Here is a 51656-nt window from a genome sequence, read left to right as displayed (position 1 = left end):
ACACCTCGTTGCCCTTGCCGGGGACCTCGCGGTAGTAGGCGGTCAGCACGTCGCCGTACAGCGTGGTCTCGCCGCGCTTGGCCGAGGCGTTGCCGCGCGCCACGTAGGCCTTGACGTCCTGGTGCCACTCGATCGCCTGGTCGGCGTTGATGTCGGTCGGCTGGCCGCCGGGGCCGCCCGGCAGGGTCTGCGCCGCCGCCGGTAGCGCCGCCAGAATCAGGCCGGCGAGGCCCGCGGCGAGAAGGTGGGAGCGGATCACTTCTTCCTCCCCGCCGTCTCGGCGGACTGGACGCTGGCGTTGGACGAGTTGAGGAACACCATCGTCTTGCCGCGTTCGGTCATGCGGAAGCCCTCGGCCAGCACGACGCCCTGCGGGCCCTGGCCCTCGACATGGACGTCGCCCCAGGCGGTGCCCTTGCGGACGTCGGAGTAGGCTTCCTCGGTGGTGAACTCGCTGCCGTCGTCGCGCATCACGTGGACCGCGCCGCGCATCTTCAGGATGCCGGTGTTCTGGTCGTACCAGCCGCGCTCGGAGCGCATGGTCACCCAGGTGCCGGCGGTCTCGGTCATCTCTGCCTCGGGCTTGTCGAGGACGACGATGCCCGGCTGGTCGGTGGACTGCTCGGCCCGCGACGCGGTCAGCGAGTAGGGCTGGTTCTTCTCGTCCGCGCTGAAGTAGCGCGGGTTGATCATCTCCAACTGGCCCTTGTCGGCGGTCAGGCGCGGCTTGGGGATCTCGTTCAGGGTCGGCCACGCGGCGATCAGCGCCACCGCGGCCAGCGCCACCGCCGGCAGCGTCAGCTTCATCGCCGTCACGATGCGGCTGTAGGAGCGGCTGACCGGGCGGGTGACACGGCGGCGATGCACGTCGGACACCACGGCCACGCGCTCGCGCGGCGCGGCGGCGGTGGTCTTGCGGTCCTCGCGGACGAGGTCGTCAGCCTGCATGCCCGGATCCTTCCGTTCCTCAGGCCGCGCCGACGCGCAGGCAATCGTGGATGTGCACGATGCCCAGCGGCCGGCCGGAGTTGGTGTCGGCATCGACCACGAACAGCGTCGTGATCGATTTCTCGTTCATGATGCGCAGCGCCTCGGCGACCAGCGCCTTGGGGCGAATCGTCTTCGGTCCCGCAGACATGATGACGCGGGCCTGCTGCGCCAAGAGGTCGGGGTCGAGATGGCGGCGCAGATCGCCGTCGGTGATGATTCCGCTCAGCCGCCCGTCCTCGCCCACCACGCCGACGCAGCCCAGGCGCTTGGCCGTCATCTCCAGGATGACCTCGCTGAACGGCGTGTCCTCGCGGCACAGCGGCATGGCCTCGCCGGCGTGCATGACGTCGGTGACCTTGAGCAGCGCGCGGCCGAGCTGGCCGCCCGGGTGCATCTCGCGGAAATCGGCGGCCGAGAAGCCACGCCGCTCCATCAGCGCGATGGCGATGGCGTCGCCCAGCGCCAGCATCATGGTGGTGGACGTGGTCGGCGCCAGGCCCAGCGGGCAGGCCTCGGGCGCGGCCGGCAGCACCAGCGCCACGTCCGACTGCTCCGCCAGCGGCGAGGTGGCGCGGCGCGTGATGCCGATCAGCGTGATGCCGAAGCGGCGGGTGTAGGCGATGATATCGCTCAGCTCCGCCGTCTCGCCGGAATTGGACAGCGCGATGACCGCGTCCTGCCGGGTGATCATGCCGAGGTCGCCGTGGCTGGCCTCGCCGGGGTGGACGAACAGCGCCGGCGTGCCGGTGGAGGCCATGGTGGCGGCGATCTTGCGCGCGATGTGGCCGCTCTTGCCCATGCCGCTGACGACGACTCGGCCGGTGACGCCGGCCAGCAGCCCGATGGCCCGGGTGAAGGTGCCGTTCAGGCTGTCGGCCAGCGTCTCCAACGCCTCCGCCTCCATGCGCAGCACGCGCGCCGCGCTGGAGCAGTCGCGGTCCAGCCCCTGGGTCTGGTCTTCGATGGCCGTACGATCGATCGCTTTGTTCAAGGCTGCAGCCGCCCTTGCTGTCCGGTCTCGTCGCCCGGCCTTTTCACGTCCGGCGGGCCGACGGCTCGCGCCGGCAGTATGCCCATGGAGCGGGCGCCGGTCAAACTTATGACGGGCGGGTTACCCCGCCCGCGCTTCCGTGCGTCAGTGCGTCAGAATGTCCGGCTCGTCCCAGCCGCCCAGGTCCAAGGCGCCGCGCGCCGGCAGGAAGCGGAAGCACGCCTCGGCGAGCTGCGTGCGCTGCTCGCGCGCCAGCATCGCGTCCAGCTTTTCCTTCAGATCGTGCAGGTGCAGCACGTCGGAGGCCGCGTACTTCATCTGCTCGGGCGACAGTTCGTCCGCCCCCCAGTCCGACGACTGCTGCTGCTTCGACAGCTCGACGCCCAGCAGGTCCTTGCACAGGTCCTTCAGGCCGTGCTTGTCGGTGAAGGTGCGCACCAGCTTGGACGCCACCTTGGTGCAGTAGATCGGCTGCACGACGACGCCCAGGTAGGCCTGCATCACCGCCACGTCGAAGCGGGCGAAGTGGAACAGCTTGGTGACGTCCGTATCGGTCAGCAGGCGCTTCAGGTTCGGCGCGTCGTACCGGCCGCGGCGGAACTGCACGAGGTGCACCGCCCCGTCGCCGGCCGACAGCTGGACGAGGCACAGCCGGTCGCGGGCCGGGTTCAGGCCCATGGTCTCGGTGTCGATGGCGACGCAGCCGCCGCGCGCCGACGCCTTGAGGTCGAGTCCGTCCGGCAGGTCGCCGTCATGCAGGTCGATGGGCACGTCCGTCTCCGCAGCTCAAGACCCCGAAGCGGGGCCCAAAAACGACAAACGCCGCGGTGCAAGAAGCACGCGGCGTAGCCGTCAGAATTGGTGCCCAGGAGAAGACTCGAACTTCCACGACATTTCTGCCACAGGTACCTGAAACCTGCGCGTCTACCAATTCCGCCACCTGGGCTCGGTGTGGGCCGCTTATGTAGCGCCGCTGCGGACCCCCGTCAACACGATTTTTCGACCTTACTCGCAAATTTTTGCCACATGGCCGCACCGGCGTGCAAACGCGCCTCGGGCCTAGCCCTGCGCGTGCGGTTTCTATATAAGCATCGCCGTTCGGCGCAATGCCCCACACGCGGCCAAGGTTTTTGGCGCCTATCGGAACGGCACGGGAGAAGGTCGATGTCCTATCGCTATCGGATTGCCACGGTGTTCGGCGGGTCCGGCTTCATCGGCCGCCACCTGATCCGCCGCCTCGCCAAGGCCGGCTACATCGTGCGGATCGCCGCGCGCCGGCCGCACCAGGCCAACTTCCTGAAGACCGCCGGCGCGGTCGGCCAGATCGTGCCGTGGGCGGTGGACGTGCGCGACGACGCCTCGGTGGCGCGCGCGGTCAAGGACGCGGACGTCGTCGTCAACCTGATCGGTGCGCTGTACGAGACCGCGCCCTGGTCGTTCGACACGGTGCACGTCGATGCGCCGGCCCGCATCGCGCGTCTCGCCAGGGAGGCGGGGGCGGAGCGTCTGGTGCACGTGTCGGCGCTAGGAGCCGACGCCAATTCGGAGTCGGCCTACGCGCGCTCCAAGGCGGCGGGCGACAAGGCGGTGCTGGCGGCCTTCCCCGGCGCCACCATCCTGCGCCCCAGCATCGTCTTCGGCCCCGAGGACCGCTTCTTCAACAAGTTCGCCGCGATGGCGCAGGTGTCGCCCGTGCTGCCGCTGGTCGGCGGCGGCAAGACCCGCTTCCAGCCGGTGAGCGTCAACGACCTCGCCGACGCCATCGTCGCGGTGATCGAGCGCGACGACGCCAAGGGCCGCGTCTTCGAGCTGGGCGGCCCGAACACCTACACCTTCAAGGAGCTGATGCAGCTCATGCTGAAGGTGATCGAGCGTCCCGGTCGCTTCCTCCTGCCGATCCCCTGGCGCCTGTCGGAGACGCTGGGTGGCATCCTGGAGAAGGTGCCCTTCATCGCCCCGCTGCTGACCCGCGACCAAGTCGAGCTGCTGAAGACGGACAACGTCGTCTCCGGCCGCGAGCCCGGTTTCGAGCAGCTCGGCATCGCTCCGGCGGCGCCGGAGGTGATCCTGCCGACCTATCTGTTCCGCTTCATCGTCGGCGGCCGCACCAACACGCTGACCCGCGACGTGGGCGCGCACGAGAAGTATCCGGGCTGAGCGGGCGCTCACCCCCTGTGGAAAGCTGATGGAAAGCCCCGGCCGCCCGGCCGGGGCTTTTTCTTGTCACGCCGTTGACAGACCCCGGCCGCGCGGCCGCGCGCTACTCCTCCCGACCGTCAGCATGGCCGGGAGCGTCTTTCATGGGTCTCATCACGATCGCCTTCGGCCAGTCGGCCGCTGCCAAGCTTCAGCCGCTCGGCCTCAAGATCTTCTCGGCGCGCGGCAACCTGTCGCTGGACGCCGATAGCTGGTTCGAGGCGCCGGGCTCGACGCAGCCCTCGCTGGCCCCGGACTCGCTGGTGCAGGTCGGCGCCTTCGCGTCGCTGGCCGGCGGCGGCACCATGGGGAACGTGTGGGTCGGCCGCTACGTCTCCATCGCTGCCGGGGTGACGATCGGGATGCACAACCACCCGACCGACTGGCTGAGCACGTCGCGGCTCACCTACTACCCGCAGATCCATGAATGGCACAGGTTCTGCGGCGACGGCGGCCCCGCGGTGACCAGCGGGCTGCGGCGCCCCTTCGACGGCGCCTGCGCGATTACCGAGATCGGCAACGACGTGTGGATCGGGCAGGGGGTGTTCATCCGCTCCGGCGTGCGCATCGGCGACGGTGCGGTGATCGGCGCCCGCTCGGTGGTGGTCAAGGACGTGGAGCCCTACACCGTCGTGGCCGGGACGCCGGCAAAGCCGCTGCGCCGGCGCTTCCCCGACGCCGTGGTCGAGCGGCTGCTGGCGGCGCGGTGGTGGCGCTATTCGCTGTACGACATGGCCGGCGTGCCGTTCGAGGACGTGCCGGCGGCGCTGGACGCCATCGAGGAACGGGTCGCGCGCGGCGATCTCAAGGAGTACCGGGCGCCGGTCCACAGCGCCGCCGACCTGGCGGCGCTGTTCGCACCGGAAGGTGATCAGAGATAGATCATCCCCAGGATCAGGATGCCGATCGCGATGCGGTACCAGCCGAACGGAGCGAAGCCGTAGCGGCCGATGAAGTTGACGAACGACCGCACCACCACGATGGCCGACAGGAACGCCACCACGAAGCCCACCGCGATCAGCGTGGCGCCGTCGCTGCTCATGTGGCTCCAGTTCTTGTAGAGGTCGTAGACGGTGGCCCCGAACATCGTCGGGATCGCCAGGAAGAAGGAGAACTCCGCGGCGGTGCGGCGGTCGACGCCCAGCATCAGCGCGCCCAGGATGGTGGCGCCTGAGCGCGACACGCCGGGCACCAGCGCCAGACACTGGAACAGGCCGATCTTCAGGGCCAGGGGGGCGGTGAAGCGCTCCACCTCGTGGTAGCGGGGTGTTGGTACGAACCGCTCGACCACCAGGATGATGATTCCGCCGATGATCAGCGACACGCAGACCACCGTGGTGTTGAACAGCACCGCCTTGATGAAGCCGTGCAGCACCAGCCCGAGCACCGCCGAGGGCAGGAAGGCCAGAAGCACGGCAATGACGAAGCGCCATGCCCGCGGATCGCTGCGCAGGCCTATCAGCACGTTCCACAGCCGGCTGAAATAGACGACGCAGATCGCCAGGATGGCGCCGAGTTGGATCACCACCTCGAAGACGTGCCCCGGCGGCCCGTCGAACCCCAGCAGGTCGTCGAACAGAATGATGTGGCCGGTCGAGGAGACGGGCAGGAACTCCGTCAAGCCCTCGACGAGGCCGAGAACGGCGGCATCAACGTACGGGTTGGACATGGGTGTTGGCGCTCGGCACGGTCGCGGATGGGGCGCCCCGCGGTGGTCGCCGCCGGGACCGTGGCTGTATAGCAGCCGGTCCCTTGGATGGCGATGGGGGATGGTTCGGTACCCCAAAGAGAGCGATGGGTCCGAAACGGTACTAATTTCTGCCCCGATTTCAGGCGCCGCAATGGCCGCGATTCAGCTGTGCGGCAAATAGGTCAGCATATGTTCCCTATCGTCGATTTTTTGCTCGCGAGTCCTGCGCCCGTAAGGTATATGACGATGCGACCGCGCTGTTTGCGGTCGATGATTTCCACCGCGGCAGCGTCTCCCCACAGAGGGTAGGGCTGCTGCGCCGAGCGCGAGGAGCAGGCGTCATGGCGAAGCAGAAGATGTTGGGCTTTGTGCACACGGCACAGCGCATGCCCGACAAGCGCACCGCCGAGGAGCGCCGCAAGGACTTCCGCGAGATCTACGCCCGCTTCACCGACCAGCGCGCCACCGAGCAGGCCAACCGCTGCTCGCAGTGCGGCGTGCCGTTCTGCCAGGTGCACTGCCCGGTGCAGAACAACATCCCCGACTGGCTGAAGCTGACCGCCGAGGGCCGGCTGGAGGAGGCGTACGAGGCGTCCCAGGCGACCAACAACCTGCCGGAGATCTGCGGCCGCATCTGCCCGCAGGACCGCCTGTGCGAGGGCAACTGCGTCATCGAGCAGTCCACCCACGGCGCCGTCACCATCGGCTCGGTCGAGCGCTACATCAACGACACCGCCTGGGAGCAAGGCTGGGTCAAGCCGCGCGTCCCGAGCCGCGAGCTGGGTGCGTCGGTCGGCATCATCGGCGCCGGCCCGGCCGGCCTCGCCGCCGCGGAGGAACTGCGCGCCAAGGGCTACGAGGTGCACGTCTACGACCGCTACGACCGCATGGGCGGGCTGATGGTCTACGGCATCCCCGGCTTCAAGCTGGAGAAGGACGTGGTGCAGCGCCGCGTGCAGCTGCTGGTCGACGCCGGCGTGACCTTCCACGCCAACTTCGAGGTCGGCCGCGACGCCACGCTCGCCGACCTGCGCCGCAAACACGCCGCCGTGCTGATCGCCACCGGCGTCTACAAGGCGCGCGACCTCGACGCGCCGGGCGCCTCGCTGGGCAACATCGTGCCGGCGTTGGAGTACCTCACCGCGTCCAACCGCAAGGACCTGGGCGATGCCGTGCCGGCCTTCGAGGACGGCTCGCTGAACGCCGTCGGCAAGAACGTCGTGGTGGTCGGCGGCGGCGATACCGCCATGGACTGCGTGCGCACCGCCATCCGCCAGGGCGCCACCTCGGTGAAGTGCCTGTACCGCCGCGACCGCAAGAACATGCCCGGTTCGCAGCGCGAGGTCGCGCACGCCGAGGAGGAGGGCGTCGAGTTCATCTGGCAGGCCGCCCCCGAGGCGTTCGTCGGTGACGGCAATGTGAGCGGCGTGCGCGCCGTGCGCATCCACCTGGGCGTGGCCGACGCCACCGGCCGCCAGACGCCGCAGGTGATCGAGGGCTCGGAGTTCACCATCGAGGCCGACATCGTCATCAAGGCGCTGGGCTTCGACCCGGAGAACCTGCCGGACCTGTTCGACGAGCCGGGCCTGAAGGTGACGCGCTGGGGCACGGTCACCGCCGACGCGCGCACCAAGATGACGAGCGTCGACGGCGTGTTCGGCGCCGGCGACATCGTGCGCGGCGCCTCGCTGGTGGTCTGGGCGATCCGCGACGGCCGCGACGCCGCCGAATCGATCCACGCCTACGTCAAGGCGAAGGCCGTGGCCTACGCCGAAGCGGCCGAGTAAGCGCGGGACCGGTCCCGCACACCAAATCCAAGGGTTCCGGGGGCGCTCGCGCTCCCGGTCTGGCCGAGGGGTACGCCCCCTCGCGATCTTAAGACTGAAAGGGTCCACCGATGACCGAGATGCTGAACCAGGGTGAGCAGTTCGTCGCCGAGTACCGCGCCAACGTGGAGCGGCTGACCGCGGCCAACCTGGCCGACATCGTCGAGGAGCACGACGCCTGCGGCGTCGGCTTCATCGCCGCGATCGACGGCAAGCCCCGCCGTTCGGTGGTCGAGAAAGGCATCGAGGCCCTGAAGGCGGTCTGGCACCGCGGCGCCGTGGACGCCGACGGCAAGACCGGCGATGGCGCCGGCATCCACGTGCAGGTGCCGCAGAAGTTCTTCAAGGACCACGTCCGCGTCATCGGCCACACGCCGCCGGAGAACAACCTCGCCGTCGGCCAGGTCTTCCTGCCGCGCGTCTCGCTTGACGCGCAGGAGGCCTGCCGCTGCATCGTCGAGACCGAGATCCTGAACTTCGGCTACTACATCTATGGCTGGCGCCAGGTGCCGATCAATGTCGACATCATCGGCGAGAAGGCCAACGCCACCCGGCCGGAGATCGAGCAGATCATCGTCGGCAACAGCAAGGGCGTGTCGGACGAGCAGTTCGAGCTGGACCTCTACGTCATCCGCCGCCGCATCGAGAAGGCGGTGCGGGCCGAGCAGATCAATGACTTCTACATCTGCACGCTGTCGGCGCGCTCGATCATCTACAAGGGCATGTTCCTGGCCGAGCAGCTCTCGACCTTCTACCCCGACCTGACGGACGAGCGGTTCGAGTCGAACTTCGCCATCTACCACCAGCGCTACTCGACCAACACGTTTCCGACCTGGCCGCTGGCGCAGCCGTTCCGCATGCTCGCCCACAACGGCGAGATCAACACGCTGAAGGGCAACGTCAACTGGATGAAGGCGCACGAGACCCGGATGGAGCATCCGGTGTTCGGCGCCCACATGGCCGACATCAAGCCGGTGATCGGCGTCGGCCTGTCCGACTCCGGCGCGCTCGACACCGTGTTCGAGGTGCTGGTGCGCGCCGGCCGCTCGGCCCCGATGGTGAAGATGATGCTGGTGCCGCAGGCGCTGACCAGCTCCTCCACCACGCCGGAGACGCACAAGGCGCTGATCGGCTACTGCAACTCGGTCATGGAGCCATGGGACGGCCCGGCCGCGCTTGCCATGACCGACGGCCGCTGGGTGGTCGGCGGCATGGACCGCAACGGCCTGCGCCCGATGCGCTACACCATCACCAGCGACGGTCTGATCATCGCCGGCTCGGAGACGGGCATGGTGAAGATCGACGAGACGCAGGTGAAGGAGAAGGGCCGCCTCGGCCCGGGGCAGATGATCGCCGTCGATCTGGTGGCCGGCAAGCTGTACAGCGACACCGGCATCAAGGACCTGCTGGCCGCCCAGAAGCCCTGGGGCAACTGGGTCAAGAACACCACGCACCTGGACGAGCTGGTCAAGAAGGCCTCGCAGCAGGGCGAGCCGGCCGACCTGGAGAAGGCGCAGCTGCGCCAGCGCCAGTTGGCGTTCGGCATCACCATGGAAGACCTCGAGCTGATCCTCCACCCGATGGTCGAGGACGCCAAGGAGGCCGTGGGCTCGATGGGCGACGACAGCCCCATCGCCGTGCTGTCGGAGAAGTACCGCGGCCTGCACCACTTCTTCCGCCAGAACTTCTCCCAGGTCACCAACCCGCCCATCGACTCGCTGCGCGAGCGCCGGGTGATGAGCCTGAAGACGCGCCTGGGCAACCTCGGCAACATCCTGGACGAGGACGAGAGCCAGACGCGCCTGCTGCAGCTGGAATCGCCGGTGCTGACCACCGCCGAGTTCCGCGCCATGCGCGCCTACATGGCCGACACGGCGGCGGAGATCGACTGCACCTTCGCGGTGGACGGCGGCCCCGACGCGCTAAAGGACGCCCTGAAGCGCATCCGCCAGGAGGCGGAGGACGCCGTGCGCGGCGGCGCCAACCACGTCATCCTCACCGACGAGGTGATGGACGCCAAGCGCGCCGCCATCCCGATGATCCTGGCGACCGGCGCGGTGCACACGCACCTCGTGCGCAACAACCTGCGCACCTTCACCTCGCTGAACGTCCGCTCGGCCGAGTGCATCGACACGCACTACTTCGCCGTGCTGATCGGCGTCGGCGCCACCACGGTGAACGCCTACCTCGCCCAGGAGAGCATCGCCGACCGCCAGCGCCGCGGCCTGTTCGGCGACTTGGCCCTGGAGACCTGCCTGGTCCGCTTCAAGAAGGCCATCGACGAGGGCCTGCTGAAGATCATGTCGAAGATGGGCATCTCGATCATCAGCAGCTATCGCGGCGGCTGCAACTTCGAGTCCATCGGCCTGTCGCGCGCGCTGATCGCCGAGCACTTCCCGGCCATGGTCAGCCGCATCTCCGGCATCGGCCTGACCGGCATCCAGAAGAAGGTGCTGGAGCAGCACGCCATCGCCTACGACCAGGAGGCCATCGCGCTCCCCGTCGGCGGCTTCTACCGCTTCCGCAAGTCGGGCGACCGGCACGGCTGGGAGGGCGGCGTCATCCACACCCTGCAGCAGGCGGTGCAGGACGACAGCTACTCGACCTTCAAGAAGTATTCGGAGATGGTCCACAAGCGGCCGCCGATGCAGCTGCGCGACCTGCTGGAGTTCCGCAAGCTGAAGGCGCCGGTCCCGGTGGACGAGGTCGAGTCGATCACCGCCATCCGCAAGCGTTTCATCACCCCGGGCATGTCGCTGGGCGCGCTGAGCCCCGAGGCGCACGGCACCCTGAACGTCGCCATGAACCGCATCGGCGCCAAGTCGGACAGCGGCGAGGGCGGCGAGGATCCGGCGCGCTTCCGCCCGGACAAGAACGGCGACAACTGGAACAGCGCCATCAAGCAGGTGGCCTCCGGCCGCTTCGGCGTCACCGCGGAGTACCTGAACCAGTGCCGTGAGCTGGAGATCAAGGTCGCCCAGGGCGCCAAGCCCGGCGAGGGCGGCCAACTCCCCGGCTTCAAGGTGACGGAGATGATCGCCCGCCTGCGTCACTCGACGCCCGGCGTGATGCTCATCAGCCCGCCGCCGCACCACGACATCTACTCGATCGAGGATCTGGCGCAGCTCATCTACGACCTGAAGCAGATCAACCCCGAGGCCAAGGTCACGGTGAAGCTGGTCAGCCGTTCCGGTATCGGAACGATCGCGGCGGGCGTGGCCAAGGCCAACGCCGACGTGATCCTGATCTCCGGCCACTCCGGCGGCACCGGCGCCAGCCCGCAGACCTCGATCAAGTTCGCGGGCGCCCCCTGGGAGATGGGCCTGTCGGAGGTGCATCAGGTCCTGACGCTGAACAAGCTGCGCCACCGCGTGCGGCTGCGCACCGACGGCGGCCTGAAGACCGGCCGCGACATCGTCGTCGCCGCCATGCTGGGTGCGGAAGAGTTCGGCATCGGCACGGCGTCGCTGATCGCCATGGGCTGCATCATGGTCCGCCAGTGCCACTCGAACACCTGCCCGGTGGGCGTGTGCGTGCAGGACCCGAAGCTGCGCGAGAAGTTCACCGGCACGCCGGAGAAGGTGGTCAACCTCTTCACCTTCCTGGCGGAAGAGGTGCGCGAGATCCTGGCGTCGCTCGGCTTCCGCTCGCTCAACGAGGTGATCGGCCGCACCGACCTGCTGCATCAGGTCAGCCGTGGTGCTGCGCACCTCGACGACCTCGACCTGAACCCGCTGCTGGCGCAGGTCGATCCGGGCGAGAACGCGCGCTACTGCACCATGCAGGGCCGCAACGAGGTGCCGGACACCCTCGACGCCCGCATCGTCGCCGACGCCCGCCCGCTGTTCGAGGAGGGCGAGAAGATGCAGCTCGCCTACAACGCGCGGAACACGCAGCGCGCCATCGGCACGCGGCTGTCGTCGATGATCACCCGCAAGTTCGGCATGTTCGGCCTGCAGCCGGGCCACATCACGGTGCGCCTGCGCGGCACCGCCGGCCAGTCGCTCGGCGCCTTCGCGGTGCAGGGCATCAAGCTGGAGGTGATGGGCGACGCCAACGACTACGTCGGCAAGGGCCTGTCCGGCGGCACCATCGTGGTGCGGCCGACCACCTCCTCGCCGCTGGAGAGCAACAAGAACACGATCATCGGCAACACGGTTCTCTACGGTGCGACGGCCGGCAAGCTGTTCGCCGCGGGCCAGGCCGGCGAGCGGTTCGCGGTGCGCAACTCGGGCGCGGCCGTGGTGGTCGAGGGCTGCGGCTCCAACGGCTGCGAGTACATGACCGGCGGCACGGCGGTCATCCTCGGCGCGGTCGGCGACAACTTCGGCGCCGGCATGACCGGCGGCATGGCCTACGTCTACGACGAGAACGGCAGCTTCCCGCTGTCGGTCAACGACGAGAGCATCATCTTCCAGCGCATCGAGGTGGCGCACTACGAGGACCAGCTCAAGCGCCTGATTGAGGAGCACGTCGAGGAGACGGACAGCCGTTTCGCCGCCCAGATCCTCAACGACTGGGAGCGCGCGCTGCCGAAGTTCTGGCAGATCGTGCCGAAGGAGATGCTGAGCCGTCTGGAGGTGCCCGTCACCGCCGCGGCGCCGGCGGCGGCCGAGTAAGGGCGGATCACGCATATGTGAAAGTACGGCGGCCCGAATTCCCTTCGGGTCGCCGTTTTCGTGTCCGGCTGTGTCGTTCCCGCCCTATCCACGGCATTCGAGACGGAATAACATCGACTCGGAACGGTTGATGGTTCGGTTGGATCGCGACCTGGACGGAGACGGGAGAATGCCGTTCGCCAACGGCTTGCGGATCGAGATGCGGCGGGCCGCCCCGACCGACGGCGCGCGCTGCGCGCGCATCTTTCTGGACGCCCGGCGCAAGGCCTTCCCCTGGCAGCCCGCGGACCGCTTCGGCCTCGACGACTACTACGACTGCGTCGAGGACGAGATGGTCATCGTCGCCGAGGTGGACGGGGAGGTCGTCGGTTTCGTCTCCATCGACCTGCCCGAGCGCTTCATCCACACCCTGTTCATCGACCCGCTCTGGCAGCAGCGCGGCATCGGCACGCTGCTGCTGCGCGAGGCGCTGGCGGAACTGCGCGGCACCGCCCAGCTGACCTGCTCCGCCCGCAACGCCGCGGCACGGGCCTTCTACGAGCACAACGGCTGGGTCCCGGTGCCGGGTGCCAACGACGACCGCGAGGCGCACGTCCTCTATCGCAAGGCTGATTGAGCACCTGCGAAAGCAGGGTGTTTTCCGGCGGTTGCTTGCGCTACAGTCCGGCCCGGCATGAGGACCCTTTACCATCACCCCCTCTCCCCGATCGCGCGCCTGGCGCGCCTGTCGCTGGCCGAAAAGGGCCTGGAGTTCGACGCCGTCGTCGAAAAGCCGTGGGAGCGGCGCACCGACTTCCTGGCGCTCAACCCCGCCGGGGAGGTGCCGGTGCTCGTCGAGGACGACGGCACGGTCATCGCCGACGGCTGGACGGTGATCGAGTACCTGGAGGAGGCGTACCCCACCGTCCCGCTGCTGCCGCCCGAGGTGGTCGGCCGCGCCGAGGTGCGGCGCATCGCGGCGTGGTACCTGCGCAAGTTCGACCGCGAGGTGGTCGAGAATCTGGTGGGCGAGAAGCTGATCAAGCGTATCTCCAGCCAGGGTCACCCCTACGCCCCGGCGATCCGTGCTGGCCTCGCCAACATCCACTACCACCTCGACTACATCGCCTTCCTGGCCGAGCGCCGGGCGTGGCTGGCGGGGCCGAGCTTCACGCTGGCCGACCTCGCGGCGGCGGCGGCGCTGAGCTGCGTGGACTACATCGGCGACGTGCCGTGGGACGAGGTGCCGGAGGCCAAGGACTGGTACGCCCGCATCAAGTCGCGGCCGAGCTTCCGGCCTCTGCTGGCCGATACCATCCCGGGATGCCCCCCACCGCGGCATTACGCGGACCTGGATTTCTGACGCACTGCGCCGGCGCTTCGACCTCGCGGACCCCGCTGGCCATCAAGCAGTTTTCCAAACCGTCATTCCCGCGAAAGCGGGATCTCCAGTGCTCGCGTCCGCGAGCCACATGAGTCATGTCGCCGCTGTCGCGGCTCACGCTGGATCCCCCCTCCGCGGGGATGACGGCCAAGAGGGTGTTCGTTCTGGAGAGCGTCAATTGACGTTCATCAATCAAATCGCAATGAAACTCCTTCTGCCTGCAAGCATTCCCCCGCTTGCCACGTCCCGGGTCCACTCCCATTTCCTCGTTTGAAGCGCTGATCCTCCACCCACGGGGCGCGGCGTTTTGCCTTGACTTCGGTCAAAGGCACTTCTTGATTCCGACCGACTGTCTTGCGAAAACGTACAAAACGAACAAATGCATCCCCGGGAGTTTCCATGACCGTGCAGACCTTTGATATGAGCGGCAGCGACGCGCCGGCCGGCCCCTCGAAGGGCACCCTCGGCTTCATCATTTTCGCCCTGCTGTGCCTGCTGCCGCTGTCCAGCGACACCTTCGTCTCGCTGATCGGCAAGGCGAGCGGCGTCTCCGGCCTCCTCGCCTACGTCTTCGCCTGGAGCGCGTCCTTCGCCATGGGGCTGCTGGCGCTGGTCGCCATCGGCGTTCCGGCGCTGGTGCTCTGGCATCTTCTCGCCGATCGGCGCTGAGCCTACTTGGCCGCCCCGGACCGTTCCAGCCCGGCGAGGTTGCCGCGTGCAACGCGGGCTGGGCTTGAGTCCGGGGCGACGCGCTCGACCAGCTTCCAGTCGTCGCGCGCGCCCTTGGCGTCACCGGCCAGCGCCTTGACGTTGCCGCGCAGCAGCAGCGCCTCCGGATCGCCGGGCTTCAGCTCCAGCGCTTGGGCCACGTCGGCCAGCGCCTGCCGGGTGTTGCTCAGCGCCTTGTGCGCGGCGGCGCGGTAGAGCCACGCGTCGGCCCGCGCCGGATCCTTGGCGAGCACCGTGTTCAGGTCATCGACGGCGTCCCAGTAGCGCTCGCCCTCCGCGCGCGCGATGGCGCGATCGACCAGCAGGTCGGCGTCGCCGGGCTGGCGCTCCAGCGCCGCGGTGTAGAGCCGCTCCGCCCGCGCGCTGTCGCCGGCACGCAGCCACGCCCAGCCGGCCCGACCGAGCACCGCGGCACCGGCCCGCGGGTCCTTCTGCCCCAGTTCCGTGGCGATGTCCTCCAGGTGCCGGCCGGCCTCGGCGAAGTCGCCGCGGTGGAACAGCGCCAGCGCGTGGCACAGCCGGGCCGGCGTGCCGCCGCCCTTGGCCTGCCAGCCGGCGGCGCGCTCCAGCGCCTCATCGGGCTGCATCTCGGCGAGCTTCAGGCATTCCTGCAACTCGGCGTCGGCGGCGAGCGCCGGGCCGGCCAGCAGGAAGGGCAGGGCGACGAGCGTATGGAACAGCCCGGAGAAAAGATTGCGCTGGATCATGACGGCCCTACACTCGGCCATCGCGCACCGGTGCGCAAGACCAAGAAGGCTTCTCGATGACCGCTCCCCGCCTGTTCGTCTTCGGCCTCGGCTACACCGCCGGGGTGCTCGCCCGCCAGTTGGCGGCCGAGGGATGGCGGATCGCCGGCACCTGCCAGACTGCGGAGAAGCGCGCCGAGCTGGAGTCCCTGGGTTACGAGGCCCACGTCTTCGACCGCGAGCACCCGCTGCCGGACGCCAAGGCGGTGTTGAGGGACGCCACCCACCTGCTGCTCAGCATCCCGCCCGACCGCAAGGGCGATCCGGTGCTGGCGCTGCACGGCCAGGACATCGCCGACCTGATCAGCCTGGAGTGGGCCGGCTATCTCTCCACCACCGGCGTCTACGGCGACACCGGGGGCGAGTGGGTGAGCGAGGCCTCCTGGCTGCGGCCGACCAGCGACCGCTCCAGGCGCCGGATCGAGGCGGAGAAGGGATGGCTCAACCTCTACCGCCAGTACGGGGTGCCGCTGCACGTCTTCCGCCTGCCCGGCATCTACGGGCCGGGGCGCAGCGCCATCGACCAGCTGCGCGCCGGCGAGGCCCGGCGCATCGACAAGCCCGGCCACCTGTTCGGCCGCATCCACGTGGAGGACATTGCCGGGGCGCTGCGCGCCTCCATGGCGACGATGAATCCGGGCGCCGTCTACAACGTTTGCGACGACGAGCCGGCCGAGCCGCAGGAGGTCATCCGCTTCGCCGCCGAGCTGCTGGGTATGGAACCGCCGCCGCTGGTCCCCTACGAGAAGGCCGAGCTGTCTGAGATGGCCCGGAGCTTCTGGGCCGACAACCGCCGTGTGAAGAACGAGCGCCTCAAGACGAAGCTCGGCTACGCGCTGAAGTACCCGAGCTACCGGGAGGGGCTGAAGGCGCAGGCGGAGGCGGGCTGACCGTCAGCCTGCCCCATCCTTTCTGACGTGCAGCCGCACCCACTCGCCGAACTTCCGTCGACGACCAGCGTGTGCATCTTGATCCACTTGCCGATGAAGCCCAGCACCAGGAAGCGGGCCAGGTAGTCGTCCGGCTCGGCGCCGGTGCGCACGAAGGTCGAGATGTCCTCGATCTGCTGCAGGAAGGTGGCGTGCAGCTTGCGGTGCGCCTCCAGGCCGGGATAGCCGTGCGCCGCCATCAGCGCCTCCTCCCGCGCGAAGTGGTCGCGGGTGAAGGACAGCAGCTCTGCGCACACACCCTTCAGGTCGATCGCGCCGTCCTCGCGCTCCAGCGAATGGCGGATGATGTTGTAGACGCGGTAGAGCGTGCGGTGCTCGTCGTCGATCTCGGGAATGGCGAGGCTGGCCGAGTCGTCCCAGACCAGGTCCGTCGTGGTCATGGACCTCCCCCACGTGCTGCGCTTAATGGTTCGAAGACTAAGGTGTTTCCCGGCCAAATGCCACGATGACTATGCGCCGCCGCGGAATCCGACACAGTCGAATATGTATATTACTTGATATCGCCATATGGTTGCGACGAAACGTCTCGCACCTCTTGCGCGCCGCGCTGGTGAATAATAATCAGGCTGGATAATTGTTGGGGCACGGCGGACACCATGCCGCGTGACGATCTTCGGGAACGGATGACCAAACGGCCGGAGGATGGGCAGGAAGGCCACCGCGACCATCTGCGCAGGCAGGTGGACGAGCTGGTCAGCCGTGTGCCGAAGCATGCCCTGCGCGCCGTCATCGACGAGATCGAGAACACCAACGCACAGAACAGCACGCGGGCCCAAACCCTGCGCGACGCGCTGGTGGAGCAGTTCAACAAGCTCCGCCCCTTCAAGGCGCGCCGCCTGTTCACCGGCCTGTTCGAGCCGCTCCTGGTCGACGACCCGATTCTCTACCGCACCCGCGACCCGATCCCCGGCCTGATCCAGCGCGTCGATATGGGTGGCCTGTGGCACGCGCTGAGCCGCTTCGCCTTTCCCGACACCGCCATGCGGGTGCAGGAACGCCTCGACGCGATGTCGCAGGAGGATCTGCTCGACCGGGTGCTGGTGTCGCCGGACGCGCTGGCGATGCGCGCCATCATGCGCGACGAAGCGGTGCATTTCCTCGCGCACGCGCTGAAGACCCGCCGCACCGCTGAGGAGTTCCTGATCCTCGCCAACCGCGAGGCGCTGCGCGACGCCCGCCAGCGCAGCCCGCACCTGACCTGGAAGGCCCCGATCGACGTGACGCAGCTCGCCTTCGTCCGTGCGGTGCTGGAGGAGAACGAGGCGATCCTGCCGATGATGGAGCGCATGCGGCAGGACTTGTCCGACACCCCCGCCGGCGGCGACGGCACGGCGGCGGAGGTGGACGGGCAGGCGGCCATCGTCGTCGGCTTCATGCGCGGCATGCGCATGGCCTGCCCGAACCGCGATATCGACGACCCCGTCGTCTGGCTGCCGCCCTTGCTGGCGCTCAATGTCAAGCGCCGCTACGACGTGGTGCTGCGCTACGTGCGCGAGTACGGGGGCCCGGCGGTCAGCGACAGTCACCCCCTGCACCAAGCGCTGTTCGGCCACTTTTCCGCCAGCTGCTCGGCGATGACCGACCTGATCCGCGCGGTGTTCGGCGAAATGGGCGCTCAAGGGGGAGGAATGGACGGACACGCGCTGTCCCTCTCCCGCCCGGTGCGCGAGACGCTGGACGAGGCACGGAGGCGCTTCGACCAGTCGCTGAACGCGCTCAACGCCGGCGGCCTGATGGCGACGCGGCTGATCGGCCCGCGGGTGCGCGGCCTGCTGGGTGAGGTGACGCGGCTGCTGACCTCCACCGTTCTGCCGTTGGTGGTCGAGCGCACGCGCACGGCGGCGGCGGCCCGCAACGCCCCGGCGCCCGACCACGACGACGTGGTGTGGCTGCTGGAGTTCGTCTGGGCCTGGGGCGCCACGCTGGGCAGCGTCGGCTACGCCAGTCCGGAGATCACCGCCGCCCGTGGCCGCATCGTCGAGGACGCCGGTGTCGCCTTCATCCAGGCCACCAAGGCCGAGGAGGAGGACGAGGCGCTGCCCGCGCGCATGCAGCACATCGTGCGCATCAACCGCCTGCTGTGTGCCCTGGGCACCGACGTGACGCCGTGGGTGAGCGCGGTCAGCCAGGGGTTGCAGAGGGTGGTGCGGCATTACCTGGAAGGCCCGGCCGAGATCACGCCGGAGGCGCGCTTCGTCATCGATCGTCTGATCGCCGCCGTCCGCACCGAACTCGGCCGCTCGCGGCACTGGCAGAGCGCGGACCTCGTCGCGCTGCTGCGGCTTTACGAGGCGCGGCTGGGGTGAGGCCGTCCCCCCCGGGCACCCCTTTCGCGACGAATTTGGTTCGGCAAACCGCGCGTTGTGGTATCATGCGCGCCCGTTCCGACCCGGCGTTCCGGGCCGGAGGCGGGCCACGCAACCGGCGAATCGCCACCACCCGACCCGCCTGAGACAGACGACCCGCATGAACATCATCATCGAACGTGCAGCCCTGCTTCGGTCCCTCGGTCACGTGCAGAGCGTGGTGGAACGCCGCAACACCATTCCGATCCTCTCCAACGTCCTGCTGCGCGCCAAGGAGGGCGAGCTGTCGCTGGCCGCCACCGACATGGACCTGGAGATGGTGGAGACCGTCCCGGCCACCATCGGCCGCCCCGGCGGCACGACCGCCCCGGCGCACACGCTGTACGACATCGTGCGCAAGCTGCCCGACGGCAGCCAGGTTGAGCTGGACGTCTCGGGCGACGGCTCGATCCTGACGCTGCGCTCCGGCCGCTCGCAGTTCAAGCTGTCCTGCCTGCCGGTGGAGGACTTCCCGCAGCTCTCCGGCGGCGAGCTGAAGCACAGCTTCGGCCTGGCCGCCGCCGACCTGCGCGCGCTGATCGACCGCACGCGCTTCGCCATCTCCACCGAGGAGACGCGCTACTACCTCAACGGCATCTACGTGCACGCCGCGCGCACCGCGGCGGCCACCGGCGACATCCCGGTGCTGCGCGCCGTCGCCACCGACGGCCACCGGCTGGCGCGGGTCGAGATGCCGCTGCCGGACGGCGCCGACGGCATCCCCGGCGTCATCGTGCCGCGCAAGACGGTCATGGAGATCCGCAAGCTGATCGACGAGGCGGCCGACCGCATCGAGATCTCGCTGTCGGAGAACAAGATCCGTTTCGCCTTCGATCAGATCATCGTGACATCGAAGCTGATCGACGGCACCTTTCCGGACTACGAGCGCGTCATCCCCGTCGGCAACGACAAGGTGCTGGAGGTCGACGCCCGCCTGTTCGCCGCCGCGGTGGACCGCGTGGCGACCATCTCGACCGAGAAGAGCCGGGCGGTGAAGCTGGCCGTCAGCCGCGGCACGCTGACCCTGTCGGCGACCAGCCCCGAAGCCGGCAGCGCCACCGAGGAACTGGAGGTCAATTACCAGGACACCCCCCTGGAAATCGGCTTCAACTCTCGCTATCTGTTGGACATCACTCAACAAATCGAGGGCGAGGGCGCCCGCTTCACCTTGGCGGACGCGGCGTCGCCCACCATCATCCGCGACGTCGCGGACGGCACGGCGCTGTACGTGTTGATGCCGATGCGCGTCTGACCCGGTGAGGGGCGGACGCCTGCCCCTTCCACGGAACGGACCAGTGCTCGAAGCGAGACGGATTCAGGAAGTGACGGCGGCCGAGGCCCTGGCGGTCACGCGTCTGACGCTGACGCGTTTCCGCGGCTATGAGCATGTGCGCCTGGCGCCCGATTATCGCCCCGTCGCCTTGATCGGTCCGAACGGTGCCGGCAAGACCAACCTGTTGGAGGCGGTCAGCTTCCTCGCCCCCGGCCGCGGGCTGCGCGGCGCCAAGCTGGCGGAGGTGCAGCGCATCGGTTCCGCCCCCGGTGAAGGCTGGGCGGTGGCGGCCACCGTGCGCACGCCGCTGGGTCCGGTCGAGATCGGAACCGGCAAGGACGCCCACCATGAGGGTGACCGCCGCGTCGTGCGCATCGACGACCATCCGGTGAAGGGCCAGACCGCGCTGGCCGAGCACGTCGCCGTGGTCTGGCTGACGCCGCAGATGGACCGGCTGTTCCTGGAGGGCTCCAGCGGCCGGCGCCGTTTCCTCGACCGCCTCGTCTTCGGCTTCGACCCGGCGCACGCCGGCCGGTTGTCGCGCTACGAGCACACGCTGCGCGAGCGCGCCCGGCTGCTGCGCGACGGCCGCTTCGACGACGGCTGGCTGTCGGGGCTGGAAGACCAGATGGTGACCACCGGCATCGCCGTCGCCGCGGCGCGGCGCGATGTGGTGCAGCGCCTGCGCTCCGCCTGCGCGCGCGCCGTGGGTCCGTTCCCCGGCGCCGACCTCGCAGTGGAGGGCACGGTGGAGACCTGGCTGAACGACGGCCCGGCGCTGGCCGCAGAGGACGCGCTGCGCGACGCTCTGCGCGCCGGCCGTCGTATCGATTCCGAAACGGGTGGTGCATCGGTTGGCCCGCACAAGAGCGACCTGTCGGTCCGCCATCACGCCAAGGACATGCCGGCGGCGCTGTGCTCGACCGGCGAACAGAAGGCGCTGCTGATCGCCATCGTGCTGGCCAACGCCCGCCTGCTGGCCGCCGAGCGGGGAGCGGCGCCGCTGCTGCTGCTGGACGAGGTCGCCGCGCACCTCGACGCCGACCGTCGGGAGGCGCTGTTCGGCGAAATCCTGGCGCTGGGCAGCCAGGCCTGGATGACCGGCACCGACGCCGCGGTGTTCGACCCGCTGGGCGACGACGCCTGCCGCTTCCGGGTGGAGGACGCGCACGTCAGGCCCGGGTAGAACCCAAAAAAATGCGGCGAATCGCACCGCGACGCACCATATTCCGCACGACCTCTGTTATAACCGAGCCATGGCACAAGAAGCACTGAAACCCGTCCTCCCGCAGGAGGAATACGGCGCCGAGTCGATCACCGTCCTGCGTGGTCTCGATGCCGTGCGCAAGCGTCCCGGCATGTACATCGGCGACACCGACGACGGTTCGGGCCTGCACCACATGGTCTACGAGGTCGTCGACAACGCCATCGACGAGGCGCTGGCCGGCTACTGCGACGCGGTGCAGGTGACGCTGAACGCCGACGGCTCGGTCACGGTGCGCGACAACGGGCGCGGCATCCCCACCGACATCCATCCGGAAGAGGGTGTGTCGGCGGCCGAGGTCGTCATGACCCAGCTGCACGCCGGCGGCAAGTTCAACCAGAACTCCTACAAGGTGTCGGGCGGCCTGCACGGCGTCGGCGTGTCGGTGGTGAACGCGCTGTCGGAGACGCTGGACCTGCGCATCTGGCGCGGTGGCCGGGCCTGGGAGATGCGCTTCCGCCACGGTGTGCCCGACGCCCCGCTGGCGGACGTCGGCGCGGCCCCGGTGCTGGATGGCGGTAAAGTGCTGAGCGGCACGGAGGTCACCTTCCTGCCGTCCAAGGAGACCTTCTCGAACACCGAGTTCGACTTCGCGACGCTGGAGCACCGGCTGCGCGAGCTGGCCTTCCTGAATTCGGGCGTGCGCCTCGTGCTGACCGACGCCCGCGGTGTCGAGCCCAAGGTCTGCGATCTTCATTACGAAGGCGGATTGGAAGCCTTCGTGCAGTGGCTCGACCGTTCGAAGGTGGCGCTGCACAAGCCGGCCATCAGCGTGAAGGCCGAGCGTCCGACCGAGCACGGCGGCGTGGTCACCGTGGAATGCTCGCTGCAGTGGAACGACAGCTACCACGAGACGACGCTCTGCTTCACCAACAACATCCCGCAGAAGGACGGCGGCACGCACCTCGCCGGCTTCCGCGCGGCGCTGACGCGGGCGATCAACAACTACGCCAACGAATCCGGCATCGCTAAGAAGGAGAAGGTCAACCTCTCGGGCGACGACGCCCGCGAAGGCCTGACCTGCGTCCTCTCGGTGAAGGTTCCGGACCCGAAATTCTCCAGCCAGACCAAGGATAAGCTCGTCTCGTCCGAGGTCCGCCCGGTGGTCGAGGCGATCGTCGGCGAGCAATTGGCGCAGTATTTCGAGGAACACCCGGCCGACGCCAAGCGCGTCGTGCAGAAGGTGGTCGAGGCCGCCGCGGCCCGCGAGGCGGCGCGCAAGGCGCGCGAGCTGACGCGGCGCAAGGGCGCGCTCGACATGGCCTCGCTGCCCGGCAAGCTGGCGGATTGCCAGGAGCGCGATCCGGCGGGGTCGGAGCTGTTCATCGTCGAGGGCGATTCGGCGGGCGGCTCGGCCAAGCAGGGGCGCTCGCGCCAGTTCCAGGCCATCCTGCCGCTGCGCGGCAAGATCCTGAACGTGGAGCGGGCGCGCTTCGACAAGATGCTGTCCTCGGCGGAGATCGGCACACTGATCGCCGCGCTGGGCACCGGCATCGGCCGGGACGAGTTCAACCCGGACAAGGCGCGCTACCACAAGATCATCATCATGACCGACGCGGACGTGGACGGCAGCCACATCCGCACGCTGCTGCTGACCTTCTTCTTCCGGCAAATGCCGGAGCTGATCGACCGCGGCTACCTCTACATCGCGCAGCCGCCGCTCTACCGCATCAAGCGTGGCAACGCCAAGGAGCGGTACCTGAAGGACGACCGCGCGCTGGAGGAGTTCCTGATCGAGGCGGCGCTGAACGACCTGTCGGTCACGCTGCCCGACGGCACCATCCTGCACGGCGATCCGCTGCGGGATCTGGTGGAGAAGGCGCGCTCCGGCCGGCACCACATCGACACGCTGGCCCGCAAGGCCGGCAACCTCGCGGTGATCGAGCAGGCGGCCATCGTCGGCGGCCTGTCCACGGCGCTGGCCAACGACGCCGCCCGCGCGGCCGAGGTGGCGGGCCTGATCGCCGCCCGCCTCAACGCCCAGGACGGCGAGGGCGGCTGGCGCGGCGAGGCGCTGCCGGAGGGCGGCTACATCCTGATCCGCACCCGGCGCGGCGTCACCCACCGCCATCGCCTGGACGGCGACCTGCTGAAGAGCGCCGAGGCCCGCAAGCTCGACGCCATGGCGGCCGACCTCAAGCGCTCGTTCGAGCAGCCGAGCCGCGCCTTCGAGAAGCAGAAAGAACTGCGTCCGGTGACCGGCCCGATGGCGCTGTTCGACGTGGTGATGGAACTGGGCCGCCGCGGCGTGACCATCCAGCGCTACAAGGGCTTGGGCGAGATGAACCCGGACCAGCTGTGGGAAACCACGCTGGACCCGACGAAGCGCTCGCTGCTGCAGGTGCGCGTTAACCACGCCGACCAGGCGGAGGAGGTCTTCTCCACCCTGATGGGCGACGTGGTCGAGCCTAGGCGTGAGTTCATCCAGGAGAACGCGCTGAAGGTGGCGAACCTGGACGTGTAGTGTTCTGAAACCCAGGTTCTGGGCCGGACAAGCGACGATGGGCGGAACTGGAAGGTTCCGCCCATCGTCATTTCACCCGTCGTTTCCAACACGGCGGCGCGGAACCGTCACGGTGTCCGTTGGTCCAAGGGTTCCGCCGCCCGTGCCGTCGGCAGCAGTACCCGCTGGTAGAAATAGCCGATGCCGACCAGACTCACTCCGAGCCCGAGGAAGGAAGCGACGCGGTACAGTCCCGTCAGATCCTCCATGTCGCTGAGGAAGACCTTGGCGACCACCGCCAGCACCAGCGCCAAGGCGGCATGCCGCATCCAGTCCCAGCCGAACCGTAGGGCCGCCATCAGAAGCAGCACGGCGAACAGCAGGAAGCCGGCCGAATAGCTGTACCATTCGGCGTTCGACATCTCGTATCCGGACAGCACCGGCCCCTGGAACGTGCGGCGGATCTCCAGGGCCAGATTGAGCGCGATCAGCGCGGCGGGCAGCAGCGGCGCGATCTGCCGCAGACGCCGGTACCGCGGCGTATCCAGCCGGAGATAGGCAAGCCCCAGCACGGCCGGCGCGCCGTAGGCCAGCAACAGGCGGTTCACCACCGGCCACGTCCCGACCGATTCGTCGGTCCACAGCGGGTTCAGGTACAGCATGTGCAGACCGACGATATGCGCCGCCGCCAGAACCGCCAGGGCGCGCCGGCCCCACACCGCCACCGGGCGCCCGTTCCAGCGCCGGTCAAAGGCCAGCAGGACCGCCAGCCCAAGCCACGCCAGCGTGTGAAGGGCGGCCTCCGCCAGGGTCGATGGCGCCTCCTGCAGGCTTCCAGCCATCCAGTGGTGGATGGCGAGCGACGCCAGCATGGTGGTGAAGATCAGCCCGCCGGCCTCCAGCACCATGACCACGACGTCGTCGCCCCGCCCGTCCGGCGCACCGCGCATCCACCATGCGGCGATCAGGAAGCTGAGAGCCGGCAGGCCGTATCCGTAGAAGATCCAGGCGGCACCCTCGTACTCCAGCACGATCGGATTGAAGGCCAGCCGGACCAGCACGGCGGCGGCCACCAGCAAGGCCACGCCGCGCAGCTCGCGCAGGGCCAATTGGCGCTCGAGCCACGCCAGCACCGGCACCTGAAGGGCCAGCGCTACCGTCAGCCACGCGTCGCGCAGGGTCATGGTGGCGCCCAGCGAGATGGCGCCCACGGCGCCCGCCGCGAAGGCCGCCATGCCCAGCGCGGCGCCCGGCCGGTGGCGATGCCGCGCCAGCGGGGTCGTGGCGCCGACCAGCAAGGCCGCCAGCCCGAGCGCCGCCGCCGGCCACCCGACGGCGGTGGTGGGTGGATCGACCAGCGCGTAGGCCAGCGCCAGCAACGCCAGCGGCACCAGCGCCGACACCGATGCCCACAGGGCGACCCGCCGCGCTCCCCACAGCGCGGCGAAGCCGCCGATCCCGAACAGCGCGGCGAAGCCGCCGGTCGTCCACAGGAAGCGGCCGATCTCGCCGGGCAGGCCATCGACGGTGGCCAGGACCAGCGGTTGCCCCTCCGCGTTGGTGGCGGGCGGCGCATCCGGAATGTAAGGCAGATTCCAGGGCGCGAGGGCTGCCAGCACGACGAAGGCAGCGGTCCAGCCGATGCCGGCCAGCCGCTCCACCCGCCGCCCGGCCACCAGCAGGAGCAGTGCGAACAGCCCCAGCGCGGCGAGCGACACGCCGCCGTGCCCGTCGGTCCAGGCCAGCGCCGCGGTCAGGGCTCCCAGCACCGGCACGGCCGTCATCGCCAGCCGGTCCATGGGAGGGCGGCGGCGGGGCAGCGCCCAGGCCGGCAGGACCGCCCGCCATCCGCCGGCCGGCGGTGCTGGCTCGCCCTCCGTGTCGCTCCATGGGGCGGACATCGCCGGCATCAGGAACAGCGCGGTGGTCAGCAGCAGATAGAGGCCGACCGGCAGCGCGTCGCCGTCCCTCCACACGAACGCGAACCACGTCAGCGGCCAGAACGCCGCGCCCGCCAGCGTCCCCCAGCCGAGCCAGCGCCACCCGCGCCAGCGGACCACGGCCATCGCCGCCGCCGACAGGGCCAGCAGATAGGGGAACAGCCCCCAGGCCATGGGATCGCCCGTCTCCACCAGCAGCGGCGTGGTGAAGCCGGCGAGCAGCCCCAGCGCGGCGATGAACGGCCCCTGCAGCAGCGACAACCCCATGCCGAGCAGCGACAGCGCCGCCAGCAGCACGAAGGCGATCAAAGGCGGAATGAGGTCGAACAGCGCGAAGCCGCCGTAGACGCTGGCGAAGGCGGCGAACAGCCCCGCTGCGGTCAAGGCCGGCGGGACGTAGTCGGGGCGAACCGCGGCGATGGCGCGCTGGTCCGGCCGACGCCGCAGCCATTCGCCGCCGATCACCAGCCCGGCCCCGGCCAGCAGCCCCAGCGCGACCCGCACGCCCGGCCCGAGCCAGCCTTGCTCGACCGACAGCTTGATGAAGAAGGCCGCGGCCAGCGCCATGGTGGCGCCGCCCAGCCAGATCAGCCAGCGGGAGGCCAGCGAGTCCTCCAGGTCGCGCCAACGCGAGCGCCCAGCCCCGGCCAGCGGTTCCGGTGCCGGTTCGGGAGGCGCTTCCTCGGCGACGGTGAGGGCGGGTTCCGGCTCCGGTTCGGCGACCGGAGTCCCGACGGACGCGGAGACCGTGTCGGAGACCGGCTGTTCACCGGCCGACAGACGGGCCAGGGCCTGCCGCAGTTCGGTGATCTCACGCGCCTGTCGTTTCAGGCGTTTGTCGAGACGGTGATAGACGACGCCGATCACCAGAACCAACAACAGGGTTTCCATCGCGCCGCCCTAACACTGGTCCGATGCGGCATACAAGATAGCGCCTGCAACCGGTCGGTGTCTCGGTCACCGTCCGGCGATCTCGGAAGTCCTGATCGGCAGACTGGCTGGATGATGGCTGGCGAAAGCCCCTCGTCGCCTCCGGCGGGTCGCCGTGTGCTTGGCAATCGCCGACCGCCGGCACAGGTTTGGCAATCGCCGACCAGCCCCGAGTCGGGGCGTTTTCCAGCGCCGGCCTTGGCAATCGCCGGCCAAAGCCTTGGCGATCACCGACCGCGACTCGTGGTCATCCCCAGGCAATCGCCGACCAAGCAAATAGACTCCAGCAAATAGGCCTTCAAATAGCTTGGTCGGCGACTGCCAAATGGACTCCCCGGCGCCCTGCATGATGGAGTGCGCACCGATGGAGGACCCTATGGGTGATGTGCACCAACTCGTGATCGCGCACGGCCGGCAGGAAGCGCGCAATCTTGTCGACCCCAAGCGCGCCAGCGTCGTCGATGTCGCGGCGGCCGTGCTCGAAGAGGAGTCCAACGCGCTCGGCATCACCTATTCGGGCTTCTGCCTGACCAGCCTGCCGCACCGGCGTCTGGCGGCGGATGCCGAATGGCGGCGCGACCAGGGGAGGGTCACGCTGCTCGTCGAACCGGGCAAGGAGCGTAGGCGCGACGGCAGCTTCGCCCACGTCGGCGTGCCGTACGGCGCCAAGGCGCGGCTCATCCTGCTCTATCTGCAGACCCGCGCCATCCAGGACAACAGCCGCGAGATCGAGCTTGGCCGCTCGATGAACGCGTGGCTCGACCGCATGGGCGTCTCGGCCGGCGGCTCGACCTACAAGGCGGTGCAGGAGCAGGCGACGCGCATCAACCTGTGCCGGCTGACCTTCTTCTGGGACAAGAACGGCGCCGAGGGCTTCGCCAAGGAGAACATCGTCAACGGCGGCATCCGCCTGCGCGACGACGACGGGCAGGGCACGCTGTGGCGCGAGACGGTGCAGCTGTCGGAGACCTTCTTCACCGCGCTGAAGCGCTCGCCGGTGCCGATCTGGGAGCCGGCGATCCGTCACATCGGCGGCTGCTCCATGGCCATCGACGTCTATGTCTGGCTCGCCTACCGGCTGCACGTGCTGAAGGAGCGGACGCCCGTGACCTGGGCGGCGCTGTTCAACCAGTTCGGCGGCGGCTACAAGGCACTGAAGCACTTCAAGCCGGAATTCCGCGAGGCGCTCGACTTGGCGCTCGCCGTGTACGAGTCGGCCCGCGTCGAGGTGGGCGAGGCCGGCGTGCTGCTGCACCCGTCGCCCCCGCCGATCCCCGAGCGGATGATCGCGAGTCGGTGATTGCCAAACCAGGGGAGTCGGCGATTGCCAAACTGGTCGAGACGCGTCGGCGATTGCCAAACGGCGCGGCCGGGATTGGCGGTTTCGACGGAGTCCGTGACCTTTCATCCAACGCCGTCCTCAGGCCGGCTTGGCAATCACCGACCAACGCCATCATCGGGAATCGCCCCTCTCCGCGAGCAACCACCGTTCGATGGCGGCGACCACGTGGGCCTGCTCGCTCGCGTCCAGCGGATGGCCGCGGCGGATCGCGTGCCATTTCTCCAGGCAGGAGCGGCAGCAGGTGCCGGTCGCGTGCTGCGCGATGAACACAGGGTGCCCGCGGAACGGCGTCTGCTTGCCGTCGTTCGTGGGATGGGCGGGGGCGAGCCGCTTGGCAACGAAATCGCACGCGTGCTCGAGAACCGTGGCGAACCCCTTGTTGTGCAGGTAGGCGCGTTCCCGTGGTCCGAGGTGGAAACGCTGGCGGAACGACGACCGCGCCAGCCCGGCGAACACCTGATCCAGATCCCGCATACCGTCAGGGTGCGTCCGGCGTCGCCGGGCGTGTCCGGTCAACGTGGCCGAGCGGCTTCTCGGGGGCGGCGCGGTCGCGGACCCGCTGCTTGAGTTCGGTGATCTCCGGAAAGCGCCCCTCGTCCTTGCGCGACCAGACGACGTGCTCCCCCACGCGGACGACGAACGCGCCGCCGGCCCCGGGGACGAGCGTCACGCCGCCCAGTTCGTCCTCGAACGTGGACAGCAGCTCCTGAGCCATCCAGGCCGCCCGCAGCAGCCAGCGGCATTGCCGGCAGTATTCGATCTCGACCCTCGGCTTGTCCGTCATGCGCGCATCACCGGGTTTCCTCACCGCTTCGCGGGTTGCGGGTTGATGACGCACCACGCGTCGGTGACGGCTTTCACGAATTCACCATCGCTCATCCGCATCAGCGCGTCGACCTGGCTGCGCGCCGATGCGCAGAACGCCTCCGCGTCGATCCCGTAGGACATCCGGCCTTCGCGGCGCGCGATGTCGGAGGCCGCTTCCGTGCGCCACCGGTCGAACCGGCCCAGGCCGCGCTTGGCGATGATCTCCTTCTCCCAGCCGCTAAAGCGCGTCCGGTGGTGCTCCGTCAGGGCGGCGTAGGCGCGCATCGAGGCGCTCTGCCGGGCGTCCATCGCCTGGCGGCCGGTGTCCCCCGTTGGCGCTTCGAGACGGCCGGTCGGCCGTCCGGCCGCCCGATCCTCCTCGATCGTCTTGCACATGAGCGCGCGCACCATGACCTGCGTGTGAACGCGCAGGCCGGCCTCGGCGACCGCGAGCGGCTGCGGCTTCGGGCAGGCGTCCGTTCCCTGCGCGGCGGCCGGTCCGCCAAGGTTCCCGAGAAGCACGCCCACCATGCCGCCAAGGACGGCCTTTCGCCGATTACGCATGATCCGTTACTCCACCGGCTCCGGGTGCCGCACCAGGGAGGCGGCCTTCAGCAGCACCTCGGGGCCGGCGCCGGGGCGGTGGGCGTTCTCGCTGATGTGGCGGCGCCAGGCGCGCGCGCCGGACAGTCCCTGGAACAAGCCCAGCATGTGCCGGGTGATCATGGCCAGCTGGACGCCCCGCGACAGCCGCTCCTCGACGTAGGGGAGCATCGCCTCGACCACCGCGTGCCGGTCGGGACCGGGGGCGCCGCCGAGAAAGCGGCGGTCGACATCGGCCAGCAGGTAAGGATTCTCGTAGGCGGCGCGGCCGATCATGACGCTGTCCACGCGGGTCAGGTGCTCCGCCGTCTCGTCGAGCGAGCGCACGCCGCCGTTGATGGCGATGGTGAGGTGCGGATACTCCCGCTTCAGCCGGTGGACGAGGTCGTAGCGCAGCGGCGGGACGTCGCGGTTCTCCTTCGGGCTGAGGCCCCGCAGCCACGCCTTGCGGGCGTGCACGACGAAGTGCGTGCAGCCGGCCGCCGACACGGTGCGGACGAAGCCCTCCAGCGTCGGCCACTCCTCCATCTCGTCGATGGCGATGCGGGACTTGACGGTCACCGGGATCGACACCGCCGCGCGCATGGCGCCGACGATCCGCGCCACCAGCTCCGGCTCGGCCATCAGGCAGGCGCCGAAGCGGCCGGACTGCACCCGGTCGCTCGGGCAGCCGACGTTCAGGTTGACCTCGTCGTAGCCCCACTCCTCGGCGATGCGGGCGCAGGCGGCGAGTTCGGCGGGATCGGAGCCGCCGAGCTGCAGAGCCACCGGGTGCTCCGCCGCGTCGAAGCCGAGCAAGCGGTCGCGTGGCCCGTGCAGCACGGCGCCGGAGGTCACCATCTCGGTGTAGAGCAGTGTGCCCTTCGACAGCTGGCGGTGGAAGTACCGGCAGTGCCGGTCCGTCCAGTCCATCATGGGTGCAACCGATATCGGGAATGCGTTACGCATCAACTGGTTACGGTCCGTTTCGTCAACGTTTCGGCCACCTTGCGTGCTCCCGTTTCTCAACATTCCCGGTGCGTTTCCAACCATTTCGTTGACGCCGCGCCAACAATGTTGTCACCTCCCGGCCCATGTTGTCAGGGGAGAGGCGACCGCATGGGAGCGATCACGGAACGGCCGAAGAAGGGCGGCGGGAAAGCCTATCTCGCGCAGGTGAAGATCGTTCGTGACGGCAAGATTGTCCACCGCGAAAACAGGACGTTCGAGCGGCGGCAGGCTGCGGCGGCGTGGCTGGAGAAACGCGAAGCCGAGTTGCGCGCGCCCGGCGGGCTGGAGCGTGCCAAGGCCGACGACCCGACGCTCTCCATGGTCATCGACCAGTACATCACCGATTACGGCGGGGAGATCGGCAGGACCAAGGCCCAGGTGTTGCGGGCCGTCAAGGCGACTGATCTTGGCGAGATCCCAATCAGCAAAGTCACGAGCGCGGATATCGTCGCGATGCTGCGCGGGCTCGACGTGAAGCCGCAGACGCGCGGGAACTACCTGTCGCACCTATCCGCGGTCATCTCGGCGGCCCGGCCGGCGTGGGGGCACGATGTTGACCCGGCGGTGGTCAAGGATGCAGCCATTGCCGCGAAGCGCCTGAAGCTGGTGGTGAAGTCGCAGCAGCGCCAGCGACGGCCGACCTTGGACGAACTGGACGCGCTCATGAGGCACTTCGCCGACCGGGAGCGGCGCCGGCCGTCCATGCTCCCGATGACGCGGGTCATCCCGTTCGCGCTGTTCTCGACGCGGCGGTTGGAGGAAATCACCCGCATTCGGTGGGCCGACTTGGACGTGAAGAACAGCCGCATCCTCGTGCGCGACATGAAGAACCCAGGCGAGAAAATGGGGAACGACATCTGGTGTGACCTACCAGCACCAGCCCTGAAGTTCCTCACCTCAATGCCAAAAGCGACGGTGAAGGGGAAGGAGACCGACGAGATTTTCCCCTACTCGACGGATGCCATAGGCGCCAACTTCACCCGGGCCTGCCTGCTTCTGGGCATCAACGCGCCTGAAATGCCGGATGAGGACCGGCTGCACTTCCACGATCTGCGCCACGAGGGGACATCGAGGCTCTTTGAGATGGGCCTGAACATCCCCCACGTCGCAGCGGTGACCGGGCATCGGTCGTGGACGAGCCTGAAGCGATACACGCACATCCGGGAGGCCGGTGACAAATACGCAACTTGGGAATGGCTGAAGGTCGCTGACGAGCCGTACCAGCCAAGACGGTCAGGACGTTAGGCTCTTAAGCTCCTTCTCTGCCGCACGCTTCCGCTCGTCCAGCCACAGCGCCAGGTGCTCAATGGCGATGCCGCGGGCTGACTTCTGGCTACCTGGGTCCGTCCGAACGATGGGGAGCTTGATCTCCCCCGTCTGGATGCGCGCGATGAGCCGCTGTTCGGACAGGTGCGGGAAGTAGTCCTTGCACACCCGGTTGAGCGGGATGATGGCAAGGCCGTCATACTGAGCGGCGAGAAGGAGTTGCGTGTTCATCAGCAGATGCCCTGTTCGTGTTGCTGCGTTCTCGTGGTCGTCGGTGCTGTAGCGCTCAGCCATTCCCCACCCCCGCTCCTGTGTCCTGTACCGAGGCCGAGAGCAAGACCACGTTCATCGGGTGGACGCGCACAGGCTCGTTCTCGCCATCGACCAGCACGAGGACGTGGCACATGGGCGATCTGGGGAACAGCACGGTTCCTTCCCGGCCGGACCAGTCGCCCTCGTGCTGGAGCCGCACGCGCTGCCCGACGGTCGGATCGACGCCGTACTGTCGCCGCACCGGCCCATAGTGGTCGTCGGCGGGAACGTCATGCCGACGGCGGGCGCGGGCGATCCGCAGGAACGCGCCGAACTTGATCCTGTCGTCCAGGATGCCGTAATCGCCGTAGGCCATAGACAGCGCCTTGCCGCGGGTGGCGGCTTGGTAGGTGATAGGCGGGAAGCCCTGTACCGTTACGTCGTAGAGCGGCCACACGGGAGCCCTCGCCACGGCCTCCACGGCTTGTGCCTGGTCAAGCTGCGGCATGGGGAGCCTCCTTGGCGGCGGTGGCGCGGGACTTCAGGGCGGCGATGCAGAGGGCAAGGGCTGGTGTCGCGCCGCGAGTTTCCCAGTCATTGCCGGTGGCAGAAGCGATTGCCCATCCGCGCTCCGCGCCGTCGTCTTTGACCAGTACAGAGATGCGAGCCGACGAGCCGACGAACCCGCCAACAGCGCGTCCGGCCCAGATGGTCGGTCTATACACGCGGTCTTCCGTGTCGGCCGGAACCAGCGTCAGCGCGGCGTCGATGCTGGCGGTGTAGGCTGGCACGTGGCACAGCATGACGTGCGCCTTGCCGGTGACAGCCATGTGGATTTCGCCGTCTAGCCCTCTATTGGGGGCCGTCGCCCCCTCCAGCTTGGCGATCAGTTCGGACACGTCAGCGGTCATGTGCGGCGCCCTCCTTGGCGGCGAGGTACTTCATGTCAGCGGGGGAGAGCAGGCCGACGCAGACCAGTTCCCCGCGCTCGTCTGGGCACAAGAACTCGCGCTCGCACGATGGGCAGACGGTGATGTAGCGGTGCACATCTTCCCGCCACCGGCTGCACCGCCATGGGCAGGTCCCGCCGCACCATGGACACACGAACTCTTCGTCAGGCTGTAGGTCTGGATAGGTTCTGCGCGGCCCCTTGGCGCGTGCGAACAGGTCGTCATCCATTCCGCCCGCCCTCCTCTGAGGTGGTGGAGCGCGCTCGGATCGCGGCGGCGATGTCCAGTGCAGCGTTGATGGCCGGCCGCACGCCGAGACTTTCCTCCAGCGGCTTGTCCTTGACCTTCTCCCAGGCCCCCACGGCGAATGCCTCTAGGATGCCAGCGCACTCCTCCCGCTCGTCGGCCTGTTGGCGCTGGAGTGCCTCCGTGATAGCGGCGACGCCCATTGCTCGACGGTCGTCATAGGCGACGCTCGTCTTGAAGACGATATCCACCACCTCAATCCAGAGCGTTCGCGCCCGCTCTTCCGGGCTCAGCGTCTCAGGCATCGGAGCCTCCAGAGGTCGCGCGCTCGTTGATTGGCGGTTGCGGCTGGCGGTCCACGACCCACACCGTGTCGTAGCGCGGCCAGAGGTTCGCCGCGTCGCGCAGCTGGTCGGCGCCGTCCTTGTCGTTGGCGTAGCCGATGGGCTCCACTACGTCAGTCTCTTCGATGTAGCCGCGCACCTCGTAGCGCTGCCCATTGTCGCCGATGCGATCAGCGGGAAGTGTCATGCTCCCCTCCCTCGGAGGCGTTGGTGAGGAGGCCGGCGGCGCGGGCATCTGCAGCCTTGATGCGCTCCCAGTTGCGCAGCCGTTCGGCGTCTTCCGCGGCTCGCGCTGCCGCATGGGCGTCGAGAGCGCGCCGCCACGCCTGCTTCGCCGTAAGCCCTTCGTCGAACAGCGGGCGCCAGTGGTCGGCGTAGACCGTGAACTCGCCCGGCTCGAAGCCGTATTCCCCTTGGATCACGTCCTCTTCGAGCGCCCGCAACCACGTCCGAAACTCAGGGGAGATTGGGGCCTCATCGTCATCGCCCTCATCGTCGTCTTCGCCAGCGGCCAGCGTGTCCGCCTCTGCCGGAGCCTCGGGGGAGGCTGGGGCGTTGATTGCCGTCAGCGCGTCAACGCTGTCATCCCGCACCGGCAGCCCGCACAAGTCGCACAACACCATTCCCTGGCTGTCGCCGTGGGTACTGGCATGCAGGCCGCTATCGCCGAAGCACGTGCACTGCGGCGCCTCTGACGGGGCGGGGAGCGCGGCGGCCTTGATGACCTCGCGTAGCCACGCCTCGACATCCGGAGCGTGGTTCAGGGCGTCAGGGTGTCCGTAGGGCAGGCGAGAGCGTCGGGCGAACTCGTCCGGTATGTCCGTCAGCCGCTGCACCTGCGCGCCCAGCTCGGCGGCGCGGCGGCGGGCTGTGGACTCACGGCCAAGGGCCGCTTCCCACTGCTTCTGGAACTCGGCCGGTGTGTGCTCAGCCTCATTCCCGCAGCCGCAGCCGAAGCATGCGGAAAGGCGCCAGTCGCGCAGTTCCGCCGACAGCGCGGCGATGGTCTGCGCCTGGGCGCGGTGGGAGGCGATCAGGGCGGGGATGTCCTGATGGGCTTCGGCGATGAAGTCCATGTCCTCTCGCCTGATCTGGCAATCTGGGTGGTTGTCCGAGCGCTGCACGACGGGGCAGAGCACGCCGCCGTCTTTGGTTCGGCCGTCAGCCTGCTCGGAGGACAGCCGGCGCCAGCTGCAGCTGGTCCACCAGTGCCAGCGGCCGGGTGTCGTCGCGGCATACCGCGCCTCGATCTCGTTGACGCGCTCCTCGCTCAGCATGGCCGGTGCCGTCTGGGCGTCGTGGGTGTCCATCGGTCAGTCCTCAGAAGGGGATTTCGGCGGCTTCGGCGCGTGTCGCCGCGTCGGGATCGCGCTTCCACGCTGTGTGCTTGGTCTCAGCCTCAGCAAGCGTGACGACGCCGGATTCCGCGCGCGAGGCCCGATCCTTGGAAACCACTTCGGAAATGGACTGCGAGGCATGGGCGTAGTAACGATGCCCGTCGCAGTCGTATAGGGTGGTGTCGTCGGCCCGATACTGAGCGACGTTCGCCATGATGAAACGGTCGCGATCCAGGCTGGCAGGCTCTCCTTCGAAGACCAGCACGGTTTCGCAGTCGGACATCTGGCCGCCCGTGTCGTAGCGACTGACGACCTTCTGCCCCATCTCGCGGTTCAGGCGGATGATGCCGTCCACGATGCGGGTCGGGACAACGACGGTGCGCTGTTCTATCATGGCGGCTACTCCGCGCTGAGGGTGGTGGGGGAGGCGGGGAAGTCTTCGGGGCAGAGGCTTTCGCCGGGTCGCAGCACCAACTCCGCCCCAGCCCTGGTCAGCCAGAAAAGCACGCCGATGCCGTAGCCCCACGTTCCAGCGCTACGCTGCAGCCGCTTCGCATACCCGGCTGCCACCATGGCGTCCCATTCAGAGAAGTCAGGCGTTTCGGGAGGCGCGATGAAGCGGTTCCGATACGACACCTTTTTGTGCCCATCGAGCCCGAGGGCGTGCCGGGCGAGTTCAACCTGACGCGGGGTCATCCCCTAGCCCTCCTGCTGCGCGGGCGGGGCGGGGAGAGGGCGCCAGCAGGTGGCGTCGAAATGCTTGCGGTAGCCGTCGCACATGAAGCACGCCCAGTCCTCATCGCGGATGTTGTCGTGCCCAAGCGTCCACCGCGCCAAGAACACATCGCCGTACTCACAGATCAGCACCTCCGTCCCGTCCTTCGGCGCCGCCTCCATGTCGAAGTTCCACCCACCCCCACCGCTCGCGTCGGCGGAGTGGAGGGAGAGGGCGGAGCGGGATGCGGTGACGGCCTCGCGCAGTTCGGCCGCTCGCGCGTCCATGTACTTTGCCTGCTCCGGATGGTTCGCCTCGCGGGCCAAGCGGGCTGTGCTCTCCAGCGTGGCGATCACCTCATTGACGCCGTTCCAGCAGTCAACTAGCGCCTTCTCCGCCACCTCCGGCGCCACAGCGGGAGCGGAGACAGCGCGACGGTTCCAGGCGGCGATGGCCGAGTGTCGGGTGTCATCCCAGTCTTTGCCCGGCACGTCGCATCCGCATCCGCCGCAGCGAACAACCGGGAATGCACGGTGGGCCGGGTCGTACGGCGTGGCTTTGGTGCAGGTCGGCGGAAGGGTGTGCCCCTCGCCACCGCAGAATGGACAGTCCAGAAGCTTAACCATGCTCTGCCTCCATGATTTTCTTCGCTGCCTGCAAGGCGTCTGGCCAGCAGCGTCCTTTGGCGATTTCTCGCGGCAAGCTTTCGGAAATCCCAAACTCGGCGGCTATGAGGGAGCACCTAACGCCGCGCAGCCTCTGAAGGGCGACAGCCGTTGCCAACTCGAAGTTGAGGACATTCCGCCGCGTATTCCTGGCTTGCTCCAATGGTGTCGCCCAGCGGCAGTTCTCTGGAGAATATCCGATGGAACTGTCGCGCCGATCCAGAGTCATGCCAGATGGGCGCTCACCCATATCGGCGAGGAAGTTCTCAAATGAGTACCAGCGGTCGCAGACGCTCACGCCTCTGTCGCGGTAGCGATCCGCATTGTCCCGACCGCTATAGCGGCAACGGGCAAGCATGGCCTGCCATGACTGGTAGGTTGGTGAGCCCTTCCTGCCATGTTGGTGGCGGGCATGCCCGTGCCGCAGGGCGTTGTCGGCTTGCCCTGCGCGCTTGGGCAGGAGTTCGGTTGCGTTGCTCTCGCTCATGGGGGACTCCTCAGGCGGAGGGGGTGGCGGGCAACTCGACGGGCTCCCATTCGCGCTCGGCCCATATCGCCAGCACATGGAAGATCCCTTCGTAATCGCCTTCGATGAAGCGCTCGGGCAGGTCGTTCTCATCGACAGCGCACTGTGACCAGCGCAGGTTTCCCTTGCTGCCGAACGGCCACAGCCAGTGGGGCATGCAGTCGTTCTCATGGTCGCCTTCCTGGCGCTCGTACCAGATCTGGATGGGGCCGTGCTTCGGCTCCCACTCTGCTGCCACGCGATGTGGCGCCTCGCCGCGCACGAAGGTGAATGTCATGAACGGCTCGGCTTCAATGCGGCCGACATCGAACTCCGGCTTGACTGGGCGCTTCTTTCCGGACACGCAAACGAGCGCTCCGTCAATGCCGGGGAAGGGCAGCACAGCCACCCGTTTGATAAGGCGGTCGCTCATCGGTCAGGCTCCTTTGGCGGTACGGTCGGCGGCCTCTTGCCGGCGGATGAACGCCTCAATGTCGAAGGTCTCGGGGCAGCGATCACGCTCGGACGGGTTGTCGTCCAGCCAGCGGGTGCGAAGCTGCTCCTTGGCGCGGAAGCCTTTGCGGGCGTCTTTCGTCATGGCCGGATCCTCAGTGCGAAGCGTTGCGCTCGGTCTGCCAGCGGCGGTAAGCCTCGGCGATCTGAGAAGCGCGGTTGTTGTCCTCAGTGATCATTTCGCGGAGGCGGAGCGCGGCGCGGCGGCGCTCGCTGGCGTCCATCGGGCGGCTGAGTTCCAGAGTGCGGGCCAAATCCTCTAGGAACTCGGCGTCAATCGGCGGCTGACCGGCTTCCGCGATATAGTCCTTGCGCTCCTTCAGTTCCTCGGCCAGCCGCTTCGTGCTGATCTCCCGAAGGACGTCCGACGGTTCAACCCATACGTCGATGTACGGCATGGTCGTTCCTCTCTGTGGTGGCGGCGCCTATCAGGCGGCCTGCGTGGGTACGTAGTCTTGTGGGTCAGGCGGCTTGGCCGGCGTTGGCGGAGAGAGCGGCCGGCGTGGTGCCGATCATCTCGGCCACGATGGCGAGCACCGCATCCTTGGACGCCTGGAACGTCTTCCGATCCATCGCCCGCATGTTCTGCGTGCGGGCCGTCCAGACGGTGACGACGGCGCCGTCCACCAGCACGAGGGCGTAATCGTCGATGGGCTTGATGAAGGCGGCCAGCCGCACGGCTTCGGCCTTGGACGAGGCGACCATCTGCCGGCTGTCCGCGTGGCCCGCCTTGATCAGCGCGAACTTGCGGAGGTGGTCCGGCGTGGGGAACTGCGCGGCCATGTGCTCCGTCAGGTTCTCCCACGCTTCGTTGATGCAGGCGAAGTAGTGGCGGTGGCTGGCGTCGGAGCGGTCCTGATGCTCGGAGAGGCGGTAAACCTCACCGACCACGAACGCTTCGTCACAGCGCTTGCCGAAGCCTGGCATTGGGATGAAGCAGTCGCCTTCCCAGCGATACGGAATGGGGGCCGACATCACGGGCGGTCCTTCTTGGCGAGGTAGCGTTTCCATGCCGGCGACGCGGCGCGGAACTCGGCCGCCAGTTTCAGAAGGTCGATGCCGTGCTTCCGTTCGAAGGCATCTTCCCCGATGGCGTGCTGCTCGCGGTGATGTCCCGCGCATCCCGATACGGTGAAGCCATCTCCGGGCTTCATCCCCATGCCGCCGTCGCCTGATTTGCGAACGTGCATGGCTTCGATAGGCAGGCCGTCGCAGCCGGGGACGCAGCAATGGTGCCGCCGCACAAAGTCCAGATGGCCGGGGCAGCGGTCGCGACGGTCGCGGCCGGTGTCTAGGGGCTTGCGCTGGCGGAGGGCGGGGAGCGCCATGGCCGGTCACTCCGCCGCCATGGCCGTGGCTTCCTCGCCCACGTACGTGCTGCGCTTGTTGGCAGCCCGGTCGATGAGGAACTTGAACGCCTGCTCGCTGTGTTCCTTCACCTTGGCGAGGTCGCTTCCGGCCGATGGGTTGTTGGAGCCGGGGCGGAAGCCGAACCTGCGCATGTCGGCGTTGAGCGCTTCGATGTCGGCGGCGGCGTCAATGGCGTGCTTGATGGCGGAGGCTATCGCCTGCGGATCGGTGCCGTTGCTTTTCGGCACGTCATGGCGCGGCGGCGTGGCCTTAGCGTCGCGGCGCGCGTGCGGCAGGTCGTCGGCCGGCTGCAAATCGGCGTCGTCCTTGTCGCCCGTGCTGATCTGGAACAGCGAGCGCATGAACTGCTTCAGGGCGTAGGACTGCGCCGAGCCGAACGCCTGGGCGCCGTTCGCCAGCACCATCACCGTGCGGCGCAGAGGGCCGTACACAGCGCCGCTTTTGTGCGCCAGCATGAAGCTGTACCGCGCCGTCAGCCACGCTTGAGTCTTGGTCTTGCCGTACTGATCGGTGCTTTCCTGCGTCGCCACCTCGACGCTTTCCTCGTCCTGAAGAATGACGAGCCCGGCTGCGGCACACAGCGGGTTTACGGCGGCAAGGAACTTGTCCGTGGATACGAAATCGTACCGCTGGTGCTGATTGTTGCCGTCCTTGCCGAGCGTCTTCACGCCAGCCATAACATCGTTGATCGCGGCGGCCAGTTCGACGGGCATTGCGTTGTTCATGGTTCAGCACCCCCAGATGGATTTGCGGATTTCGACGGACGCCTCGTCGGACCAGTAGAAGTCCTCCGGGTTCGGGTAGCATGCGGCTGTGATGCTGTCGGTGGAGGGCAGGGACAGCAGTGCCTCCATGGCGTGTTCGGCCATCTGAAGCTGACGGAGCCAAATGCCCGTGTTCTCCAGCGGGAGAACCTGCGTCTTGACCTCCTTCTTCAGCGGCACAACGGCGAGGAACAGGACGCGCGGGGCGCCTTCCATCCACTGGTAGAATGCTCCCTGCCGCGCCCACCCGCCGGGCATCTGCGACTTGCTGGTGCCCGTCACCTTTAGGTCGATGATGGTCCCGTCCATCAGCGTCAGATCGGTGAAGCCCAGCCACGGCAGCAGGCCAGCCGGCAACGTGCCTTCGACGCGCCTCTGGGCCTGCACTACCGGGCCGTATTCCTTGGTCAGCGCCGAGACGGCAGCAATGCCAGCAGCGACGACGCGCGGCAGGTTGGCGCGACACTCGGCCTTGTCCGCGTCGCTGAACTCAACGGTGAGCCCGTCGAACGTCTCCAGCGCCAGCGCAACGGCGTCGGCCTCGGACTGCATGTCGGCCGTGCCAGCCTTGATCCCGGTTTCTCCGGCGGTGCCCAGGTGCATCTTCACGGAGGCGGGGAACGAGTGCCGCAGGATCCGCGAGGCGAGCCACTTCGACCGGCGCTCGATGAAGTCGTTCACGTTGGACGGGGAGAGGTGGTCGAAGTAGCGGCTGAGCGCGCAGCCGGCGAGTTCCAAGGTGTCGGTCATCGGGTTCACTCCGCGGCTTGAAGGGTGGTGGCGATGCGCTCGGCGCCGGCCATGCGCATCCAGTCGCCAAGCTGGCGGGCGACGCGATGATGAGCCCGGCGGGCGTGCTGGTATTCGGAACGGGCGACGGGCAGGCTGATGTCTCCGTACGCCGTGCTGCATGTGCTGTCCTGCGGCGCATGCTTGAACCAGCGGATGACGCGGGCCATGGTGGCGGCTGTGTTGCGGTGCATTGCCAGCTTCTCGCGGCACTGAAAGATCATCACGGCCGGGTCGGGGCGCTGGTCGCGTATGGCGCGCTCCATTTTCCGGTACCGCCCGGTGGAGTGGGCGCGGTCGTCAGCCTGCTCCAGCGTGTCCAGGCAGGATCCGGAGCTGATCGGCATGCCGGTGGGAAGGGCGGTGATGGCGTTCATAGGAACCTCCTGTGGTTCGGCTCGCGGCAGCGGACCAGTGATCCGCTTTCGCCAGCCGGCCGGGGGATGGAGCCCGGCGCGGGTGGGTGTGGGGTCAGGCGACGCCTTCGCGGTGATCGATCATCCACCAGCGGAGCGAGCGGTCAGCGCTCCAGTCCCCACCTTGGCCTTCGCGGCGTTGGTGACGCGGGCCACCCGTGCTCCGCGCCATGCTGTCGAGGGCGTAGTCAGAGGCGGCGGAGACTTCTTCGACTGCCGGGTTCCACTTCCAGACCGCCTGCACCATGTCGTGGTATTCGGCTGGCGCTACGTCGGGCGGAATGGCGCTGTCGCGGTACAGCATCACTCCCCCTCCTTCTTCTCGGGGGACGCCACAGATCGACGCGCGTTGAGTGCTGCCAACATGTTGTCGCAGGCTTCGCGGGCAGTGGCCTGCCTCACCTCCAGCCCGCTGCGGATCCATTCCGCTACTTCCCTGGCCGTTTCGCGCCGGTCTTTGGCTGTGCGGTTTCCCGTGTGATCCATGATCGCGACGCAGACACCATCTCGGTATCCGGCGTAGACCATGCGCTGGCTCGGGTCCGTGACCTGTTGGGACTGTTGGGTGGTCATCACTGAGCCTCCCCGCGGGCGGCGGCAAGGACGGCGTCAACGCGGCTCTTGGTCTCTTGCCATTCGGCATCATCCGAAAAGTTCGGAGACCAGCAGGCAATCCACTCCATCACCTCGCGCAAGACGTCAATGACAGACGGCGGCGCTTCCGTCACCCCCAGCAGCGCGTCTATCTGCTCGGGGGTCTCATCAACGCGCACCTCGTTGCTGTCGCCGTATTGGGTGACGCAAACAACAGACCCTCGCCCTTTGACCGGGGGCATGTACCAAACGATGTGATCGACGTTGAAGCGAGTGGGCGGCATGTCATCGCAGTCGGTCAACTGAATGAACTTCGGTGTCGTGGACATGGGGTGCGTCCCTCAGTGTTTCGTCGTGTAGCGCCCCCTCGGTAGAAAGATCCCCGCAGCTGCCAGCGCTTGCGGCGCTGCGGGGATAAGTCAGGGAGGAAACGCACCGGGCGTCAGCATCCCGGCACCGCCGAAGGCCCCACCGTTTCCGGTAAGGGGCCTGGAGCGCGGGTACGCGGGTATAGGAGAGGGGGCTAGGCGGCTTCGGCGGCGGTCATGCGTGCCCACTCAGGGAGCGGCCTTGTGTTGGAGAGACGCATTGGCATCACGGCCCCGATGAACTCCGGGATGGCGATGCTCGTCACCGTGATCGGTCCGGCGCTTCCAGCGAAGTTGAGCGTCAGGCACGCGCCTTGCGGATGCAGGTCCGACAGAGCGCCGAACCTGCTAATCAGCGCGGTATTCACCGTCATGCCATCGACGGAGGCGGCGGTCGGTTGGAACGACGCGCGCCACGTCACGTACGGCTTGTCGATGATGCGGTAGTCATCAGCCCGCCAGACGTTGCCGGTTTCGATGATGGCGTGCGCCAGCACAGACGCACTTTCATCAGTCCAGTCAGGGTCTTCGGACGGGTCGGCTGCCGTCTGGACCCAGCAGCCGGCCGTGTGCAGGAACAGCTTGCCGGGCAGCATCCAGCCGGGAGGATCGACCTCCCATTCCCCGCCGCCCATGTCGAACGGTCTCGGAAGCTTTGGGCGGCGGCACGCGTCAATGACGTGCGGCGGGAGAACGGCGCGGATCGGGCGGGTGGCGTGCCCGGTCTCGTCATGAAAGGCGCAAATGGTGTGGCCGTCGGTCGCCACGAGCACAACGCCAGTCTCGACGGGCTCGATGTAGATGCCCTGAACCCTCGGGATTTCGAAGTCACCAGCGAACGCGGCGAGCACCGGAATGTACTTTGCCGCAACGGAGGCGGTGAACATCTCCGGCAGGTCCTTCATGAAATCGGGCTTGGCGCTCATGCTGCTCCCCTCGTGTAACCCCAATTCCCGGCTAGCCTCGGATGGATGGGGTGGTGTGTGGTGTGGATTAGAGGGTGCCGCTCACGAAGTGGCCGGTGCTGGCGTAGATCAGGCACTTCGTGCGGCCATCGCCGGGGGTCTTGTTCAGGCGGTCCATCATGCGACCACACTCGGCCTTGGTTCCGCTGTGCAGCAGCGTCATCACCGTGGTCTTGGGCTCGGCTTTGGCGGCGAAAAGCGAATACGTCAGCTTGCTCACTGCGTCCTCCATTGCGTATGTCACTCCCCCAATTCCCGGCTAGCCTCGGTACGGAGGCGGTGCCTCGGGTGGGTGGCGTCTAAGGGAGAGCATCGCATTTTTATGCGGTAACGTCAACGCATTTTTATGCGGTCCACACGCTTTTGTGAAAATGCCATACTCGCGCATGGGTGGCGCAGGCGAAGGCCTGTGCAGGCGGGAGGATGGAGGGACGTGTGAGAAAGCTATGGGCTGTACTGCCGGTCGCAGCCTTGGCGGGCTGTGTGGCGCCGTCAACCGGCGCCGTCCCCATCGGCCCAGACACCTACATGCTGGGCAAACCTGGTAGCATGGTGACGTTCGCGGGAACCGAGGTGAAGGCCGAGCTGTATCGCGAAGCCAATGAATTCTGTGCGCGGCAGGCAAAGCACATGCTGCCGCTCGGATCAGCCTCGCGTGACTCCGCCCCGTTTCAATACGCCACAGCCGAAATCACCTTCCGATGCCTGCGGGATGGTGACCCCGATCTGCGGCCGGGGAGAGCGCCAGACATGGTGATCGAGACGCGGGCGAGGTGACTTGGCGTCTCCCGCAGTTAAAGCGGCAACAGAGGGGGGGCGTCCATCCGGGCGCCCTTCGCGTATCTGCGACATGCTGCCGCAGCCATATCGTCATACCCGCAATCAGCTGGATCGTCCGGCATCCACAAGGCGGGCCAGCATACTAGAGTATGCAGCTGTTGCGTGTGCGAAATGATATTACCTCTTCCCATTCGGGAATTGTCTGATCTAGCATAGACTCATTCCCGCTGCGGCCACGTGGCGGGGATACCGGGGTAGGATCCGGTAGAGCCACGAGGAAGGTACGCCTCGCCAACGCAATCGCGCCCCCGTCAATTCGGGGCTCACGACGCAATCGTCCGCCACACCGCGGCCAGCGGTAGGACGATAGTGGTAGCGAGGAGAAACCGTGCCAAGTCCTTTGTTGAAATATGTCACAATTTTGTTTTGTGTGGTTAAGCAACAGTTGAAGAACCGTTGCCACAACGTTAACCAAGCGCGTTTTGCCTTGCGCTATGCAAAGGCCATGGTTTCCGCGTGCTTAACCTTCTCTCCCCGCGAAACCAACCAGCCCTTGAGAATACTGTGGCTATGTACACGCGCATTTGGCGCGGCTCCCCCTTGTTCGCGCCCATACAAATTAGGATGAAAGTCCTTGACCGTTAGTTTCCTAAATGTTCTTATTGGCGTGGCGATGGAGGTGGCGCATGGATCTGACCGAGCGTGAACTGGCGCTTCTTGCGCAGCTCAGGTCTTTGTCGCGGGAAGCGCTGGACCGCGTACTGAATGTGGCGGGTGACGTTATTGCTTGCTCTGGTCGTCAATCTCACGCAGAGCTTGGGCCTCAATCGCGGCCTTCCCCTTCTCTGGGGCGTTGCGAAAGCCCTCAAGGATAAGGCGCTCTCGCTCAGTCTCAGGGGCACTTTCTCCCAGCAGCGCTGATATCGGGCGTTTCGCGACCCTCGCGAGGTCTGCGTACGTCTCGATAGACAGGCTGCGGGAGCGGCCCTTGATGAAGTTTCTAATCGTTGCTTCCGACTTGATGCCGGCCTTGTTGCTCCAGTCCGTCATGCTGTTGACGATCTTGTCGCGCTTCAGTTCGGCGCAGACGCGGAGCAGGGCACGCCTAAAGCTGCCCATTCCATCGTCATCGTAAACGTCGTCAACGTCTTCTTCCATGCCATCATTATGGCGTGAGCGCAGAATTGTGCGACCGCATGCTTGTGCGGTGAATGTGCTTGACGCACCGCATAAATATGCGGTAGCGTGAGCGCCATGAAGCTGACCAAAGACACCACCGACGCTGTTCAACTGCGGATCCTCGCGTTCATGGAGCGCAATGGCCTGTCTATTGAGCAGATGGGCGAGCGCGCAGAAGTCGCTGAAGGGGCGATCCGCGACATTCGCAAGCCGACCTGGCGCCCGACGTTCACGACCGTCAAGAAGCTTGAGGCGGTTATTCCGTCCAGTTTCTCGACCCCATCAACATACGTCGCCCCATGGCTCCGCCGCGATGTTGCGCGGGTCCAAAGTCCACACGACTGCGCCGCCTGACTATTTAGGAGCGTCCAATGCCTCAGCATTCGCGCATCACTGACGGCCAAGTCCATGGTTGGGACGAGGCACATAGCCCCGCCCATCGTACCCTGCTTGTCAATAATGGTTCCGGCCTCGTCATGGCCAGCCCAGCAGAGGCGGTAGCCCACGGTGGGGACCGTTACTCCGATATTGCGGATGCTGCGATCTTCGGCCTGTTCCTGCTGTTCGCCGTCCTCGTCTGGGCCGTGAGGTACTGAGCCATGCGCCCCCAACTGACCCAGCTTGAAGAGACGATCCGCGACGTGATCCTGAGCGCCCCGCCTGTCGTGGTTGCGCTCGGCATCATGGGCCTGATCGGCCTTGGCCTGGGCGTGGTGCACACCGTGTACCGCGCTGTGACGGGGGCCTGACATGCGCTCACCCATCCTCACGGGCAGCCGGCCGGCACGACGGGACCAGCGCCGTACCGACCGGCTCGCCACCCTGCATTCGCGCGATCAGCGGCAGGGAGTTGAAGACGCGGCGTTCGATTGCCTCGGCGCACGCAAGCTCACGCTCCCTGATCCACTCCGGGATGCCCGGCATGGCTGCCACCTCACGGCACCACGCCGCGCGGGCAAGGCCGTTCGGCGGGCAGGGGCGGATGGCGTTCGTTTTCATACCGATAGCATGACGCGCGCGGCGCGAGTGCTGAACTAGATACACGTGGAGATAGGTGCAGTGGAAACGCAACGCGAACTCTCCGAGCGAGACCTGCAGGACCCAGCGTTACGGGTCAAGGGCGCTGTCCGCCGGCTCGTCAAGCTCCACGGCGGCATCGACGCCGCCGCCGCTGAGTGCGGCATGAGCCGTTCATCCATCGGGCTCTACGTCAACCCGAACGTGCCAGACCAAGCGCGTGTGGACGTGGTGTTCTGTCTCGAGCGCGCCATCAACGATCCCGTGGTGACGCGCGAACTGGCGGCCATGCACGGCTTCATGCTGGAGCCGATGGAGCCGGCGGAACTCCCCGCCGATGACTACGCCTCCGACCCGCTCCCCGACTGCATCGACTCCACGTACGACGTTGCCGAGCTTGGCCATCTGCTGAAGGCCGCCGCCGACCGCGGTCAGATCACCGCCGAAGAAGCCGACCGCTTCAAGGACAAGGCCCGCAAGGCGCTGGATCGGTTCGTCCGCCTCCACGACAAGCTGCACCGCATCGGCGCGCTGATCCGCAAGGCTCGCCGGCCGCTCTCGCTGCGCCGCCGCCAGCATGGGGGCGTGTGATGCGCCCGAGTTATCGCATGGGCATCGCCCTCTCTGGCATCGTGGCGGCAATCGGCGCTTCCCGTGTCAGCGAACCTGAAGGTGAAGGCAAGAGCGCGCCGCGCCGCCTCGCCGTGGTAGAGCCGCAACAGCCTCCGGAAGCAGCGTACGCCTGCGAGCCGCGGGCAGAGGCTAGGCGTCGTCGCCAGATCGCCGCTGGCCAGCTTCGCGCCGACAACGGGCTGCGGAGGGCGAAGTGATGACCTACAACCCCATTCAGGAGCCCGCGCCGACTGTCATCCTGGCGCAGCCTGCCGGTTCGATCACCGTCACCGGCAGCACTTCGGCGGGGGAGGACTGTCCCCCGGTCTCCCCCGCCGCTCTCTCCTGGGAACTCGCAATCCAATACGAAACCAACCCCATGGGGATGGAATGACCTCCTCCAAAAAGTACATGGTCGCAAGCGCCGAGTTGAACGCCAAGATCATCCGCCTGCACGAGGCCGGCGTTGAGCGCGAGATCATCGCCAGCGTGCTTCGCATCTCGGAGCATGCCGTCATTACCCGCCTGACCAACATTCGGATGGAGCGCGAGCGCCCGTCTCCTCCGGTCACGCCGTCCGTGTCCTGGTACGCCAGCATGGGCGAGATGGTGAACCATGGAACGGATGAAGAGCCGGATTGGCGCTGCAACGTCCGCCTGCTGGATGACGTGGTGACGCGGGTTGTGCGCCGTCGTCCGCTCCCTCTCCTTCCCACCGCTGGCGTCTACGGTTGCGCATCCCGCATGTGCTCTGACCTCGGCTCCAGCCGCACGAGCGCATGGTGAGGACATGAGCCCGATGGACTTCATCAACGCTCACATCCGCCACGCCGAGGAAGAGCGCCGGCTGGCCGAGCAAGCGCCGGAGTTCGCCCCGGCGCACCGCGCCATGGCTGCGTACCACGACGCCGCTGCGCGCATCCTGCGGTCCACCATGCCGTCGGAGGTGCGCCCATGAGCGAGCCTACCACCATCGACCGAAAGGCGCTCGGCCGCCGCTCCCGCAGCAAGGGCGCTGTACGTGAGCGCCAGCTTGTCGCCATGCACAAGGACATCGGCATCCATGCTGAGCGCGTCCCGCTGTCCGGCGCCGCCCGCTACCAGGGGAACGGCGCTGACGTGGACATCTACGCCTTCGGCAAGGACAACGGCCCGCTGGTCGGAGAGGTGAAGGCCCGCGCGACCGGCGGCGGCTTCAAGCAGATCGAAGCGTGGCTGAACGAGAACGACTGCCTCTTCCTCATGCGCGATCAAGAGAAGCCCGGTCAGCTGGCCCCGGCCCCGCTGGTGGTGCTGCCGTTCGCCACGTGGAAGCGCCTCATCGAGAGGACCGCGAAATGACCGTAACCACTAAGGAAATCAGCCCGAAGCGCCGCTTCATCATGGCGAAGACGACACTCACCCGCCACGCCCGCCCGGAGTATTGGGGGGCTATCGAGTGCTCCACCGCCGCGCAGCTCTGCCATAGCCTGATGTACTCGGCGGACAAGGACCGCACCGCGCCGGCCGATCTGAAGGCACTGGCGGCCGAGACGATGCCGCTCCTGAAGGCCGCCGCCCGCGAGGCGTTCACTGCCATGCCGGAGCACATCGCCCATGCGCTCATCAACGCCTCGGCCGACGTGTGCATCTACGCCAAGAACGAGGCCATCGACGGCGACATCACTCCACTCTCCTACCTCTACGCCATTTACCTCTGGCTCGACGCCATCTTGGAGCGCGGGCCGGAGCGCGGCGGTCTGGTGATGGGAGATGGCTGCGCGTTCGACATCGCGTGGCAGCGCATCAGAGACGAGATGCTGAAGTACGAAGAAGAGCTTCCGAACATGGAGCGCTCGTGCCGCAAGCGCGCCCGTCGCTTCCAAGAGGCTTTCGAGCGCTTTGGCCTCTTCGTTGACCAGACTGCGCAGCAGGTGGCGGCATGACCGACACCGTGCGTCACGTCCAGTTCCGCCAGCCTCGCCGCGTGTCCGCTCCCACGGTGTTCCAGCGCATGCAGGGCATCGTTGCCGACCTTGAGGCCATGGGCGGTTCTCCTTCGCCTTCTGACCTCCGCTCCGTAGCCGACCGGCTGAACGAGCTTGCCTCCACCATCGAGCGCGGAGACGCCTGACCATGGATTGGTGCCGCCTGCATCACGGTGTTTCGACCGACCCGAAATGGCGCCTGATCGCCAAGCGCGCCGGGGTGCGTGTCGGCGACGTGCTGTCCGTCTGGACGTACATGCTCGACTATGCCTCGCAGGCGACGCCCCGCGGTACTCTGGCCGGCTGGGAAGACGACGTGTGCGCCATCGCTCTCGACTATGAGCCGGAAGAGATCGCCGCCGTCCGTGAGGCGATGCAGGGACGGACCCTGGATGGCGACATTCTGACCGGCTGGGAGAAGCGCCAGCCGAAGCTGTTCGGGCACTGGAGGAAAGATCCTGCGCGCCTTCCTCCTGAGGAATGGCTACAGGTCCGGCGCGCTATCCTGATCCGCGATGACTATACGTGCCAGTATTGCGGCGCCAGAAGCGACAAAATGGAATGCGACCACGTAGTTCCAGTGTCGCGTGGCGGGTCAAACGATCCAGAAAACCTCGTCGCGGCTTGCTATGACTGCAATCGAAGCAAGGGTAGCAAACTGGTTTCTGAATGGCTTGCAGAAGTGGAGGCGTGAGTATGGAATGGTTTCGCTCATACCATGGCGCGCCTATGGACCCGAAATGGTTGACGGTTGCACGCAAGGCGAACACCACGCCGGCTGCGGTGGCTGCGGTCTGGTGGGCCATTCTGGATTTCGCCAGTCAGAACGAAGATCGCGGGAGCTTTTCAGGCTTTGACTGCGAGACTGCGGACGGGTTCTTTGGGCTGACGGACGGAACGTCTGCCGCCATCATAGCAGCCCTTCGTGACCGCCAATGCATCATCGAAGACAGGGTGTCGAAGTGGGAAAAGCGCCAGCCCAAGCGTGAGGATTCCGGAGCGACCGAAAGGAAGCGCGCGCAAAGAGAGCGTGACAGAGAGAAGGTTGACGCATCGTCACGCGATGTCACGCACGGTCACGCGGCGTCACGCGATGTCACGACAGATAAGAACAGAGAAGATACAGAACAGAACCCCCCTAAATCCCCCCGTGCCGGGGGGACGGACAGGGGCGAGGTTGATCGTCAGTTCGATGCGTTTTGGGACGTGTACCCGAAGCGCGGACACGCAGCCAATCCACGCAAGCCGGCTGCTGAGAAGTTCGCCCGGCTGGTCAAGGGGGGCGTTGACCCGGCCGACATCATCGCCGGGGCGAAAGCCTACGCCAGCAGCATGCGGCAGACCGGCAAGGACGGGACCGAATACGTCATGCAGGCGACGCGCTGGCTGAACCAGGAGGTTTGGCGCGACTACGCCAACGTCCACCACATCGCCCAGGCCGAGCCGTGGCGCACCGACCCGAAGGCGTGGAAGGACAACGACCGCCCGCCTCCGTGGCCTGACGCCCCCACCGGGACCGAGTGCGGCCGGTGGCGGAAGTGTGGTGGCAGCTGGGCGTTTATGCGCTGAGGGACGTGATGACCGAACTGATAGCAGCCCTTGCTGAGAACGGCGTCCGCCCGCAGCGCGGAGGCGGCTTCCGCCGTGGCGACAACTACACCACCTGCCCGCAGTGCTCGCACACCCGGAAGAAGAAAACCGATCCGTGCCTGTCGGTGACGCTGGACGACAACGGCGGCGCGGTGTGGATGTGCCACCACTGCGGCTGGTCTGGGAACGTCGCCGGCTTCCTGTACCGCCGTGCGTCGCAGGACGACCGCAAGCCGATCCGCCGGCCCGAGCCGCCGAAGGAGACGCCGCGCCCTGACCCGTTCTGGGCGTTCTTCGACCGTCGGTCGATTGACCGAGAAGTCGTGGAGGAAATGGGCATCTACCGGGGCGAAGCCTACTTTCCGCAGGCCGGTCAGTCGAAGCCGTGCATCGTGTTCCCCTACGTCGCAGACGGCGTGCTGGTGAACAACAAGTACCGCTCTGCGCAGAAGGAATTTGCCCAGGACAAGGACGCGGAACGAACCCTCTACAACTACGACCAGATAGCCGACGATATGCTGATCTGGGTCGAAGGCGAGATGGACGTTCTGGCCTGCCTGACGGCCGGCTATCGCTCCGTAGTCACGCTTCCGGACGGCGCCCCCAAGGATCTGAAGGACGAGGACGACCCGAGGCGCGAGACGGACAAGCGTTTCGCCGCAATGACCAACTGCGCCGACCGCCTGGAGCGCATCCAGCGCGTGGTGATCGCCACCGACACGGACGAGCCCGGCAACAACCTTGCCGAAGAACTCGCGCGCCGGCTCGGCAAAGAGCGGTGCTGGCGTGCCCGGTGGCCGGCCGGGTGCAAGGACGCGAACGAGGTGCTGACCAAGATGGGTGTGGACGTTCTGCGCCGCTGCATCGAGAGCGCCAAGCCGTACCCGGTCAAGAGCCTGCACACCGCCGAGACGTACCGCGATGACGTGATGGCGCTGTACCGCGGCGAGATCCAGCAGGGGTTGACCACTGGTTTCGAGAACCTGGACCGCTTCATGAAGCTGACCGGAACCGGGCAACTCGTGATCCTCACCGGCATCCCCAACCACGGAAAGTCTGAGTTCCTTGACCAGATCCTCGTGAACTATTGCCGGCTTCACGGGTGGCGGGTTGCGTACTGCTCGTTCGAGAACAACCCGCCCCGCCACATTGCCAAGCTGATCGAGAAGGTCGTCAAGAAGCCGTTCCGCCAGTACGACGGCGTAAACGTCACCCCCATGACATCCGATGAAGTCGAAATGGGCATGGAGTGGGTGGAGGAACATTGCCTGTTCCTGCGCGCCGAAGAAGAGGCGCCCACCATTGACTGGATCTTGGAGAAGACCAAGGCCGCTGTCCTGCGTTACGGCATCAAGGCCCTGGTGATCGACCCCTACAACGAGATTGAACACAAGCGGCCCGACGGCATGACGGAGACGGAATACCTCTCCCAGCTTCTCGGCAAGGCCCGTCGCTTCGGAGAGAACCACGGCGTTGACATGATCTTCGTCGCGCACCCGACGAAGCTGCAAAAGAACGGTGACGGGCAAGAGCCGGTTCCGGATCTGTATGACATTAGCGGCGGCGCACACTGGAACAACAAAGCTGACATCGGCTTTGCCGTGTGGCGTGACAAGAGCAACCCAAATAGCACGACTTTGGTAAAGGTTCACAAGGTCCGCAACAAGGATCTTGGGCAGGTTGGAACGGCGGATTTTGTCTATCACCGCCTCACCGGAACCTATACAGAAGCGTGAAGATCGGAGTATAATCAATCATGACGCTGGAAGACTACACAGTGTTTTCATGCACTCAGGGTTTCGGCTCGTATGGCGAGCCTCATTGGCGCATTGCGCGCCGCGCTGATCTTCCGATGACGCTGGTAAAGGTCATTTTGGAAAAGGTCTTGTTGGTCCTCGGCTATGTCCAGGTCCGGTACATCGACCGCGGGTATCGCTGGTCGCGTACGGCCCTTGGTGACCAGATCGCGGAGGGGCGGCATGGCCGGTGACATGCACGTTCCAAAGGACGCGCCCGCGTGCCTTCGCTTCGGCGACCCACGCAAGCTGCCGATCCGTTCCCCATGGAGCTATGACGGCGGCGCCTGCTGTCCGCTTTTCCTGACGGAAAAGGACGGGGCCATAGCGCTCGACCACACCCCCGGCTGCACATCACAAGGCGTCTGCGCCCGCGCCAGGAGGTCCCGCGACCTTCGCGAAGGGAAGTACCCGCCTCACCCCACGGTCAAGACCCGAGACACATGGCAGTACCGGGTGCGGATGTGGTTGGCGGAACTGGCGCGGCGTGTTGGACGGAGGGCGGCGGCATGAACGAATGGACGCACAACTCTCTGGCCGCCGACCTCGCCGCCTGGCGCCAGCGGAACCAAAAGCGCATCACCTTCGAGAACATGGCGTTTGGCGACTGCCGGCCGG

68 protein-coding genes and 1 tRNA gene (2 of these 69 running past the window's edge) are annotated in these 51656 nt (G+C 67.2%); 30 read left to right on the top strand and 39 right to left on the bottom strand.

Annotation, left to right across the window (positions count from 1 at the left end):
- The 5 genes from ACRWK7_RS32440 to ACRWK7_RS32420 form a co-directional block, all read right to left on the bottom strand.
- Positions 1-259 carry the start of an LptA/OstA family protein gene (locus ACRWK7_RS32440; protein WP_431861541.1) on the bottom strand. Its footprint begins 581 nt before the window's first position, so 259 of the gene's 840 nt are visible here — the first part of the coding sequence; the start codon lies at positions 257-259; the stop codon falls past the left edge of the window.
- A complete protein-coding gene (gene lptC, locus ACRWK7_RS32435) occupies positions 256-948 on the bottom strand; it encodes an LPS export ABC transporter periplasmic protein LptC (RefSeq protein WP_431861539.1) in 693 nt (230 codons plus the stop codon). The genes ACRWK7_RS32440 and lptC overlap by 4 nt, the downstream gene beginning before the upstream one ends.
- Positions 949-967: 19 nt before the next feature.
- Complete coding sequence (locus ACRWK7_RS32430) at positions 968-1894, bottom strand: KpsF/GutQ family sugar-phosphate isomerase (RefSeq protein ID WP_431861801.1); 927 nt, start codon at positions 1892-1894, stop codon at positions 968-970.
- Positions 1895-2125: 231 nt separating this feature from the next.
- Positions 2126-2752, bottom strand: coding sequence for a ribonuclease D (locus ACRWK7_RS32425; RefSeq protein WP_431861537.1), 627 nt, complete (start codon positions 2750-2752; stop codon positions 2126-2128).
- A gap of 88 nt (positions 2753-2840) precedes the next feature.
- Positions 2841-2927, bottom strand: a tRNA-Leu gene (locus tag ACRWK7_RS32420).
- A 218-nt stretch (positions 2928-3145) separates the two neighbouring features.
- Here ACRWK7_RS32420 and ACRWK7_RS32415 point away from each other — a divergent pair.
- Together ACRWK7_RS32415 and ACRWK7_RS32410 are read left to right on the top strand one after the other, a co-directional pair.
- Positions 3146-4138, top strand: a complete 993-nt coding sequence (locus ACRWK7_RS32415; RefSeq protein ID WP_431861535.1) for a complex I NDUFA9 subunit family protein — start codon at positions 3146-3148, stop codon at positions 4136-4138.
- A gap of 143 nt (positions 4139-4281) precedes the next feature.
- On the top strand, positions 4282-5058 hold the full coding sequence (locus ACRWK7_RS32410) for a CatB-related O-acetyltransferase (protein WP_431861533.1): 777 nt from the start codon (positions 4282-4284) through the stop codon (positions 5056-5058).
- Here the strand turns inward: ACRWK7_RS32410 and ACRWK7_RS32405 are convergent.
- Positions 5049-5846 (bottom strand): undecaprenyl-diphosphate phosphatase, encoded by a 798-nt coding sequence (locus ACRWK7_RS32405; RefSeq protein ID WP_431861531.1) that lies wholly within the window; start codon positions 5844-5846, stop codon positions 5049-5051. The genes ACRWK7_RS32410 and ACRWK7_RS32405 overlap by 10 nt on opposite strands.
- Before the next feature lie 362 nt (positions 5847-6208).
- Between ACRWK7_RS32405 and ACRWK7_RS32400 the strand changes: the two genes are divergently transcribed.
- The 5 genes from ACRWK7_RS32400 to ACRWK7_RS32380 all read left to right on the top strand — a co-directional run bounded on the left by ACRWK7_RS32400 (position 6209) and on the right by ACRWK7_RS32380 (position 14344).
- The gene (locus ACRWK7_RS32400) at positions 6209-7654 is read left to right on the top strand and encodes an NAD(P)-dependent oxidoreductase (RefSeq protein ID WP_431861529.1); all 1446 of its coding nucleotides are present in this window, start codon (positions 6209-6211) and stop codon (positions 7652-7654) included.
- Positions 7655-7764: 110 nt separating this feature from the next.
- On the top strand, positions 7765-12312 hold the full coding sequence (gltB, locus tag ACRWK7_RS32395) for a glutamate synthase large subunit (RefSeq protein WP_431861527.1): 4548 nt from the start codon (positions 7765-7767) through the stop codon (positions 12310-12312).
- 169 nt (positions 12313-12481) lie between these two features.
- Positions 12482-12928: an N-acetyltransferase family protein gene (locus ACRWK7_RS32390; protein ID WP_431861525.1), complete on the top strand. Its 447-nt coding sequence runs from the start codon at positions 12482-12484 to the stop codon at positions 12926-12928.
- 57 nt (positions 12929-12985) lie between these two features.
- Complete coding sequence (locus ACRWK7_RS32385; protein WP_431861523.1) at positions 12986-13654, top strand: glutathione S-transferase family protein; 669 nt, start codon at positions 12986-12988, stop codon at positions 13652-13654.
- Positions 13655-14074: 420 nt separating this feature from the next.
- On the top strand, positions 14075-14344 hold the full coding sequence (locus ACRWK7_RS32380; RefSeq protein WP_431861521.1) for a hypothetical protein: 270 nt from the start codon (positions 14075-14077) through the stop codon (positions 14342-14344).
- A 2-nt stretch (positions 14345-14346) separates the two neighbouring features.
- Here ACRWK7_RS32380 and ACRWK7_RS32375 read toward each other — a convergent pair whose 3' ends face one another.
- The gene (locus ACRWK7_RS32375) at positions 14347-15111 is read right to left on the bottom strand and encodes a tetratricopeptide repeat protein (RefSeq protein ID WP_431861520.1); all 765 of its coding nucleotides are present in this window, start codon (positions 15109-15111) and stop codon (positions 14347-14349) included.
- A gap of 56 nt (positions 15112-15167) precedes the next feature.
- Here ACRWK7_RS32375 and ACRWK7_RS32370 point away from each other — a divergent pair, with 56 nt between their 5' ends.
- A complete protein-coding gene (locus tag ACRWK7_RS32370; RefSeq protein ID WP_431861518.1) occupies positions 15168-16040 on the top strand; it encodes an SDR family oxidoreductase in 873 nt (290 codons plus the stop codon).
- Here the strand turns inward: ACRWK7_RS32370 and ACRWK7_RS32365 are convergent.
- Positions 16001-16480, bottom strand: coding sequence for a hemerythrin family protein (locus ACRWK7_RS32365; RefSeq protein ID WP_431861517.1), 480 nt, complete (start codon positions 16478-16480; stop codon positions 16001-16003). The genes ACRWK7_RS32370 and ACRWK7_RS32365 overlap by 40 nt on opposite strands.
- A gap of 243 nt (positions 16481-16723) precedes the next feature.
- Here ACRWK7_RS32365 and ACRWK7_RS32360 point away from each other — a divergent pair, with 243 nt between their 5' ends.
- The 4 genes from ACRWK7_RS32360 to gyrB all read left to right on the top strand — a co-directional run bounded on the left by ACRWK7_RS32360 (position 16724) and on the right by gyrB (position 23446).
- On the top strand, positions 16724-18406 hold the full coding sequence (locus ACRWK7_RS32360; protein WP_431861516.1) for a hypothetical protein: 1683 nt from the start codon (positions 16724-16726) through the stop codon (positions 18404-18406).
- 160 nt (positions 18407-18566) lie between these two features.
- Positions 18567-19697, top strand: coding sequence for a DNA polymerase III subunit beta (gene dnaN / locus ACRWK7_RS32355; protein WP_431861514.1), 1131 nt, complete (start codon positions 18567-18569; stop codon positions 19695-19697).
- 70 nt (positions 19698-19767) lie between these two features.
- Complete coding sequence (gene recF, locus ACRWK7_RS32350; protein WP_431861512.1) at positions 19768-20904, top strand: DNA replication/repair protein RecF; 1137 nt, start codon at positions 19768-19770, stop codon at positions 20902-20904.
- 70 nt (positions 20905-20974) lie between these two features.
- Positions 20975-23446, top strand: a complete 2472-nt coding sequence (gene gyrB / locus ACRWK7_RS32345) for a DNA topoisomerase (ATP-hydrolyzing) subunit B (RefSeq protein ID WP_431861510.1) — start codon at positions 20975-20977, stop codon at positions 23444-23446.
- 107 nt (positions 23447-23553) lie between these two features.
- Here gyrB and ACRWK7_RS32340 read toward each other — a convergent pair whose 3' ends face one another.
- A complete protein-coding gene (locus ACRWK7_RS32340) occupies positions 23554-26256 on the bottom strand; it encodes a DUF2339 domain-containing protein (protein ID WP_431861508.1) in 2703 nt (900 codons plus the stop codon).
- A 415-nt stretch (positions 26257-26671) separates the two neighbouring features.
- Between ACRWK7_RS32340 and ACRWK7_RS32335 the strand changes: the two genes are divergently transcribed.
- Entirely contained in the window at positions 26672-27595 is a 924-nt protein-coding gene (locus ACRWK7_RS32335) for a replication protein RepA (RefSeq protein WP_431861506.1), read from the top strand.
- Between the two features lie 153 nt (positions 27596-27748).
- Here ACRWK7_RS32335 and ACRWK7_RS32330 read toward each other — a convergent pair whose 3' ends face one another.
- Genes ACRWK7_RS32330 through dusA form a run of 4 tightly spaced genes read right to left on the bottom strand, consistent with a single transcriptional unit; the run spans position 27749 to position 29962 of the window.
- Positions 27749-28111 (bottom strand): DUF4186 domain-containing protein, encoded by a 363-nt coding sequence (locus ACRWK7_RS32330; protein ID WP_431861504.1) that lies wholly within the window; start codon positions 28109-28111, stop codon positions 27749-27751.
- A gap of 4 nt (positions 28112-28115) precedes the next feature.
- Positions 28116-28421, bottom strand: coding sequence for a SelT/SelW/SelH family protein (locus tag ACRWK7_RS32325; protein WP_431861502.1), 306 nt, complete (start codon positions 28419-28421; stop codon positions 28116-28118).
- A gap of 20 nt (positions 28422-28441) precedes the next feature.
- Entirely contained in the window at positions 28442-28975 is a 534-nt protein-coding gene (locus ACRWK7_RS32320) for a hypothetical protein (protein ID WP_431861500.1), read from the bottom strand.
- A gap of 39 nt (positions 28976-29014) precedes the next feature.
- Positions 29015-29962 carry a tRNA dihydrouridine(20/20a) synthase DusA gene (dusA, locus tag ACRWK7_RS32315; RefSeq protein WP_431861498.1) on the bottom strand — a complete coding sequence of 316 codons (948 nt, stop codon included), beginning with the start codon at positions 29960-29962 and terminating at the stop codon, positions 29015-29017.
- Positions 29963-30145: 183 nt separating this feature from the next.
- Between dusA and ACRWK7_RS32310 the strand changes: the two genes are divergently transcribed.
- Positions 30146-31282 carry a tyrosine-type recombinase/integrase gene (locus ACRWK7_RS32310; protein WP_431861497.1) on the top strand — a complete coding sequence of 379 codons (1137 nt, stop codon included), beginning with the start codon at positions 30146-30148 and terminating at the stop codon, positions 31280-31282.
- On the opposite strand, the gene ACRWK7_RS32305 is transcribed toward ACRWK7_RS32310, so the two are convergent.
- From ACRWK7_RS32305 to ACRWK7_RS32190, 24 genes are all read right to left on the bottom strand, one after another.
- Positions 31271-31597, bottom strand: a complete 327-nt coding sequence (locus ACRWK7_RS32305; RefSeq protein ID WP_431861495.1) for a pyocin activator PrtN family protein — start codon at positions 31595-31597, stop codon at positions 31271-31273. The two genes, ACRWK7_RS32310 and ACRWK7_RS32305, sit on opposite strands and share 12 nt — an antisense overlap.
- Positions 31590-32027 (bottom strand): hypothetical protein, encoded by a 438-nt coding sequence (locus ACRWK7_RS32300; RefSeq protein ID WP_431861493.1) that lies wholly within the window; start codon positions 32025-32027, stop codon positions 31590-31592. Before ACRWK7_RS32300 ends, ACRWK7_RS32305 begins: the two co-directional genes overlap by 8 nt.
- A gap of 22 nt (positions 32028-32049) precedes the next feature.
- On the bottom strand, positions 32050-32466 hold the full coding sequence (locus ACRWK7_RS32295; protein ID WP_431861491.1) for a hypothetical protein: 417 nt from the start codon (positions 32464-32466) through the stop codon (positions 32050-32052).
- On the bottom strand, positions 32456-32734 hold the full coding sequence (locus tag ACRWK7_RS32290) for a hypothetical protein (protein WP_431861489.1): 279 nt from the start codon (positions 32732-32734) through the stop codon (positions 32456-32458). The genes ACRWK7_RS32295 and ACRWK7_RS32290 overlap by 11 nt, the downstream gene beginning before the upstream one ends.
- On the bottom strand, positions 32727-33056 hold the full coding sequence (locus tag ACRWK7_RS32285) for a hypothetical protein (protein ID WP_431861487.1): 330 nt from the start codon (positions 33054-33056) through the stop codon (positions 32727-32729). Before ACRWK7_RS32285 ends, ACRWK7_RS32290 begins: the two co-directional genes overlap by 8 nt.
- Entirely contained in the window at positions 33049-33282 is a 234-nt protein-coding gene (locus ACRWK7_RS32280) for a hypothetical protein (protein WP_431861485.1), read from the bottom strand. Before ACRWK7_RS32280 ends, ACRWK7_RS32285 begins: the two co-directional genes overlap by 8 nt.
- Positions 33266-34405, bottom strand: a complete 1140-nt coding sequence (locus ACRWK7_RS32275) for a hypothetical protein (RefSeq protein ID WP_431861483.1) — start codon at positions 34403-34405, stop codon at positions 33266-33268. The genes ACRWK7_RS32280 and ACRWK7_RS32275 overlap by 17 nt, the downstream gene beginning before the upstream one ends.
- A 10-nt stretch (positions 34406-34415) precedes the next feature.
- On the bottom strand, positions 34416-34826 hold the full coding sequence (locus ACRWK7_RS32270; protein ID WP_431861481.1) for a hypothetical protein: 411 nt from the start codon (positions 34824-34826) through the stop codon (positions 34416-34418).
- A gap of 5 nt (positions 34827-34831) precedes the next feature.
- A complete protein-coding gene (locus ACRWK7_RS32265) occupies positions 34832-35128 on the bottom strand; it encodes a hypothetical protein (protein ID WP_431861479.1) in 297 nt (98 codons plus the stop codon).
- Positions 35129-35131: 3 nt separating this feature from the next.
- A complete protein-coding gene (locus tag ACRWK7_RS32260; protein WP_431861477.1) occupies positions 35132-35773 on the bottom strand; it encodes a Lar family restriction alleviation protein in 642 nt (213 codons plus the stop codon).
- Entirely contained in the window at positions 35766-36299 is a 534-nt protein-coding gene (locus tag ACRWK7_RS32255) for a hypothetical protein (protein ID WP_431861476.1), read from the bottom strand. Before ACRWK7_RS32255 ends, ACRWK7_RS32260 begins: the two co-directional genes overlap by 8 nt.
- Before the next feature lie 10 nt (positions 36300-36309).
- On the bottom strand, positions 36310-36750 hold the full coding sequence (locus tag ACRWK7_RS32250) for a hypothetical protein (protein ID WP_431861474.1): 441 nt from the start codon (positions 36748-36750) through the stop codon (positions 36310-36312).
- A 3-nt stretch (positions 36751-36753) separates the two neighbouring features.
- Positions 36754-36915: a hypothetical protein gene (locus ACRWK7_RS32245; protein WP_431861473.1), complete on the bottom strand. Its 162-nt coding sequence runs from the start codon at positions 36913-36915 to the stop codon at positions 36754-36756.
- A gap of 10 nt (positions 36916-36925) precedes the next feature.
- Positions 36926-37228, bottom strand: coding sequence for a hypothetical protein (locus ACRWK7_RS32240; RefSeq protein WP_431861471.1), 303 nt, complete (start codon positions 37226-37228; stop codon positions 36926-36928).
- 64 nt (positions 37229-37292) lie between these two features.
- Positions 37293-37721: a hypothetical protein gene (locus tag ACRWK7_RS32235; protein ID WP_431861469.1), complete on the bottom strand. Its 429-nt coding sequence runs from the start codon at positions 37719-37721 to the stop codon at positions 37293-37295.
- Positions 37722-37804: 83 nt separating this feature from the next.
- On the bottom strand, positions 37805-38158 hold the full coding sequence (locus ACRWK7_RS32230) for a hypothetical protein (RefSeq protein ID WP_431861467.1): 354 nt from the start codon (positions 38156-38158) through the stop codon (positions 37805-37807).
- A gap of 6 nt (positions 38159-38164) precedes the next feature.
- Entirely contained in the window at positions 38165-38926 is a 762-nt protein-coding gene (locus ACRWK7_RS32225; protein ID WP_431861466.1) for an ERF family protein, read from the bottom strand.
- Between the two features lie 3 nt (positions 38927-38929).
- Positions 38930-39715 carry a hypothetical protein gene (locus tag ACRWK7_RS32220; protein ID WP_431861464.1) on the bottom strand — a complete coding sequence of 262 codons (786 nt, stop codon included), beginning with the start codon at positions 39713-39715 and terminating at the stop codon, positions 38930-38932.
- A gap of 5 nt (positions 39716-39720) precedes the next feature.
- Entirely contained in the window at positions 39721-40131 is a 411-nt protein-coding gene (locus ACRWK7_RS32215) for a hypothetical protein (protein ID WP_431861463.1), read from the bottom strand.
- Positions 40132-40225: 94 nt separating this feature from the next.
- Entirely contained in the window at positions 40226-40474 is a 249-nt protein-coding gene (locus ACRWK7_RS32210) for a hypothetical protein (RefSeq protein WP_431861461.1), read from the bottom strand.
- Positions 40474-40743, bottom strand: coding sequence for a hypothetical protein (locus ACRWK7_RS32205; RefSeq protein WP_431861459.1), 270 nt, complete (start codon positions 40741-40743; stop codon positions 40474-40476). Before ACRWK7_RS32205 ends, ACRWK7_RS32210 begins: the two co-directional genes overlap by 1 nt.
- Complete coding sequence (locus tag ACRWK7_RS32200; RefSeq protein WP_431861458.1) at positions 40743-41093, bottom strand: hypothetical protein; 351 nt, start codon at positions 41091-41093, stop codon at positions 40743-40745. The genes ACRWK7_RS32205 and ACRWK7_RS32200 overlap by 1 nt, the downstream gene beginning before the upstream one ends.
- Positions 41094-41287: 194 nt before the next feature.
- Positions 41288-42058: a hypothetical protein gene (locus ACRWK7_RS32195; protein ID WP_431861456.1), complete on the bottom strand. Its 771-nt coding sequence runs from the start codon at positions 42056-42058 to the stop codon at positions 41288-41290.
- Positions 42059-42125: 67 nt separating this feature from the next.
- A complete protein-coding gene (locus ACRWK7_RS32190) occupies positions 42126-42317 on the bottom strand; it encodes a hypothetical protein (protein WP_431861454.1) in 192 nt (63 codons plus the stop codon).
- Positions 42318-42646: 329 nt separating this feature from the next.
- Between ACRWK7_RS32190 and ACRWK7_RS32185 the strand changes: the two genes are divergently transcribed.
- Positions 42647-42874 (top strand): hypothetical protein, encoded by a 228-nt coding sequence (locus tag ACRWK7_RS32185; protein WP_431861452.1) that lies wholly within the window; start codon positions 42647-42649, stop codon positions 42872-42874.
- Positions 42875-43657: 783 nt separating this feature from the next.
- Here ACRWK7_RS32185 and ACRWK7_RS32180 read toward each other — a convergent pair.
- Positions 43658-44035, bottom strand: a complete 378-nt coding sequence (locus tag ACRWK7_RS32180; RefSeq protein WP_431861450.1) for a hypothetical protein — start codon at positions 44033-44035, stop codon at positions 43658-43660.
- A 96-nt stretch (positions 44036-44131) separates the two neighbouring features.
- Between ACRWK7_RS32180 and ACRWK7_RS32175 the strand changes: the two genes are divergently transcribed.
- Genes ACRWK7_RS32175 through ACRWK7_RS32165 form a run of 3 tightly spaced genes read left to right on the top strand, consistent with a single transcriptional unit; the run spans position 44132 to position 44805 of the window.
- The gene (locus ACRWK7_RS32175; protein WP_431861448.1) at positions 44132-44410 is read left to right on the top strand and encodes a helix-turn-helix domain-containing protein; all 279 of its coding nucleotides are present in this window, start codon (positions 44132-44134) and stop codon (positions 44408-44410) included.
- 17 nt (positions 44411-44427) lie between these two features.
- Positions 44428-44652 (top strand): hypothetical protein, encoded by a 225-nt coding sequence (locus ACRWK7_RS32170; RefSeq protein WP_431861446.1) that lies wholly within the window; start codon positions 44428-44430, stop codon positions 44650-44652.
- 3 nt (positions 44653-44655) lie between these two features.
- Positions 44656-44805 (top strand): hypothetical protein, encoded by a 150-nt coding sequence (locus tag ACRWK7_RS32165; RefSeq protein WP_431861444.1) that lies wholly within the window; start codon positions 44656-44658, stop codon positions 44803-44805.
- A gap of 7 nt (positions 44806-44812) precedes the next feature.
- On the opposite strand, the gene ACRWK7_RS32160 is transcribed toward ACRWK7_RS32165, so the two are convergent.
- Complete coding sequence (locus ACRWK7_RS32160) at positions 44813-45055, bottom strand: hypothetical protein (RefSeq protein WP_431861442.1); 243 nt, start codon at positions 45053-45055, stop codon at positions 44813-44815.
- Between the two features lie 60 nt (positions 45056-45115).
- On the opposite strand from ACRWK7_RS32160, the gene ACRWK7_RS32155 reads away from it, so the two are divergent.
- The 12 genes from ACRWK7_RS32155 to ACRWK7_RS32100 all read left to right on the top strand — a co-directional run.
- On the top strand, positions 45116-45664 hold the full coding sequence (locus tag ACRWK7_RS32155) for a phage regulatory CII family protein (protein WP_431861440.1): 549 nt from the start codon (positions 45116-45118) through the stop codon (positions 45662-45664).
- Between the two features lie 238 nt (positions 45665-45902).
- The gene (locus tag ACRWK7_RS32150; protein WP_431861438.1) at positions 45903-46079 is read left to right on the top strand and encodes a hypothetical protein; all 177 of its coding nucleotides are present in this window, start codon (positions 45903-45905) and stop codon (positions 46077-46079) included.
- On the top strand, positions 46076-46471 hold the full coding sequence (locus ACRWK7_RS32145; protein ID WP_431861436.1) for a hypothetical protein: 396 nt from the start codon (positions 46076-46078) through the stop codon (positions 46469-46471). The genes ACRWK7_RS32150 and ACRWK7_RS32145 overlap by 4 nt, the downstream gene beginning before the upstream one ends.
- 4 nt (positions 46472-46475) lie before the next feature.
- Positions 46476-46643: a hypothetical protein gene (locus ACRWK7_RS32140; RefSeq protein ID WP_431861434.1), complete on the top strand. Its 168-nt coding sequence runs from the start codon at positions 46476-46478 to the stop codon at positions 46641-46643.
- Positions 46640-47026, top strand: coding sequence for a hypothetical protein (locus ACRWK7_RS32135; protein WP_431861432.1), 387 nt, complete (start codon positions 46640-46642; stop codon positions 47024-47026). The genes ACRWK7_RS32140 and ACRWK7_RS32135 overlap by 4 nt, the downstream gene beginning before the upstream one ends.
- A complete protein-coding gene (locus ACRWK7_RS32130) occupies positions 47023-47610 on the top strand; it encodes a hypothetical protein (protein WP_431861431.1) in 588 nt (195 codons plus the stop codon). The genes ACRWK7_RS32135 and ACRWK7_RS32130 overlap by 4 nt, the downstream gene beginning before the upstream one ends.
- A complete protein-coding gene (locus ACRWK7_RS32125; RefSeq protein WP_431861429.1) occupies positions 47607-47798 on the top strand; it encodes a hypothetical protein in 192 nt (63 codons plus the stop codon). The genes ACRWK7_RS32130 and ACRWK7_RS32125 overlap by 4 nt, the downstream gene beginning before the upstream one ends.
- A gap of 2 nt (positions 47799-47800) precedes the next feature.
- Positions 47801-48346, top strand: coding sequence for an HNH endonuclease (locus ACRWK7_RS32120; protein WP_431861427.1), 546 nt, complete (start codon positions 47801-47803; stop codon positions 48344-48346).
- Positions 48347-48348: 2 nt separating this feature from the next.
- Positions 48349-49221: a hypothetical protein gene (locus tag ACRWK7_RS32115; protein WP_431861425.1), complete on the top strand. Its 873-nt coding sequence runs from the start codon at positions 48349-48351 to the stop codon at positions 49219-49221.
- Between the two features lie 8 nt (positions 49222-49229).
- Positions 49230-50978 carry a DnaB-like helicase C-terminal domain-containing protein gene (locus ACRWK7_RS32110; RefSeq protein WP_431861423.1) on the top strand — a complete coding sequence of 583 codons (1749 nt, stop codon included), beginning with the start codon at positions 49230-49232 and terminating at the stop codon, positions 50976-50978.
- A gap of 20 nt (positions 50979-50998) precedes the next feature.
- Positions 50999-51232: a hypothetical protein gene (locus ACRWK7_RS32105; protein ID WP_431861421.1), complete on the top strand. Its 234-nt coding sequence runs from the start codon at positions 50999-51001 to the stop codon at positions 51230-51232.
- Between the two features lie 315 nt (positions 51233-51547).
- A protein-coding gene (locus tag ACRWK7_RS32100) for an MmcB family DNA repair protein (protein ID WP_431861419.1) crosses the window boundary here: on the top strand, positions 51548-51656 show its start. It continues 329 nt past the right edge of the window; 109 of the gene's 438 nt are visible here — the first part of the coding sequence; the start codon lies at positions 51548-51550; its stop codon lies off the right edge, out of view.

It is taken from the genome of Azospirillum sp., assembly GCF_050789165.1.
The sequence above is the reverse complement of the archived record's forward strand: the minus strand, read 5'-3'. Positions and strand labels throughout refer to the sequence as shown.

Excerpts from the sequence above, each read along its gene's own strand:
- ACRWK7_RS32325 (WP_431861502.1), bottom strand. The coding sequence starts at position 28,421 with ATGACGGACAAGCCGAGGGTCGAGATCGAATACTGCCGGCAATGCCGC.
- ACRWK7_RS32380 (WP_431861521.1), top strand. The coding sequence starts at position 14,075 with ATGACCGTGCAGACCTTTGATATGAGCGGCAGCGACGCGCCGGCCGGC.
- gyrB (WP_431861510.1), top strand. The coding sequence starts at position 20,975 with ATGGCACAAGAAGCACTGAAACCCGTCCTCCCGCAGGAGGAATACGGC.
- ACRWK7_RS32185 (WP_431861452.1), top strand. The coding sequence starts at position 42,647 with ATGGTGACGTTCGCGGGAACCGAGGTGAAGGCCGAGCTGTATCGCGAA.
- ACRWK7_RS32265 (WP_431861479.1), bottom strand. The coding sequence starts at position 35,128 with ATGACCCCGCGTCAGGTTGAACTCGCCCGGCACGCCCTCGGGCTCGAT.
- ACRWK7_RS32385 (WP_431861523.1), top strand. The coding sequence starts at position 12,986 with ATGAGGACCCTTTACCATCACCCCCTCTCCCCGATCGCGCGCCTGGCG.
- ACRWK7_RS32220 (WP_431861464.1), bottom strand. The coding sequence starts at position 39,715 with ATGACCGACACCTTGGAACTCGCCGGCTGCGCGCTCAGCCGCTACTTC.
- ACRWK7_RS32245 (WP_431861473.1), bottom strand. The coding sequence starts at position 36,915 with ATGACGAAAGACGCCCGCAAAGGCTTCCGCGCCAAGGAGCAGCTTCGC.
- ACRWK7_RS32145 (WP_431861436.1), top strand. The coding sequence starts at position 46,076 with ATGACCTCCTCCAAAAAGTACATGGTCGCAAGCGCCGAGTTGAACGCC.
- ACRWK7_RS32165 (WP_431861444.1), top strand. The coding sequence starts at position 44,656 with ATGCGCCCCCAACTGACCCAGCTTGAAGAGACGATCCGCGACGTGATC.
- ACRWK7_RS32230 (WP_431861467.1), bottom strand. The coding sequence starts at position 38,158 with ATGGCGCTCCCCGCCCTCCGCCAGCGCAAGCCCCTAGACACCGGCCGC.
- ACRWK7_RS32135 (WP_431861432.1), top strand. The coding sequence starts at position 46,640 with ATGAGCGAGCCTACCACCATCGACCGAAAGGCGCTCGGCCGCCGCTCC.
- ACRWK7_RS32275 (WP_431861483.1), bottom strand. The coding sequence starts at position 34,405 with ATGGACACCCACGACGCCCAGACGGCACCGGCCATGCTGAGCGAGGAG.
- ACRWK7_RS32320 (WP_431861500.1), bottom strand. The coding sequence starts at position 28,975 with ATGGTGGGCGTGCTTCTCGGGAACCTTGGCGGACCGGCCGCCGCGCAG.
- ACRWK7_RS32225 (WP_431861466.1), bottom strand. The coding sequence starts at position 38,926 with ATGAACAACGCAATGCCCGTCGAACTGGCCGCCGCGATCAACGATGTT.
- ACRWK7_RS32115 (WP_431861425.1), top strand. The coding sequence starts at position 48,349 with ATGGAATGGTTTCGCTCATACCATGGCGCGCCTATGGACCCGAAATGG.
- ACRWK7_RS32140 (WP_431861434.1), top strand. The coding sequence starts at position 46,476 with ATGAGCCCGATGGACTTCATCAACGCTCACATCCGCCACGCCGAGGAA.
- ACRWK7_RS32205 (WP_431861459.1), bottom strand. The coding sequence starts at position 40,743 with ATGACCACCCAACAGTCCCAACAGGTCACGGACCCGAGCCAGCGCATG.
- ACRWK7_RS32365 (WP_431861517.1), bottom strand. The coding sequence starts at position 16,480 with ATGACCACGACGGACCTGGTCTGGGACGACTCGGCCAGCCTCGCCATT.
- ACRWK7_RS32110 (WP_431861423.1), top strand. The coding sequence starts at position 49,230 with ATGACCGAACTGATAGCAGCCCTTGCTGAGAACGGCGTCCGCCCGCAG.
- ACRWK7_RS32335 (WP_431861506.1), top strand. The coding sequence starts at position 26,672 with ATGGGTGATGTGCACCAACTCGTGATCGCGCACGGCCGGCAGGAAGCG.
- ACRWK7_RS32330 (WP_431861504.1), bottom strand. The coding sequence starts at position 28,111 with ATGCGGGATCTGGATCAGGTGTTCGCCGGGCTGGCGCGGTCGTCGTTC.
- ACRWK7_RS32310 (WP_431861497.1), top strand. The coding sequence starts at position 30,146 with ATGGGAGCGATCACGGAACGGCCGAAGAAGGGCGGCGGGAAAGCCTAT.
- ACRWK7_RS32285 (WP_431861487.1), bottom strand. The coding sequence starts at position 33,056 with ATGCCTGAGACGCTGAGCCCGGAAGAGCGGGCGCGAACGCTCTGGATT.
- ACRWK7_RS32125 (WP_431861429.1), top strand. The coding sequence starts at position 47,607 with ATGACCGACACCGTGCGTCACGTCCAGTTCCGCCAGCCTCGCCGCGTG.
- ACRWK7_RS32390 (WP_431861525.1), top strand. The coding sequence starts at position 12,482 with ATGCCGTTCGCCAACGGCTTGCGGATCGAGATGCGGCGGGCCGCCCCG.
- ACRWK7_RS32180 (WP_431861450.1), bottom strand. The coding sequence starts at position 44,035 with ATGGAAGAAGACGTTGACGACGTTTACGATGACGATGGAATGGGCAGC.
- ACRWK7_RS32375 (WP_431861520.1), bottom strand. The coding sequence starts at position 15,111 with ATGATCCAGCGCAATCTTTTCTCCGGGCTGTTCCATACGCTCGTCGCC.
- ACRWK7_RS32150 (WP_431861438.1), top strand. The coding sequence starts at position 45,903 with ATGACCTACAACCCCATTCAGGAGCCCGCGCCGACTGTCATCCTGGCG.
- dusA (WP_431861498.1), bottom strand. The coding sequence starts at position 29,962 with ATGATGGACTGGACGGACCGGCACTGCCGGTACTTCCACCGCCAGCTG.
- ACRWK7_RS32430 (WP_431861801.1), bottom strand. The coding sequence starts at position 1,894 with ATGGAGGCGGAGGCGTTGGAGACGCTGGCCGACAGCCTGAACGGCACC.
- ACRWK7_RS32305 (WP_431861495.1), bottom strand. The coding sequence starts at position 31,597 with ATGGCTGAGCGCTACAGCACCGACGACCACGAGAACGCAGCAACACGA.
- dnaN (WP_431861514.1), top strand. The coding sequence starts at position 18,567 with ATGAACATCATCATCGAACGTGCAGCCCTGCTTCGGTCCCTCGGTCAC.
- ACRWK7_RS32120 (WP_431861427.1), top strand. The coding sequence starts at position 47,801 with ATGGATTGGTGCCGCCTGCATCACGGTGTTTCGACCGACCCGAAATGG.
- lptC (WP_431861539.1), bottom strand. The coding sequence starts at position 948 with ATGCAGGCTGACGACCTCGTCCGCGAGGACCGCAAGACCACCGCCGCC.
- ACRWK7_RS32175 (WP_431861448.1), top strand. The coding sequence starts at position 44,132 with ATGAAGCTGACCAAAGACACCACCGACGCTGTTCAACTGCGGATCCTC.
- ACRWK7_RS32215 (WP_431861463.1), bottom strand. The coding sequence starts at position 40,131 with ATGAACGCCATCACCGCCCTTCCCACCGGCATGCCGATCAGCTCCGGA.
- ACRWK7_RS32400 (WP_431861529.1), top strand. The coding sequence starts at position 6,209 with ATGGCGAAGCAGAAGATGTTGGGCTTTGTGCACACGGCACAGCGCATG.
- ACRWK7_RS32340 (WP_431861508.1), bottom strand. The coding sequence starts at position 26,256 with ATGGAAACCCTGTTGTTGGTTCTGGTGATCGGCGTCGTCTATCACCGT.
- ACRWK7_RS32270 (WP_431861481.1), bottom strand. The coding sequence starts at position 34,826 with ATGATAGAACAGCGCACCGTCGTTGTCCCGACCCGCATCGTGGACGGC.
- ACRWK7_RS32170 (WP_431861446.1), top strand. The coding sequence starts at position 44,428 with ATGCCTCAGCATTCGCGCATCACTGACGGCCAAGTCCATGGTTGGGAC.
- ACRWK7_RS32200 (WP_431861458.1), bottom strand. The coding sequence starts at position 41,093 with ATGTCCACGACACCGAAGTTCATTCAGTTGACCGACTGCGATGACATG.
- ACRWK7_RS32105 (WP_431861421.1), top strand. The coding sequence starts at position 50,999 with ATGACGCTGGAAGACTACACAGTGTTTTCATGCACTCAGGGTTTCGGC.
- ACRWK7_RS32405 (WP_431861531.1), bottom strand. The coding sequence starts at position 5,846 with ATGTCCAACCCGTACGTTGATGCCGCCGTTCTCGGCCTCGTCGAGGGC.
- ACRWK7_RS32260 (WP_431861477.1), bottom strand. The coding sequence starts at position 35,773 with ATGGTTAAGCTTCTGGACTGTCCATTCTGCGGTGGCGAGGGGCACACC.
- ACRWK7_RS32410 (WP_431861533.1), top strand. The coding sequence starts at position 4,282 with ATGGGTCTCATCACGATCGCCTTCGGCCAGTCGGCCGCTGCCAAGCTT.
- gltB (WP_431861527.1), top strand. The coding sequence starts at position 7,765 with ATGACCGAGATGCTGAACCAGGGTGAGCAGTTCGTCGCCGAGTACCGC.
- ACRWK7_RS32240 (WP_431861471.1), bottom strand. The coding sequence starts at position 37,228 with ATGCCGTACATCGACGTATGGGTTGAACCGTCGGACGTCCTTCGGGAG.
- ACRWK7_RS32415 (WP_431861535.1), top strand. The coding sequence starts at position 3,146 with ATGTCCTATCGCTATCGGATTGCCACGGTGTTCGGCGGGTCCGGCTTC.
- ACRWK7_RS32255 (WP_431861476.1), bottom strand. The coding sequence starts at position 36,299 with ATGAGCGAGAGCAACGCAACCGAACTCCTGCCCAAGCGCGCAGGGCAA.
- ACRWK7_RS32280 (WP_431861485.1), bottom strand. The coding sequence starts at position 33,282 with ATGACACTTCCCGCTGATCGCATCGGCGACAATGGGCAGCGCTACGAG.
- ACRWK7_RS32370 (WP_431861518.1), top strand. The coding sequence starts at position 15,168 with ATGACCGCTCCCCGCCTGTTCGTCTTCGGCCTCGGCTACACCGCCGGG.
- ACRWK7_RS32295 (WP_431861491.1), bottom strand. The coding sequence starts at position 32,466 with ATGACCGCTGACGTGTCCGAACTGATCGCCAAGCTGGAGGGGGCGACG.
- ACRWK7_RS32130 (WP_431861431.1), top strand. The coding sequence starts at position 47,023 with ATGACCGTAACCACTAAGGAAATCAGCCCGAAGCGCCGCTTCATCATG.
- ACRWK7_RS32360 (WP_431861516.1), top strand. The coding sequence starts at position 16,724 with ATGACCAAACGGCCGGAGGATGGGCAGGAAGGCCACCGCGACCATCTG.
- ACRWK7_RS32160 (WP_431861442.1), bottom strand. The coding sequence starts at position 45,055 with ATGAAAACGAACGCCATCCGCCCCTGCCCGCCGAACGGCCTTGCCCGC.
- ACRWK7_RS32290 (WP_431861489.1), bottom strand. The coding sequence starts at position 32,734 with ATGGATGACGACCTGTTCGCACGCGCCAAGGGGCCGCGCAGAACCTAT.
- ACRWK7_RS32195 (WP_431861456.1), bottom strand. The coding sequence starts at position 42,058 with ATGAGCGCCAAGCCCGATTTCATGAAGGACCTGCCGGAGATGTTCACC.
- ACRWK7_RS32210 (WP_431861461.1), bottom strand. The coding sequence starts at position 40,474 with ATGCTGTACCGCGACAGCGCCATTCCGCCCGACGTAGCGCCAGCCGAA.
- ACRWK7_RS32250 (WP_431861474.1), bottom strand. The coding sequence starts at position 36,750 with ATGAGCGACCGCCTTATCAAACGGGTGGCTGTGCTGCCCTTCCCCGGC.